48 protein-coding genes and 2 pseudogenes (2 of these 50 running past the window's edge) are annotated in these 57,671 nt (G+C 63.5%); 27 read left to right on the forward strand and 23 right to left on the reverse strand.

The window, feature by feature from the left end:
- Positions 1–8 carry the end of a pyridoxal kinase PdxY gene (pdxY, locus tag NRG23_RS19690; RefSeq protein ID WP_009051636.1) on the forward strand. The gene continues 865 nt to the left of window position 1, outside the view, so only the last 8 of its 873 coding nucleotides appear in the window; its start codon lies off the left edge, out of view; its stop codon occupies positions 6–8.
- 62 nt (positions 9–70) lie between these two features.
- On the opposite strand, the gene NRG23_RS19695 is transcribed toward pdxY, so the two are convergent.
- Positions 71–553, reverse strand: coding sequence for an acyl-CoA thioesterase (locus NRG23_RS19695; RefSeq protein WP_007927601.1), 483 nt, complete (start codon positions 551–553; stop codon positions 71–73).
- 266 nt (positions 554–819) lie between these two features.
- On the opposite strand from NRG23_RS19695, the gene NRG23_RS19700 reads away from it, so the two are divergent.
- Positions 820–2,583 carry a cation:proton antiporter gene (locus tag NRG23_RS19700; protein ID WP_041987981.1) on the forward strand — a complete coding sequence of 588 codons (1,764 nt, stop codon included), beginning with the start codon at positions 820–822 and terminating at the stop codon, positions 2,581–2,583.
- A gap of 152 nt (positions 2,584–2,735) precedes the next feature.
- On the opposite strand, the gene NRG23_RS19705 is transcribed toward NRG23_RS19700, so the two are convergent.
- From NRG23_RS19705 to uvrD, 4 genes are all read right to left on the reverse strand, one after another.
- On the reverse strand, positions 2,736–3,077 hold the full coding sequence (locus NRG23_RS19705) for a hypothetical protein (RefSeq protein ID WP_373922229.1): 342 nt from the start codon (positions 3,075–3,077) through the stop codon (positions 2,736–2,738).
- A 56-nt stretch (positions 3,078–3,133) separates the two neighbouring features.
- The gene (locus NRG23_RS19710; RefSeq protein ID WP_007927598.1) at positions 3,134–3,541 is read right to left on the reverse strand and encodes an SMI1/KNR4 family protein; all 408 of its coding nucleotides are present in this window, start codon (positions 3,539–3,541) and stop codon (positions 3,134–3,136) included.
- A gap of 138 nt (positions 3,542–3,679) precedes the next feature.
- Entirely contained in the window at positions 3,680–4,558 is an 879-nt protein-coding gene (locus NRG23_RS19715) for a Tim44 domain-containing protein (RefSeq protein ID WP_009051633.1), read from the reverse strand.
- A 292-nt stretch (positions 4,559–4,850) separates the two neighbouring features.
- Positions 4,851–7,034 carry a DNA helicase II gene (uvrD, locus tag NRG23_RS19720; protein WP_009041397.1) on the reverse strand — a complete coding sequence of 728 codons (2,184 nt, stop codon included), beginning with the start codon at positions 7,032–7,034 and terminating at the stop codon, positions 4,851–4,853.
- A gap of 246 nt (positions 7,035–7,280) precedes the next feature.
- On the opposite strand from uvrD, the gene NRG23_RS19725 reads away from it, so the two are divergent.
- The 3 genes from NRG23_RS19725 to NRG23_RS19735 all read left to right on the forward strand — a co-directional run bounded on the left by NRG23_RS19725 (position 7,281) and on the right by NRG23_RS19735 (position 11,712).
- Complete coding sequence (locus NRG23_RS19725) at positions 7,281–10,145, forward strand: bifunctional diguanylate cyclase/phosphodiesterase (protein WP_103330804.1); 2,865 nt, start codon at positions 7,281–7,283, stop codon at positions 10,143–10,145.
- Between the two features lie 247 nt (positions 10,146–10,392).
- A complete protein-coding gene (gene hexR / locus NRG23_RS19730) occupies positions 10,393–11,259 on the forward strand; it encodes a transcriptional regulator HexR (RefSeq protein WP_007927594.1) in 867 nt (288 codons plus the stop codon).
- 240 nt (positions 11,260–11,499) lie between these two features.
- Entirely contained in the window at positions 11,500–11,712 is a 213-nt protein-coding gene (locus tag NRG23_RS19735; protein ID WP_007927592.1) for a PA3496 family putative envelope integrity protein, read from the forward strand.
- On the opposite strand, the gene NRG23_RS19740 is transcribed toward NRG23_RS19735, so the two are convergent.
- A complete protein-coding gene (locus NRG23_RS19740; protein ID WP_028683627.1) occupies positions 11,654–12,616 on the reverse strand; it encodes a LysR family transcriptional regulator in 963 nt (320 codons plus the stop codon). The two genes, NRG23_RS19735 and NRG23_RS19740, sit on opposite strands and share 59 nt — an antisense overlap.
- A gap of 190 nt (positions 12,617–12,806) precedes the next feature.
- Between NRG23_RS19740 and NRG23_RS19745 the strand changes: the two genes are divergently transcribed.
- The 4 genes and pseudogenes from NRG23_RS19745 to NRG23_RS19760 form a co-directional block, all read left to right on the forward strand.
- A complete protein-coding gene (locus NRG23_RS19745) occupies positions 12,807–14,222 on the forward strand; it encodes an acetyl-CoA carboxylase biotin carboxylase subunit (protein WP_007927582.1) in 1,416 nt (471 codons plus the stop codon).
- A gap of 98 nt (positions 14,223–14,320) precedes the next feature.
- Positions 14,321–16,129 carry a sodium-extruding oxaloacetate decarboxylase subunit alpha gene (gene oadA, locus NRG23_RS19750; protein ID WP_009051629.1) on the forward strand — a complete coding sequence of 603 codons (1,809 nt, stop codon included), beginning with the start codon at positions 14,321–14,323 and terminating at the stop codon, positions 16,127–16,129.
- A 304-nt stretch (positions 16,130–16,433) separates the two neighbouring features.
- Complete coding sequence (locus NRG23_RS19755) at positions 16,434–17,708, forward strand: type II toxin-antitoxin system HipA family toxin (RefSeq protein ID WP_257371808.1); 1,275 nt, start codon at positions 16,434–16,436, stop codon at positions 17,706–17,708.
- Positions 17,705–17,968 (forward strand): annotated as a pseudogene (locus tag NRG23_RS19760) (helix-turn-helix domain-containing protein); the annotation flags it as partial. The gene NRG23_RS19755 and the pseudogene NRG23_RS19760, both read left to right, overlap by 4 nt.
- 90 nt (positions 17,969–18,058) lie before the next feature.
- On the opposite strand, the gene NRG23_RS19765 reads toward NRG23_RS19760, so the two are convergent.
- Entirely contained in the window at positions 18,059–18,895 is an 837-nt protein-coding gene (locus NRG23_RS19765) for an amino acid ABC transporter permease (protein WP_028683631.1), read from the reverse strand.
- Positions 18,892–19,713: an ABC transporter substrate-binding protein gene (locus NRG23_RS19770; RefSeq protein ID WP_028683632.1), complete on the reverse strand. Its 822-nt coding sequence runs from the start codon at positions 19,711–19,713 to the stop codon at positions 18,892–18,894. Before NRG23_RS19770 ends, NRG23_RS19765 begins: the two co-directional genes overlap by 4 nt.
- Positions 19,714–19,824: 111 nt before the next feature.
- On the opposite strand from NRG23_RS19770, the gene NRG23_RS19775 reads away from it, so the two are divergent.
- Positions 19,825–20,724 carry a homocysteine S-methyltransferase family protein gene (locus NRG23_RS19775; RefSeq protein ID WP_257371809.1) on the forward strand — a complete coding sequence of 300 codons (900 nt, stop codon included), beginning with the start codon at positions 19,825–19,827 and terminating at the stop codon, positions 20,722–20,724.
- Between the two features lie 115 nt (positions 20,725–20,839).
- Here the strand turns inward: NRG23_RS19775 and NRG23_RS19780 are convergent, their stop codons facing one another.
- From NRG23_RS19780 to NRG23_RS19790, 3 genes are read right to left on the reverse strand one after another with little or no spacing between them, the layout of a single operon-like run.
- The gene (locus NRG23_RS19780; protein WP_257371810.1) at positions 20,840–21,511 is read right to left on the reverse strand and encodes a GNAT family N-acetyltransferase; all 672 of its coding nucleotides are present in this window, start codon (positions 21,509–21,511) and stop codon (positions 20,840–20,842) included.
- An 18-nt stretch (positions 21,512–21,529) separates the two neighbouring features.
- Complete coding sequence (locus NRG23_RS19785; protein ID WP_041988009.1) at positions 21,530–21,976, reverse strand: GNAT family N-acetyltransferase; 447 nt, start codon at positions 21,974–21,976, stop codon at positions 21,530–21,532.
- Positions 21,973–22,608 carry an FMN-binding negative transcriptional regulator gene (locus NRG23_RS19790; RefSeq protein ID WP_257371811.1) on the reverse strand — a complete coding sequence of 212 codons (636 nt, stop codon included), beginning with the start codon at positions 22,606–22,608 and terminating at the stop codon, positions 21,973–21,975. The genes NRG23_RS19785 and NRG23_RS19790 overlap by 4 nt, the downstream gene beginning before the upstream one ends.
- A 124-nt stretch (positions 22,609–22,732) precedes the next feature.
- Between NRG23_RS19790 and NRG23_RS19795 the strand changes: the two genes are divergently transcribed.
- Entirely contained in the window at positions 22,733–24,295 is a 1,563-nt protein-coding gene (locus NRG23_RS19795; protein ID WP_257371812.1) for a PLP-dependent aminotransferase family protein, read from the forward strand.
- Between the two features lie 39 nt (positions 24,296–24,334).
- The gene (locus tag NRG23_RS19800; RefSeq protein WP_257371813.1) at positions 24,335–25,546 is read left to right on the forward strand and encodes a YeeE/YedE family protein; all 1,212 of its coding nucleotides are present in this window, start codon (positions 24,335–24,337) and stop codon (positions 25,544–25,546) included.
- Positions 25,547–25,687: 141 nt separating this feature from the next.
- Here NRG23_RS19800 and NRG23_RS19805 read toward each other — a convergent pair whose 3' ends face one another.
- From NRG23_RS19805 to aspA, 9 genes are all read right to left on the reverse strand, one after another.
- Entirely contained in the window at positions 25,688–26,788 is a 1,101-nt protein-coding gene (locus tag NRG23_RS19805) for a polyamine ABC transporter substrate-binding protein (RefSeq protein WP_101284010.1), read from the reverse strand.
- Positions 26,789–26,802: 14 nt separating this feature from the next.
- On the reverse strand, positions 26,803–27,834 hold the full coding sequence (locus NRG23_RS19810; protein WP_016704011.1) for a histone deacetylase family protein: 1,032 nt from the start codon (positions 27,832–27,834) through the stop codon (positions 26,803–26,805).
- 161 nt (positions 27,835–27,995) lie between these two features.
- Positions 27,996–29,912, reverse strand: coding sequence for an ankyrin repeat domain-containing protein (locus tag NRG23_RS19815; protein ID WP_009051616.1), 1,917 nt, complete (start codon positions 29,910–29,912; stop codon positions 27,996–27,998).
- A 71-nt stretch (positions 29,913–29,983) separates the two neighbouring features.
- On the reverse strand, positions 29,984–30,976 hold the full coding sequence (locus NRG23_RS19820) for an AraC family transcriptional regulator (protein ID WP_009051615.1): 993 nt from the start codon (positions 30,974–30,976) through the stop codon (positions 29,984–29,986).
- Positions 30,977–31,171: 195 nt separating this feature from the next.
- Positions 31,172–32,176: an asparaginase gene (locus NRG23_RS19825; protein WP_016704013.1), complete on the reverse strand. Its 1,005-nt coding sequence runs from the start codon at positions 32,174–32,176 to the stop codon at positions 31,172–31,174.
- A gap of 99 nt (positions 32,177–32,275) precedes the next feature.
- Positions 32,276–33,721, reverse strand: coding sequence for a sodium:alanine symporter family protein (locus NRG23_RS19830; protein WP_257371814.1), 1,446 nt, complete (start codon positions 33,719–33,721; stop codon positions 32,276–32,278).
- A 678-nt stretch (positions 33,722–34,399) separates the two neighbouring features.
- Entirely contained in the window at positions 34,400–35,125 is a 726-nt protein-coding gene (locus tag NRG23_RS19835; protein WP_096375812.1) for a hypothetical protein, read from the reverse strand.
- 436 nt (positions 35,126–35,561) lie between these two features.
- Positions 35,562–36,767: an ISL3 family transposase gene (locus NRG23_RS19840; protein WP_009047489.1), complete on the reverse strand. Its 1,206-nt coding sequence runs from the start codon at positions 36,765–36,767 to the stop codon at positions 35,562–35,564.
- A 197-nt stretch (positions 36,768–36,964) separates the two neighbouring features.
- On the reverse strand, positions 36,965–38,389 hold the full coding sequence (gene aspA / locus NRG23_RS19845; protein ID WP_007928510.1) for an aspartate ammonia-lyase: 1,425 nt from the start codon (positions 38,387–38,389) through the stop codon (positions 36,965–36,967).
- A gap of 181 nt (positions 38,390–38,570) precedes the next feature.
- Between aspA and NRG23_RS19850 the strand changes: the two genes are divergently transcribed.
- From NRG23_RS19850 to NRG23_RS19870, 5 genes are all read left to right on the forward strand, one after another.
- Positions 38,571–39,488, forward strand: coding sequence for a LysR substrate-binding domain-containing protein (locus tag NRG23_RS19850; RefSeq protein ID WP_009041373.1), 918 nt, complete (start codon positions 38,571–38,573; stop codon positions 39,486–39,488).
- A gap of 393 nt (positions 39,489–39,881) precedes the next feature.
- Complete coding sequence (purE, locus tag NRG23_RS19855) at positions 39,882–40,373, forward strand: 5-(carboxyamino)imidazole ribonucleotide mutase (protein WP_009051611.1); 492 nt, start codon at positions 39,882–39,884, stop codon at positions 40,371–40,373.
- An 11-nt stretch (positions 40,374–40,384) separates the two neighbouring features.
- Positions 40,385–41,467, forward strand: coding sequence for a 5-(carboxyamino)imidazole ribonucleotide synthase (locus NRG23_RS19860; RefSeq protein ID WP_053270200.1), 1,083 nt, complete (start codon positions 40,385–40,387; stop codon positions 41,465–41,467).
- 107 nt (positions 41,468–41,574) lie between these two features.
- Positions 41,575–41,820 carry a GlsB/YeaQ/YmgE family stress response membrane protein gene (locus NRG23_RS19865; RefSeq protein WP_007928514.1) on the forward strand — a complete coding sequence of 82 codons (246 nt, stop codon included), beginning with the start codon at positions 41,575–41,577 and terminating at the stop codon, positions 41,818–41,820.
- 86 nt (positions 41,821–41,906) lie between these two features.
- Positions 41,907–42,443, forward strand: a complete 537-nt coding sequence (locus tag NRG23_RS19870; protein ID WP_009051609.1) for a DUF3299 domain-containing protein — start codon at positions 41,907–41,909, stop codon at positions 42,441–42,443.
- Between the two features lie 140 nt (positions 42,444–42,583).
- Here the strand turns inward: NRG23_RS19870 and NRG23_RS19875 are convergent, their stop codons facing one another.
- Together NRG23_RS19875 and NRG23_RS19880 are read right to left on the reverse strand one after the other, a co-directional pair.
- On the reverse strand, positions 42,584–43,483 hold the full coding sequence (locus NRG23_RS19875) for a D-hexose-6-phosphate mutarotase (protein WP_257371815.1): 900 nt from the start codon (positions 43,481–43,483) through the stop codon (positions 42,584–42,586).
- Positions 43,484–43,555: 72 nt separating this feature from the next.
- The gene (locus tag NRG23_RS19880; protein WP_003229628.1) at positions 43,556–43,960 is read right to left on the reverse strand and encodes an acyl-CoA thioesterase; all 405 of its coding nucleotides are present in this window, start codon (positions 43,958–43,960) and stop codon (positions 43,556–43,558) included.
- Between the two features lie 388 nt (positions 43,961–44,348).
- Here NRG23_RS19880 and NRG23_RS19885 point away from each other — a divergent pair, with 388 nt between their 5' ends.
- From NRG23_RS19885 to NRG23_RS19930, 10 genes and pseudogenes are all read left to right on the forward strand, one after another.
- Entirely contained in the window at positions 44,349–45,647 is a 1,299-nt protein-coding gene (locus tag NRG23_RS19885; protein WP_028683641.1) for an MFS transporter, read from the forward strand.
- Between the two features lie 243 nt (positions 45,648–45,890).
- Complete coding sequence (locus tag NRG23_RS19890) at positions 45,891–46,889, forward strand: phosphate ABC transporter substrate-binding protein PstS family protein (RefSeq protein WP_016703125.1); 999 nt, start codon at positions 45,891–45,893, stop codon at positions 46,887–46,889.
- Between the two features lie 409 nt (positions 46,890–47,298).
- On the forward strand, positions 47,299–49,332 hold the full coding sequence (locus NRG23_RS19895; RefSeq protein WP_173424531.1) for an ABC transporter permease subunit: 2,034 nt from the start codon (positions 47,299–47,301) through the stop codon (positions 49,330–49,332).
- Between the two features lie 15 nt (positions 49,333–49,347).
- A complete protein-coding gene (gene pstA / locus NRG23_RS19900; RefSeq protein WP_016703127.1) occupies positions 49,348–51,018 on the forward strand; it encodes a phosphate ABC transporter permease PstA in 1,671 nt (556 codons plus the stop codon).
- A gap of 173 nt (positions 51,019–51,191) precedes the next feature.
- A complete protein-coding gene (gene pstB / locus NRG23_RS19905; RefSeq protein WP_009051604.1) occupies positions 51,192–52,025 on the forward strand; it encodes a phosphate ABC transporter ATP-binding protein PstB in 834 nt (277 codons plus the stop codon).
- 118 nt (positions 52,026–52,143) lie between these two features.
- The gene (phoU, locus tag NRG23_RS19910; RefSeq protein WP_007928528.1) at positions 52,144–52,905 is read left to right on the forward strand and encodes a phosphate signaling complex protein PhoU; all 762 of its coding nucleotides are present in this window, start codon (positions 52,144–52,146) and stop codon (positions 52,903–52,905) included.
- A gap of 168 nt (positions 52,906–53,073) precedes the next feature.
- Positions 53,074–54,036: a response regulator gene (locus tag NRG23_RS19915; protein ID WP_016703129.1), complete on the forward strand. Its 963-nt coding sequence runs from the start codon at positions 53,074–53,076 to the stop codon at positions 54,034–54,036.
- A gap of 533 nt (positions 54,037–54,569) precedes the next feature.
- Positions 54,570–54,890: pseudogene (locus tag NRG23_RS19920) on the forward strand (type II toxin-antitoxin system RelE/ParE family toxin); the annotation flags it as partial.
- Between the two features lie 7 nt (positions 54,891–54,897).
- Entirely contained in the window at positions 54,898–55,212 is a 315-nt protein-coding gene (locus tag NRG23_RS19925; protein WP_016703130.1) for a helix-turn-helix domain-containing protein, read from the forward strand.
- 61 nt (positions 55,213–55,273) lie between these two features.
- A complete protein-coding gene (locus NRG23_RS19930; RefSeq protein WP_009051601.1) occupies positions 55,274–56,170 on the forward strand; it encodes a M23 family metallopeptidase in 897 nt (298 codons plus the stop codon).
- Positions 56,171–56,375: 205 nt separating this feature from the next.
- Here the strand turns inward: NRG23_RS19930 and NRG23_RS19935 are convergent, their stop codons facing one another.
- Positions 56,376–57,671 carry the 3' portion of a hemolysin family protein gene (locus NRG23_RS19935; RefSeq protein WP_257371816.1) on the reverse strand. The gene runs 45 nt beyond the window's last position, so only the last 1,296 of its 1,341 coding nucleotides appear in the window; the start codon falls outside the window, past its right edge; it ends in the stop codon at positions 56,376–56,378.

Here is a 57,671-nt window from a genome sequence, read left to right on the forward strand (position 1 = left end):
AGCTGTAACGGGTTGCGTGGGGCTTATCACGAACAGGCTCGCTCGGTAGCGGCGAGCCTGTCTTGGACCATCAGGCGTCGGCCTTGATTTCCTGATAGCGCTTTTCCAGCTCCTGGCGGATCTGCCGGCGTTGCTGGGCCTGCATGAAGCGGCGCTTGTCTTCGCTGGTTTGTGGTTGCAGGGGCGGTACGGCGGCGGGTTTGCGCTGGTCGTCCACGGCCACCATGGTGAAGAAGCAGCTGTTGGTGTGGCGCACCGAGCGCTCGCGGATGTTCTCGGTGACTACCTTGATACCGACTTCCATCGAGGTGTTGCCGGTGTAGTTGACCGAGGCCAGGAAGGTCACCAGTTCGCCGACGTGGATCGGCTCGCGGAAGATCACCTGGTCCACCGACAGGGTCACCACATAACGGCCGGCATAACGGCTGGCGCAGGCGTAGGCGACTTCATCGAGGTACTTGAGCAGGGTGCCGCCGTGGACATTGCCTGAGAAGTTGGCCATGTCAGGGGTCATCAATACCGTCATCGACAGCTGGGCGTTTCCGGGTTCCATAGCACACTCACGGGTTAAGGCAGGGGTTGCGGGGCGCACCTCTGCGGGTGCTTAGGTCAGCGTTTCAAACCATCGATAACGGGACGCTGCGCCGGCGGCCGCCGTCACGCGGCGATCTATCTGTTTCCATATATTGCACCGCCTTTCTGGCACAAGTCGCAATGTTAACCTTCAAAAGCCCGTCCCAAGGGCTTTTCCCGCTGGCCGGCAGGTTGCGTAACAAGCCGCGTCGCACGCAACAAAACGACCCCAAGGAGCCCCACGCCATGCATGCCATCAGCTTTATTCAGGACCTGGCAGTGATCATGCTGGTCGCAGGCGTGGTGACCATTCTCTTCCACCGGCTCAAGCAGCCGGTGGTCCTCGGCTATATCGTCGCCGGCTTCATCATCGGCCCGCACACCCCGCCGTTCGGCCTGATCCACGACGAAGACACGATCAAGACCCTGGCCGAGCTGGGGGTGATTTTCCTGATGTTCTGCCTGGGCCTGGAGTTCAGCCTGCGCAAGCTGTTCAAGGTCGGCGCCACGGCCTTTATCGCGGCGTTCATGGAAATCGTACTGATGATCTGGATCGGCTACGAAATCGGCCGCTGGTTCGACTGGAACACCATGGACTCGCTGTTCCTCGGCGCGATCCTGGCGATTTCCTCGACCACCATCATCGTCAAGGCGCTCAACGACCTGAAGATGAAGAACCAGCGCTTCGCCCAGCTGATCTTCGGCGTGCTGATCGTCGAGGACATCCTCGGCATCGGCATTATCGCCTTGCTCTCGAGCATCGCGGTCAGCGGCACCGTCAGCTCCGGAGAAGTGTTCTCCACCGTCGGCAAGCTCTCGCTGTTCATGATCGTCGCCCTGGTGATCGGCATCCTGCTGGTGCCACGGCTGTTGGCTTACGTTGCCAAGTTCGAAAGCAACGAGATGCTGCTGATCACCGTGCTGGGGCTATGTTTCGGCTTCTGCCTGCTGGTGGTCAAGCTGGAGTACAGCATGGTGCTCGGTGCCTTCCTGATCGGCGCGATCATGGCCGAGTCGCGGCAATTGCTGAAGATCGAGCGCCTGATCGAACCGGTTCGCGACATGTTCAGCGCCATTTTCTTCGTCGCCATCGGCCTGATGATTGACCCGCAGATCCTCCTGCAATACGCCTGGCCGATCGCGGTGATCACCGTTGCGGTGGTGCTGGGCAAGATGTTGTCCTGCGGCCTGGGTGCCTTTATCGCCGGCAACGATGGCCGCACCTCGTTGCGGGTTGGCATGGGCCTGTCGCAGATCGGCGAGTTCTCCTTCATCATCGCGGCGCTGGGCATGACCCTGCAGGTCACCAGTGACTTTCTCTACCCGGTGGCGGTCGCCGTGTCGGCCATTACCACCTTGCTCACGCCTTACCTGATCCGCGCCGCCGACCCGCTGTCGCTGAAGCTCGCCGCCGTGATGCCGACCCGCCTGAGCCGGGTGCTGGGCCTGTACGGCGAATGGCTGCGCAGCATCCAGCCGCACGGCGAGGGTGCGCTGCTGGCGTCGATGATCCGGAGGATCCTGTTGCAGGTCGGGGTCAACCTGGCGCTGGTGGTGGCGATCTTCTTCTCCGGCGGTTATTTCGCTGCGCGCATTGGCGAATACCTGCAGGACTGGATCGGCGATCCGAGCTGGCAGAAGGCGCTGATCTGGGGTGGGGCGCTGCTGCTGTCGCTGCCGTTCCTGATCGCTGCCTATCGCAAGCTCAAGGCCCTGTCGATGCTGCTGGCGGAGATGGGCGTGAAGCCGGAAATGGCCGGGCGCCACACCCAGCGCGTGCGCCGGGTGATCGCCGAGGTGATTCCGGTGCTGTCGTTGCTGGTGATCTTCCTGCTATTGGCGGCGCTGTCTTCGAGTATCCTGCCGACCACCGAGCTGCTGGTGCTGATCGCGGTGGTGACGGCGGCGGTGGCCGCGCTGCTGTGGCGCTGGTTCATCCGTGTGCACACCCGCATGCAGGTGGCGCTGCTGGATACCCTGGATAACCACAAGGAAGACAACGGGCACTAATTGCCGGGTGATGCACAACTCAAGGGCTGGTCGCGCCAGTATTGCCAGGCTTCGAGCCAGCCCTGGTCGTGGGTGACTCCGGGCAGGCTGACGGACTGCACACACACACACACACACACGGCTTTCGTCCCCAGCGCCTGTCGATAGGTGGGTTAGAGGCTGGCAGGCACGCTGCGGTCGGCCTGGCCGAGCAAATGCCGTTGCGCTACCCGTGCCAGCTTGGGTGCCTGGTCCAGCGGCTCGAGGGAGCCGTGCAACGGGCTCAGCCCCAGCGCATTGGCCCATAGCCGAGGGCTCAGGTTGCCGGCCAGGGTTTGCACCTGGGCAGTGTCGTCTCGCCGCGCGGCCAGCAACAGGGCCAGTGCCGCGCCACCGGAATAGCCGATCAACTCGAAATCCTGATTGCCATAACGCTGCTTGAGGCGGTCCAGGGCCTGGTCGAGGCTAATGCGGCGATCGACCCGCTGGGGCGACCGCTTGTGAACGTCACACAACGAGCGGCAGTCGATCCATGCGCCTGCGCCCGCGGGGCGAAACCGCGCAAGGCCGATCAGCTTTCCAGCCAGACGTCCCGCGCCCAGTGCCATACCGACTCCCAGGACTCTTCGGTGATCAGCTCTTCTTCGCCGGACCAGAGCACCACGGTGCCGTCTTCCTCGACGCAGTAGTAGTCGTCACCGTCCTGGCAGATCGGGATCAGCTCGCGCGGTACGCCCATGTCCCAGGCAGTGGCGGCCACTTCCGGCAGGTAGGTGTGGGATTGCGGGTCGGTCACGGTGACCGGCTCCAGGCTGCCGTAGACGACATCGCTCACGGTCAACAGGAACTCTTTGAAGACGAAGGGGATATTGATGAACAGCTGTTCTTCGATTTCCACCAGCAGGTCTTCATCCGGCAGTTCCAGGGGAACGGGTACCGGTTCGTTTGCTTCACGGAGTTGCTCGATGACTTCTTCCACGGCCTGGGTCCTCTTAGCTCTATGGCGCGGTTTAATAGACGGCGGTTTATACAGTAGCTCGCTATAAGTGCAATCGTGAAATGCAAAACCCCGACCTGGGCCGGGGTTTTGCGATTAGCGATGTGACGCTGGAGAGGATCAGCCGTTCTGGCGGATACCTGCAACCAGCCAAGGCTGGTTTTCGCCCTGGGCGCGCTCCATGTTCCAGCTTTCGCTGAACACTTCGCCCTGGTCGAAACGCGAGCTCTTCGACACGCCGGTGAAGGTCAGGGTCGCGATGGTCTTGTCGGCGCGGTCGTCGACGCCTTCAAGCTGCACATTGAGGTTGTCGATGTAGGTCGACTGGAAGCCGTCGCCCAGATCGGCACGTTCCTGCTTCAGGAACTGCAGCATCTGCGGGGTCACGAACTCGGCGATCTTGTCCATTTCGTTGGCGTCCCAGTGTTGCTGCAGGGACTGGAAGTGGTTGCGCGCGGCTTCGACGAAACGCTCTTCGTTGAACCAGGCCGGGGCGTTGATCACCGGACGGGCCGCGGCGGCAGGTGCAGCCGAACCGCCGAAGATCGAACCGGAGGCCGGTTTTGGCTCGAAGGCTTCACGCTGCATCGGCGCGTGGCCGGCTGGAGCGTACTGCTCCTGCTGCTTGCGACGACGGGCGGCGATGAAGCGGAAGACCAGGAAGGCGATGACCGCCATGATCAGGATGTCGAAGATCTGCATGCCCTGGAAGCCGTCGCCCATGAACATGGAGGCCAGCAGGCCGCCTGCGGCGATACCGGCCAATGGGCCGAGCCAGCGCGAAGCACCGCCGGCTTTGGCGGCAGCACCCGCGGCACCGGCAGCCCCTGCGGTCGCGGCGGCAGGACCCATACCGGAAGAGGACGGAGCCATTTGGCTGGTCTGGTGGGTCGGCGCAGCGCCGGCGCTTTTGCCGCCACCAAAGCGCTTGGCGTTGGCGTCGAGGCTCATCGTCAGGCCGATGCACAACGCCATGGCGATGCTAAGAAAACGTTTCATAAAGGGAATTCCCATTTGTGGATGGCACGCGCGCCATGTTGCACAGGTGAAGTGTCACTGGCTAGCGGCAGAGTGTTTCGGGCTTTTGCCTGACAGCCGCGGTTCAGCTTCGGTCGAGGCAAGTGGGCCCTGTACAGGTTTGTCCGTTGGGCGGATGCGATGGTTCAGTGGCAAAACATCCCGGCGCCAGCAGTCTCACTGCCGGCGCCGGTCGGGCCGATTGCGCCCCATGTCGCGGGTCGCTTCTCGTTCAGAAGCATCGCCCTTGCATGGCGAAGTCGGAGTCGAGGCTTCAGATGGCTTCGAGCTTGGCGTAGCCGAGCATCAGCCACTTGCTGCCTTCGCTGAAGTTCACCTGGACTCGGGCCTGGGCGCCGGCGCCTTCGAAGTTGAGGATCACGCCGTCGCCGAATACCGAGTGGCGTACCGCCTGTCCGAGGCTGAGGCCGGTGTCCGGGATCTCGCTGCCACCGAACAGGCTGCTGGTGCTCTGCGACTGGCCACCGCCGAACGGACGGCTGACGCTGTTGGACAGGCGCACTTCCTGGATCAGCCCCTTCGGAACTTCCCGTACGAAACGCGACACCTTGTTGTAGGTCTCGCTGCCGTACAGGCGTCGGGTTTCGGCGTAGGTCATCACCAGGTTCTGCATCGCCCGGGTGATGCCGACGTAGGCCAGGCGGCGTTCTTCTTCAAGGCGGCCGGGTTCTTCCAGGCTCATCTTGTGCGGGAACAGGCCTTCTTCCATGCCCACCAGGAACACGTAAGGGAATTCCAGGCCCTTGGCGCTGTGCAGGGTCATCAGCTGGATGCTGTCTTCGTGCTCGTCGGCCTGGGTGTCGCCGGCTTCCAGCGAAGCGTGGCCAAGGAAGGCCGCCAGCGGCGTCAGTTCCTGGTCTTCTTCGGTGTGCTCGAAGTTGCGCGCGGCGCTGACCAGTTCCTCGAGGTTTTCTACCCGGGCCTGGCCTTTCTCGCCTTTTTCCGCTTCGTGGTAGGCGATCAAACCGGACTGCTCGATGACGGTCTGGGTCATCAGGTGCAACGGCATCTCGGCGGTCACGGTCGCCAGGTGTTCGATCAGTTCCATGAAGGCGCCCAGGGCGCCGGCGGCGCGTCCGGTCACACCTTTATTGGCCACCAGCTGGCGCATCGCTTCCCACATCGACACATGGCTGTGGCGCGCATGTTCGCGAATCGCTTCGACGGTCTTTTCGCCAATGCCGCGGGTCGGCACGTTGATCACCCGCTCCAGGGCCGCGTCGTTGCCGCGACCTTCGAGCAGGCGCATGTAGGCCATGGCGTTCTTGATTTCGGCGCGTTCGAAGAAGCGCTGGCCGCCGTAGATGCGATACGGAATGCGCTCGCGCAGCAGCGCTTCTTCCAGCACCCGCGACTGGGCGTTGGAGCGATAGAGGATGGCGATATCGCTGCGGGCCAGGCCGGTTTTCAGGGCGCTTTCGATGGTTTCCACCACGTAGCGCGCTTCGTCGTGTTCGTTGAAGGCGGCGTACAGGTTGATCGCTTCGCCTTCGCCGCCGTCGGTCCACAGCTCCTTGCCCAGGCGCCCGGTGTTATTGGCGATCAGGGCGTTGGCGGCCTTGAGGATGCCGGCGGTGGAGCGGTAGTTCTGCTCCAGGCGGATCACTTCGGTGTCCGGGAAGTCTTCGGAGTACTGGTGGATGTTCTCGATCTTCGCGCCGCGCCAGCCGTAGATCGACTGGTCGTCGTCGCCCACCACCATCAGGCTGTCGCCGCCTTTGGCCAAGAGGCGCAACCAGGCGTACTGCACGGCGTTGGTGTCCTGGAACTCGTCCACCAGCACATGGCGGAAACGCTTCTGGTAGTGCGCCAGCAGGCCCGGGTGGTCGCGCCACAGGTCCAGGGCGCGCAGCAGCAGCTCGGAGAAGTCGATGACCCCGGCGCGCTGGCAGGCGGCCTCGTAGGCTTCGTAGATGCCGCGCATGGTGGCCAGGAACAGGTCGCCGCTGGCTTGAATGTGTTGCGGACGCAGGCCTTCGTCCTTCTGCCCGTTGATGAACCACTGGGCCTGCCGGGCCGGCCAGCGCTGCTCGTCCAGGCCGAGGTCGCGGATCACCCGCTTGACCAGGCGTTGCTGGTCGTCGCTGTCGAGGATCTGGAAGGTCTGGCTCAGGCCGGCCTCTTGCCAGTGCGCCCGCAGCAGGCGGTGCGCCAGGCCGTGGAAGGTGCCGACCCACATGCCGGCCGGGTTGATCCCCATCAACTGCTCGATGCGCTGGCGCATCTCGGCAGCGGCCTTGTTGGTGAAGGTCACCGACAGGATGGAGTGGGGCGAGGCGTTCTCGACCTGGATCAACCAGGCGATACGGTGCACCAGCACTCGGGTTTTACCGGAGCCAGCACCGGCCAGGACCAACTGACGACCCAAGGAGGCAGCTACGGCCTGGCGTTGGGCATCGTTGAGGGAGTTCAGCAGAAGGGAGAGATCATCGCGCATCGGGGCATTCTAGGGGGCTGGCGCACACCGGGCAAACCAAGCTTTGGTTTAGCCGATAAAAGAACGCTGGGGACGACCGGTCGGTCACGGGCTGCAGCCGTTGGCCGGGCTTGGCCGGAGGAATTTCAGCGGGATCGGCGCTCGAGCCGATTTGCCGATTTTATGATTTCAGGCAGTTTGGTCCGGGCGGTTGCTTGTGTATGCTCCGGCGACGTTTCGGGCTCAATCATTATAAGAACACTGCCTATGACACTCAGCACTGGCCCGTCCGGACCCTTCGTGGAGCCTCGGGTTGTTCGCAAGCAATACGCCATGGAGATGGCGGTAGAGCGCACGCGCCTGCTTTATCAGGGCTCCCTGTTGCCCACTCTGTTCATGCTGCTCAACGGCCTGGTCTGCGCCTGGCTGCTGTGGACCCCCGAGCGTTATTGGCTGGTCAGCGTGTGGATGGTCTGGCTGCTGGCCCTGGTCGCCCTGCGGGTGATCCAGGTGGCGGCGTTCGACTCGGCGATTCCCAGTCGCCAGGCGCAACCGGTCTGGCGCCGCATGTTCCTGCTCGGCTCAGCCGTCAGCGGCCTGACCCTGGCCTGCGCTGGCATCGCCCTGATGCCCACCGACAATTTCCTGCAACAGGCCTGGGTCTTCGGCCTGATCGGCGCGGCGATCCTCTCGGCCAGCGTGGCCTATGCGGTCAGCCTGCCGGCCTTCCTGTCCTTTACCTTGCCCTGTTTGCTACCGGCGATCGGCTACCTGTTCTGGGGCGGCGACGAACAGCAGCGTGGCTGGGGCTGGCTGGGCTTGATCCTGCTGGTGTCACTGAGCGTGGTGGCCTGGCAGGTCAACCGTCTGATCCAGATGGGCTTGCTGCGGCGTTTCCAGAACCAGGCCCTGATCGAACACCTGCAACAGGCGCAGAGCCGCAGCGAGCAGCTCAACAGTGAGCTGCTGCGGGAAGTCGAGCAGCGCCGCCGCGCCGAAGAAGAGTTGCGCGAAGCCCAGGTCGGCCTGGAAAGCCGGGTGGCCCAGCGCAGCCTTGAGCTGGACGCGGCCAACCAGGCCCTGAGCAAGAGCGAGGCGCGCCTGGCCCTGGCCCTGAAGGCCAGTCAGCTGGGGCTGTGGGACTGGAATCTGCAGACCGACGAGGTCCATCACAGCCATATCAAGGAGCTGTTCGGCCTGGAGCCGGAGTTCGTGCGGGCGATGCTCAGCCACCTCAAGCCGCTGCTGCACCCCGAAGACCTGCCGCTGCTCAAGCGCGCGCTGGTCGAGCACCTGAAGGGGCGCACCGAGGATTACCTGGTGGAATACCGCGTGCGCCACGGCGATGGCCACTGGGTCTGGATCGAGGACCGTGGGCGCGCTGTGGAGCGCGGCCCCGGTGGCCGGGTGCTGCGCATGGTCGGCACCCGGCGCGATATCAGCGCCAGCAAGCAGCAGGAAGAGCAGCGACGCCTGTCGGCGATGGTGTTCGAGGCGGCCAGCGAAGGCATCGTGATCCTCGACCCGGATTACGTGCTGCTGGCGATCAACCAGGCGTTCAGCCGGGTCACCGGTTACCAGATCGAGGACATGCTCGGACGCAATGTGGTCGACCTGCCGTGCAGCCGCGACGCACGCCGGCACTATCCGGTGATTCATCAGGCCCTTGAGCAGCACGGCAGCTGGCAGGGCGAACTGGTGGAGGCGCGCAAGAACGGCGAGCTGTACCCGCAGTGGCTGCAGTTGAATGTGGTGCGCGATACGCGGGGAAATATCAGTCATATTGTGGGCTTCTTCGCCGATCTGTCGGCGCGGCGCGAATCCGAAGAGCGCATGCGCTACCTGACCCATTACGACGAACTCACCGGCCTGGCCAACCGTTCGCTGTTCCGCGAACGCTTGCGCGAAGCCCATCAACGGATGCGCCAGGGCGGCCGCAGCCTGGCTCTGGTGCATATCAACCTGGACCGTTTCAAGCTGCTCAACGACAGCCTGGGCCACGACGTCGCCGACCAACTGTTGCAGAAAATGGCGCGGCGACTGGTCAATGCGCTGCCGGAAGCCGACACCATTGCTCGGTTGTCCGGCGATGAGTTCGCGGTGCTGTTCGACGCCTATGGCAGCCTGTCGAGCCTGACCCGGGTGGCCACCCGCCTGTCGGCGAAGCTGCGTTTGCCGATCACCGTGGAAGGCCACGAGCTGGTGGTCAGCGCCTCCATGGGCATCAGCATGCTGCCCGACAGCGCGCGGGAAATTCCGGCGTTGATCAGCCAGGCGAACATCGCCATGCAACACGCCAAGCACCTGGGCGGCAACAACTTCCAGTTCTACACCGCCAGCCTGCAAGCCAGCACCCTGGAGCGCCTGCAATTGGAGAACCAGCTGCGCAAGGCGGTCGAGGAACGCCAGCTGAAGGTGTTCTACCAGCCGAAACTGTGCCTCGCCACCGGCCGCCTGAATGCCGCCGAGGCCCTGGTGCGCTGGGACCATCCCGATCTGGGGCGGGTGCCGCCGGGGGACTTTATCGGCCTCGCGGAAGAGATCGGGCTGATCGGCCCGATCGGCGAATTCGTGTTGCGCCAGGCCTGCTGGCAAGCTTGCGAGTGGCAGCGCCAGGGGCTGCCGGCGATCCGGGTATCGGTGAACCTGTCGGTGCATCAGCTGCGCCAGGGCAAGCTGGTCAGCCTGGTGCGCAGCGTGCTGGAAGAGACCGGGCTGGCGCCGCATTTCCTTGAGCTGGAGCTGACCGAAAGCCACCTGCTCGACAGCGTCGAACACATCGTTTCGACCTTCCAGCAATTGCGTGACCTGGGGGTGAAGCTGGCCATCGACGACTTCGGCACCGGTTATTCCTCGCTGAGTTACCTCAAGCGGATTCCGGTGGACTACGTGAAGATCGACCAGGCGTTCATCCGCGGCCTGAGCGAAGGCGGTGCCGACGCGGCGATCACCCGGGCGATCATCGCCATGGCCCACGGGCTGTCGCTGAAGGTGGTGGCCGAAGGGGTGGAACATCCAGGGCAGCTGGCGTTTCTCAAGGAGCAGAAATGCGATGAGGTGCAGGGCTACCTGATCAGCCGGCCGGTGGAAGCCGAGGGCCTGGCGGCGCTATTGAGGGCCGAGACCTTGTAGCAATCGCAAGGGAGCAAGAGGTTTTCAGGAATATCCGAGATTCGGCTTTCACCGAAGCAGCGGTGGCGATACAGCCCAGTGTGAGCGTGGGCTGCGCCAGCAGCTACAAAGAGCACGCGAGGCTGAAACAGTGGGGTGCAAAGGTGATTCAGTTACGCATTGAGCAGGCAAAAAGCGAATTCATGTAGTATAACTACAAAATTGCTACATCCTTGGGCGTCTGCCCCATAACAACGAGTCCAGCCCTTTGAATCTGTTGCAGCACATCGCCCAATCACGCCATCTCTTGCGCAAGTCGGAGCTCAAGGTCGCCGATCATGTGCTGCTCGACCCTGCGGCTGTGATGCACAGTTCCATGGCCGATCTGGCCCACAGCGTGGGTATCAGCGAGCCAACCATCGTGCGCTTCTGCCGGGCCATCGGCTGCTCGGGTTTCCAGGACCTGAAGCTCAAGCTGGCCCAGAGCCTGGCCGCCGGGGCGAGCTTCGGCCAGTTCGCGATTCATGAAGACGACTCGGTCGCCGACTACAGCCTGAAGATCTTCGACACCACCCTGCACACCCTGATGGAGGTTCGCGAGAAGCTCGATCCGGTGGAGTTGCAGCGGGCGGTGACCCTCATGTCCCAGGCCCAGCGCGTGGAGTTCTACGGCTTCGGCGCTTCCGGCGCGGTGGCGGCGGATGCCCAGCACAAGTTCTTCCGTTTGCTGCTGACCGCGGCGGCCTATTCCGACCCGCATATGCAGGCAATGTCGGCGGTGACCCTCAAGCCCACTGACGTGGCGATCTGCATTTCCCAGTCCGGGCGTTCCAAGGACCTGCTGATCACTGCCAACCTGGTGCGTGAAAGCGGCGCCTCGCTGATCACCCTGTGCCCGAGCCAGACCCCGCTGGCCGAGCTGTCGACCGTGAACCTGGCGATCGACGTGCACGAAGACACCGAGATCTACACCCCGCTGACCTCGCGTATCGCCCACCTGGTGGTGATCGACGTGCTGGCGATGGGCGTGGCCATGGCTCGCGGCCCGAGCCTGGTCAACCACCTCAAGAGCGTCAAGCGCAGCCTTCGCAGCCTGCGCCTGTCGCCCAAGTCGGTCAAAGCGCTTGACGATTGAACGCTGCACCTCATCGTCGGGCGTCCTCCTGTAGGAGCGAGCTTGCTCGCGAACAATCATCAACAATGATGCGGTGTCACGGGATGAACCGCCGCTTCGCGGCTATCGCGAGCAAGCTCGCTCCTACAAGGGAATCGGGCGTCATACGGCAGCTTTCATCGTCCTGTCATGGAGCCGCCGCCAAACCGTAACGCCTGACGTCCATCGTGAAGCTCCCGTACTCGCATTGGGAGACTCGAAATGGCCCGGCCTTACGAAGAGAGCAGCAGCGCAGTCAAAACCCGTCGTCAGCAGGAAGACCAGCGCCGCATGGAATTTCGCCGCGCGATCGAACATCGCTGTGAGCTGCGCCGTCTGCAGCAGGAAATCAACGACTACCCCGAGCTGGACGCCGTCAATTACTGGCAGGCAGCCTCGGCAGCTTCCCGTCAAAACGTTCAACAAGCCCGCTGATCTGCACCCGTTCGCTGCGGATAAACCCCAGGAACGCATGCGCTACCGGTGACAGGCGTTTAGCCTTGGCCTGCACCAGGCACCAGCTGCGATACAACGGCAGCTCTTCGACCGGCAACTCGACGAGTCCCCCGGTCGCCAACTCAAGGTTCAGGGCGTGGCGCGTCAACAGCGCCACGCCCAGACCCGCCAGCACACACTCGCGCTGCGCCTCGGCCGACGACACTTCCAGGGTCTGGGTGAAGTGCACGCGCTTTTCCTTGAAATACTCCTCGCAGGCCAGGCGCGTGCCCGAACCCTGTTCGCGCACCAGCAGGTTGTAGGGCTCCAGGTCCTGCAGGCGCAGCGGCCCCAGGTGGCACAGCGGGTGGTCGGGCGGCGCCACGGCGACGATCGGGTTGTTGAGGAACGGCAGGAATTCCAGGCCCATGTCCTGCGGGACCATCGACATGATCACCAGGTCGTCGCGGTTGTCCGAGAGGCGGCGGATCACCTGGCCCCGGTTGACCACCGTCAGTTGCAGGTTGACCTCCGGGTGCTGGCGCTTGAAGGCGGCGAACAGGTGCGGCACGAAGTACTTGGCGCTGGATTCCACCGCCAGCTTCAGCTGGCCCTGCAAGGAGCCCTGCATGTCCGACAGCTGCATGTCGAGGTTCTCCAGGCGTCCGAAGATGTCGCGGCTGGCCCGCTGCAGCGCCTCGGCGGCCTCGGTCATGTAGAGCTTCTTGCCCACGTAATCGAACAGGGGCTGGCCGATCAGCTCTTCCAGCTGGCGAATCTGCAGGCTGACGGCGGGCTGGGTGAGAGACATTTCGTCGGCCGCCCGGCTGTAGGAGCGCAGATCGCAGACCTCATTGAAAATCTGCAATTGGCGTAATGTCATACGCATCAAGGACTTACGCATTATCTAAGGTCTCGCGCCGAGGGCTGTCGGATCAACTATAAGTCTTTGCTTATGAGCGACCCAATAATTATTGATTTTTGTTAATTCATCGACAGGAATAGTGTGGGCCTGCGACTGGCTTGAAACATTTGGTCACGCGCCGACCCGGTCTAGCGGGTCGTCTGTTCCAACGGCTCAAGGGTACCTCCAAGTGATAAAAAAGATCCTGATCGCCAACCGTGGTGAGATTGCCGTACGAATCGTGCGTGCCTGCGCCGAGATGGGCATTCGCTCGGTCGCGATCTTCTCCGACGCCGATCGCCATGCCCTGCATGTGAAGCGCGCGGATGAAGCCCACAGCATCGGTGCCGAACCCCTGGCCGGCTACCTGAACCCGCGCAAGCTGGTGAACCTGGCAGTGGAAACCGGCTGCGACGCACTGCACCCCGGCTACGGCTTCCTTTCGGAAAACGCCGAACTGGCGGACATCTGCGCCGAACGTGGAATCAAATTCATAGGTCCATCGGCTGAAGTGATTCGCCGCATGGGCGACAAGACCGAAGCCCGCCGCAGCATGATCAAGGCTGGCGTGCCGGTTACCCCGGGCACCGAAGGCAACGTCGCCGATATCCACGAAGCCCTGAGCGAAGGCGACCGCATCGGTTACCCGGTGATGCTCAAGGCTACGTCCGGCGGTGGCGGCCGCGGCATTCGTCGCTGCAACAGCCGGGACGAACTGGAACAGGCCTTCCCACGGGTGATTTCCGAGGCGACCAAGGCGTTCGGCTCCGCCGAAGTGTTCCTGGAAAAGTGCATCGTCAATCCCAAGCACATCGAGGCGCAGATCCTCGGCGACAGCTTCGGCAACGTGGTGCACCTGTTCGAGCGCGACTGCTCGATCCAGCGCCGCAACCAGAAGCTGATCGAGATCGCCCCGAGCCCGCAACTGACCCCGGAACAGCGTGCCTACATCGGCGACCTGTCAGTGCGCGCGGCCAAGGCGGTGGGCTACGAGAACGCCGGTACCGTGGAGTTCCTGCTCGCCGATGGCGAGGTGTACTTCATGGAGATGAACACCCGGGTGCAGGTGGAACACACCATCACCGAGGAAATCACCGGCATCGACATCGTTCGCGAGCAGATCCGCATCGCGTCCGGCCTGCCGCTTTCGGTGAAGCAGGAAGACATCCATCACCGTGGTTTCGCCCTGCAGTTCCGGATCAACGCCGAAGACCCGAAGAACAACTTCCTGCCGAGCTTCGGCAAGATCACCCGTTACTACGCGCCCGGCGGCCCTGGCGTGCGTACCGACACGGCGATCTACACCGGCTACACCATTCCGCCGTTCTACGACTCCATGTGCCTGAAGCTGGTGGTCTGGGCCCTGACCTGGGAAGAGGCGATGGACCGTGGCTTGCGCGCCCTGGACGACATGCGTCTGCAAGGGGTCAAGACCACCGCCGCGTATTACCAGGAAATCCTGCGTAACCCGGAATTCCGTAGCGGCCAGTTCAACACCAGCTTCGTCGAAAGCCACCCTGAACTGACCAACTACTCGATCAAGCGCAAACCCGAAGAGCTGGCCCTGGCCATCGCCGCCGCCATCGCCGCCCACGCAGGCCTTTGAATGCAGCGGCAAGCTGTGAGCGGCAAGCTGCAAGTAGAAGCAGATCAGCTTTTTCTTGCGGCTTGTAGCTTGAAGCTTGTCGCTATGAGGAGATAAGAATGTCCAAGAAGATCTTTGTTACTGACACCATCCTGCGCGACGCCCACCAATCGCTGCTGGCGACCCGCATGCGCACCGAAGACATGCTGCCGATCTGCGACAAGCTCGACAAAGTCGGCTACTGGTCGCTGGAAGTCTGGGGCGGCGCGACCTTCGACGCCTGCGTGCGCTTCCTCAAGGAAGACCCGTGGGAGCGCCTGCGCAAACTGCGCGCCGCGTTGCCCAACACCCGCCTGCAAATGCTCCTGCGCGGGCAGAACCTGCTGGGCTACCGCCATTACAGCGACGACGTGGTCAAGGCCTTCGTTGCCAAGGCGGCGGTCAACGGCATCGACGTGTTCCGCATCTTCGACGCGATGAACGACGTGCGTAACCTGCGAGTGGCCATCGAAGCGGTGAAAGCCGCCGGCAAGCACGCCCAGGGCACCATCGCCTACACCACCAGCCCGGTGCACACCATCGAGGCGTTCGTGGCCCAGGCCAAGCAGATGGAATCCATGGGTTGCGACTCGGTGGCGATCAAGGACATGGCCGGCCTGCTGACCCCTTACGCCACCGGCGAGCTGGTCAAGGCGCTGAAGGCCGAGCAGTCGCTGCCGGTGTTTGTCCACTCCCATGACACGGCCGGCCTGGCCGCGATGTGTCAGCTCAAGGCCATCGAGAACGGCGCCGACCACATCGACACCGCAATCTCCAGCTTCGCCTGGGGCACCAGCCACCCGGGCACCGAGTCGATGGTCGCCGCCCTCAAAGGCAGCGAATTCGACACCGGCCTGGACCTGGAACTGTTGCAGGAAATCGGCCTGTACTTCTACGCCGTGCGCAAGAAGTACCACCAGTTCGAAAGCGAGTTCACCGCGGTCGATACCCGGGTGCAGGTCAACCAGGTGCCGGGCGGGATGATTTCCAACCTGGCCAACCAGCTCAAGGAGCAGGGCGCCCTGAACCGCATGAACGAAGTGCTGGCGGAGATCCCGCGGGTACGTCACGACCTCGGCTACCCGCCGCTGGTGACCCCGACTTCGCAGATCGTCGGCACCCAGGCGTTCTTCAACGTGCTGGCCGGCGAGCGTTACAAGACCATCACCAACGAGGTGAAGCTGTACCTGCAAGGCGGCTACGGCAAGGCGCCGGGCGCGGTGGACGAGAAGCTGCGGCGCCAGGCCATCGGCAGCATCGATGCGATCGACGTGCGCCCGGCCGACCTGCTGAAGCCGGAAATGACCAAGCTGCGCAATGACATCGGCGCCCTGGCCAAATCCGAAGAAGACGTGCTGACCTACGCCATGTTCCCGGACATCGGGCGCAAGTTCCTCGAAGAACGCGAAGCCGGCACCCTGACGCCGGAAGTGCTGCTGCCGATTCCGGAAGCGGGCGGCGTGAGCTCGGCTGGCGGCGAAGGCGTACCGACCGAGTTCGTCATCGACGTGCACGGCGAGACCTACCGCGTCGACATCACCGGTGTCGGGGTGAAGGCCGAAGGCAAGCGCCACTTCTACCTGTCCATCGACGGCATGCCGGAAGAAGTGGTGTTCGAGCCGCTCAACGAATTCGTCGGCAGCGGCAGCAGCAAGCGCAAGCAGGCCAGCGCGCCGGGCCACGTCAGCACCACCATGCCGGGCAACATCGTCGATGTGCTGGTCAAGGAAGGTGACACCGTCAAGGCCGGCCAGGCCGTGTTGATCACCGAAGCCATGAAGATGGAAACCGAAGTCCAGGCGGCCATCGCCGGCAAGGTCACCGCCATCCACGTGGCCAAGGGCGACCGGGTCAACCCGGGCGAAATCCTGATCGAGATCGAAGGCTGAGTTCAGGTCTTCATCTGCAACGTTTTACCTCGGGGGGGCTACGGCCTCCCTTTTTTTGCCTGTTGCCGGGCGCTGGCGGAACAGTCCGGCGTGCCGCCGCAAGCCGCCTGAGGGGGCATTTTCAGCCTTTGGGAGGATGTTAGTTAAGTGCAATTTAATACACTTATTTCATCCTGAAATTAATCTATCTGCATTAGAATGCATGCAGTTTCCATACGGCTCATTGAAAGTGCATCAAATTGCAGGTGATACAGTGCTTCGGCTGACGTTGCAGCTCTACCGCGCAGGGGCATGGAGCGACGCCATGACCCTGACCTTCGACAGGCCTGAACAGGGCTTCGCCAGCCCCTGCAGTTTTGGTTATGTGCAGCAGTACCTGGTGGATAACCTGGAGGCTGTTGGCAGTCCGCTGGCCAGGTCGGTCAGCGCGCAGATTCCCTTGGGCTGGGAGCCTTGGCGCGAAGACCGGGCCCCGGCCTTTCTCTATGACCTTGCCCCGACAGCGGCGGCCGGGCGCTTCCTGCTGCGCCAGATTGGCCACGAGCGGCCGGACGGCATGGGCGTCGAACTGTTCCTGTTGGCCCGCTCCACGGCGGCGCCCCTCGGCAACCTGCGGATCAAGGAGTCGCTGACGGGGTTGCGCCGGCGTCCGGCGCTGGGATTTTCCCGGGACCAGGTGATCGCCCTCGATAACCGCTTTCTCGAGTACGCCCATGAGCAGGGCGTGGCTTTCGGCGGTACCGCGAGCATCGGTGACCAGGCCCCCAGGCTGTTGCTGACACAGAACCCTGAGGGCCTGCTGTACCCCGACGCACTGCTCGACGATGTCTCGGCGGCGCGCCACTGGTGGGTGAAGTTCCCGCGTAACCCGGCCACGCAGAATGCCGGCGACATCCTCAGGAGCGAGTTCCACTATTACCGGGCGCTGCAGCAACTGGGCATCGATACGCTGCCGGCCGAGGGTCTGGCCCTGGAAGAGGGGCCCAGGCCCAGCCTCTGGATGCAGCGCTTTGACCGCCGGGTGACGCAGGCGGGTGTCGAGCGCCTGGCGGTGGAGTCGATCTATTCCCTGGCGGGGCTGGTGGGCCATGGCCAGGCAATGCGGCACACCGAGGTGCTGGGGATTCTTGCCGAACTATGGCGGTCCACGGGCCAGGAGTCATTGATCCCCGAGCTGGTGGCGGATTACCTGCGCCGGGACCTGCTCAACAAGATCCTCGGCAATTCGTCCAACCATGGACACAACATCTCGATCATCCGCACCGAAGCTGCGGTGCAACTGGCGCCAATCTACGATCTGGCCCCCATGGTCATGGACGACGAGGGCATTACTCGGACCATCAAATGGCCCGGGCGCATGGAAGTGGCGGGCGACGTGGACTGGCGCCTGGTGTGCGCGAGCCTGAAGCCGCTGATCGACCCTGAAGCCGCCCTGGTGCGCCTGCGGGAGGACGCCGAACAACTGCGGGCCCTGCCGGACCTGTTGAGCGCCAGTGGCTTGCCCGACGCCACCCTGAATCACCCGCGCATTCACTTGCGCCACTTGGACCGACGCCTGCAGGAGTGGGGACTGCGATGACTACAACCCTGGAAGAGCGCGGCGCGCTGATCGACAACATCCAGCAGGAGCTGGCTGCCGGCCGTTTGCCGCTGGGCGATGCGGTCAGGCGCCTGCGCACCGAAGTCACGGGGCTGCACCAGAGCCAGTTCGCCAGGATGTGCCGGCTTTCCCTGCGCACCCTGATCCACATTGAACACGGTGACGGCAATCCGACCCTCAAGTCGCTGAACGCGGTGTTCAAGCCCTTCGGTTTGCAGATGGGGGTGGTGAATGTGCAGAAAGCCAGTCGCGCCCGCTCGCTGCTCAATGATCTGGAGCGCCTGGAAAAGGGCCCGGGCATACCCGGGCCCTCGGCGCTCAACTGAGCTTCAACCACGTTGGGCGTAAGCCTTGCCGTAATGCCTTTCCATCCGCGCCTGGATCAGTTCCAGGCCGATCGACAACAGCCAGTAGATGATCGCCGCGGTGCTGAGCATTTCGATGTAGCGGTAGCTGGAGCGGCCATAGGACTGAGCCAGGAACATCACTTCCCAGACGCCCATCACCGAGATCAGCGACGAGTCCTTGAGCATCGAGATGAACTGGTTGGTGGCCGGCGGAATGATGGTGCGCATGGCTTGCGGCAGGGTCACGCGCCAGAAGATCACGCTGTCGCGCATGCCCAGCGCCAGGGAGGCTTCGCGCTGGCCGTGGGGCACGCCGAGGATGCCGGCGCGGAAGATCTCGCTGAGGTAGGCGCCGTAGTTCAGCGACAGGGCGATGATCCCCGCGGCGATGGCGCCCGGCACCACGCCCAGTTGCGGCAGGCCGAGATAGATCAGCAGGATCTGGATCAGCAGCGGTGTGCCGCGAAAGAACGAGGCGTAGAAGCTGGCGATGCCAAAGGCCACGGCGCTTTTCGACAGCCGGGCGAGGGCGGTGACGAAGCCCAGCAGCGACGACAGCGCGATCGAGCAGAGGCAGAGGAACAGGGTCAGCGCCGCGCCTTGCAGAAAGCCGTTGGGGGCCAGGGTCACCCCGAGCAGGTTGGGCAGTTTGTCGAGGATGATCGAGAACTTCAGGTCGAAGCTCAGGAAAAAACTGGCGAACAGGCCGAACAGCACCGCCCAGGTCAGGTACAGGCGGGTGCGGAAACCGAAGAGGCGTTTGAGCGGCGGCTCGGCCAGCGTTTGTGGTGGCCGAGGTGGTTGGGAAAAAGAAGTCATTGGCTGATGTCGGCGCCGATCCATTTCTGCGAGAGCTTGCTCAGGGTGCCGTCCTGCTTCAGCTGGGCGAACACTTCACGGACTTTGGCATGCCACTGGGCGTCGCCTTTCTCGATGGCCACCGAGTTGGGCTCGGCGTACAGCGGCTCGCCGGCGAGCTTGAAGCGCGGGTCCTGGGCCAGACGCGGCTGGGCGGTCACCAGGTTGGTGAGGATCGCGTCCAGGCGCACGCCAGCGCCCAGGCCGAGGTCCTGGAAGGCCACATTGTCGGTGTCGTAGGGGGCGATCTGCACATTGTCGAACGGGTACTGCAACCGGGTGTCCTCGGCGCCTTCGATCACCAGGTTCTTGTTCAGGTAGCTCTCGTAGCTGGAAGCGCTGGTCAGGCCGACCTTCTTGTCGCTCAGGTCCTTGGCGCCGTGGATACGATCGTCCTTGGCGTTGACCACGATCACCGCGGGCGAGGCGTAGTACTGCACCGGGAAGTCGAAGACTTCGGCGCGGGCCTTGCTCGGGGTCATGGAGCAGATGCAGATGTCGTAGCGACCGCTCCAGCGGCCGGCGGCGATCACGTCCCAGGACGGTGTTTCCAGGCGCAGCTTCACTCCCAATCGGTCAGCCACGGCTTTGGCCACGTCGACGTCGAAGCCGTCGAGCTGGTTCTGATCGTTGAGGAAGGAGAACGGCGGGTAACTTTCCATCAGCACGCCCACCAACTCTTTTTTCTGTTCGATACGGTCCAGGGTAGCGCCGGCAAAGGCCTGGCTGGAGGCAGCGAGAATCGTCAGGCCGAGGGCCAGCAGCGGTTTGAAATTCATGGAAGTCCCGAGCAGAAAAAAGGTTGTTATTAACCGAATGGTGCGTATTAAATAGTTATAAGAACGACTCAGATAGTGAGTTATTTTCATAAGCATATGAGTAAAGAGCATATGGGCGCAGACAGCAGGGTAATTCTGGATGGCGGCATGGGTCGTGAACTGCAACGCCGCGGGGCGCCATTCAGGCAGCCTGAGTGGTCGGCGCTGGCCCTGAGTGAAGCGCCGCAGGCGGTGGAAGCGGTGCATGCGGCTTATATCGAAAGCGGTGCCAATGTCATCACCAGCAACAGCTACGCGGTGGTGCCGTTCCACATCGGCGAAGCACGGTTTGCCGCAGAGGGAGAGGCGCTGGCGGCCTTGGCCGGTGAGCTGGCGCGGCGAGCGGTCCAGGCTTCCGGCAAGCCGGTGCGGGTCGCCGGTTCGCTGCCGCCGCTGTTCGGCTCCTATCGCCCGGACTTGTTCGAGGCCGACCGCGCCGCGGAGTTGCTGGCCCCGCTGGTCAACGGCCTGTCCCCCCATGTCGACCTGTGGCTGGCGGAAACCCAGAGTTCCACGGTCGAGGCGCGGGCGATCCATGCCGGCCTGCCCAAGGACGGCAAGGCCTTCTGGCTATCGTTCACCTTGCACGATGAGAACCCTGACGAGGTGCCGCGCTTGCGCTCCGGCGAGCCGGTGGCGGACGCGGCGGCGGTGGCCGCCGAACTGGGGGTGGAAACCCTGCTGTTCAACTGCAGCCAGCCGGAAGTGATAGGCGCGGCGATCGACGCGGCGCGGGTAACCTTCGAGCGGCTGGGGGTGAAGATCCATATCGGCGCCTACGCCAACGCCTTCCCGCCGCAACCGAAGGAAGCCACGGCCAACGATGGCCTCGACCCGCTGCGCGAAGACCTCGACCCACCGGGCTACCTGCAGTGGGCGGCCGACTGGCGGCAACGCGGCGCCAGCCACCTGGGCGGTTGCTGCGGTATCGGGCCGGAGCACATTGCCGTGCTGGCGCAGAAGCTGGCTTAAAAGCATCGCGGGCAATCGAGCGTCGACCGGCCGCTCCTACAGGTTCAGCACCCGGCCTTGTAGGAGCGAGGCTTGCCCGCGATGACGTCAGATCAAACACCACGGGACAAGGGCGTTACCCCCGGCACTCCACCAATCCTTTCAACTGCCCCGAACCGCTCTGGTTGTCCTCGCTCAACCAGCGCTCGAACCCGGCGCCGACCTTTGGCCACTCGGAGTCGAGGATCGAATACCAGGCGGTATCGCGGTTCTGGCCCTTGACCACCATGTGCTGGCGGAACACGCCCTCGAAGCTGAAGCCCAGGCGCTCGGCCGCATAACGCGAGCGGGCGTTGGCGTTGTTGCACTTCCATTCCAGGCGGCGATAGCCCAGGGCGAAGGCTTCCTTGGCCAGCAGGTACACCGCTTCGGTGCTCTTCGGCGAACGCTGCATGGGCGCGCCGAAGGTGACGTGGCCGATCTCGATGCGGCCCTGGGCCGGGACGATCGACATCAGGCTGAGCAAGCCCTGCACCTGGCCGCTGGCCCGGTCGATCACGCTGAAGAAATACGGGTCGCTGTTGGCCGCATGGTTGTTCAGCCAGTCATTGAAGGCGCTGCGTTCGGTAAAGGGGCCGTAGGGCAGGTAGTCCCACAGTTTGGGGTCGGCGCCCGGGCCCTGGAAGGCTTGCCACAGGTCGTCGGCGTGGCGCGCCGGGTCGAGTTTTTCCAGGCGGATGAAGCGCCCTTCGAGCAGGGTGGTCGACGGTGGCGGCACGCCTTGCCAGTCAGCGAGTGAGGTCGGCATGGGAATCTCCTTGAACGCTTAAAGGGCTTTGCGAAATTGAATGAAACCCGGGCGTTCGGCAATCCGTTCGTAGAGCTGGATGGCGGTGGCATTGGTTTCGTGGGTCAGCCAGTGGACCTTGCAGCAGCCGTCGGCCTTGGCGGTGGCGTAGACGAATTCGATCAGTTGGCGACCGACGCCGGTGCCGCGTTGCTCCGGGATCACCAGTAGATCCTGCAGGTAGCAGGAATTCTCGATGCTCCAGTTGGAGCGGTGGTAGATGAAATGCACCATGCCCACCGCCTGCTCGCCGTCCCAGGCCAGGGCGGCGTGGGTCGGCTCGGCGGCATCGAGGAAGCGCTGCCAGGTGCTGCGGGTGACCGCGTCGGCCAACTCGGTGTCGTAGAACCGCAGGTAGGCCTGCCACAGCGGCAGCCAGGTTGCGTGATCATTGGCGGTGACGGGACGGATCTGGATCTGGCTCATGGCTGCTCCTGGCGCATCAGTTGGGAAATGCTCTGGTCATGGGGATCGGCGCTGGCGGCCAATCCGTCGCGCACGCCGTCGATGTCGGCGGCGGTGCGGTTCTGGCTGAGTTTGCGTTTGCCCTCCAGGCGCTGGATCGGCAGGGCGAAGCCGACGATGGCGCGCAGCATGCTGTCCATGAACTCGGCGGGGGCATCCTCGAATTTCCAGGGGCTGGTGCGCCCGGCTTCATGCTGGTTGGTCAGGGCGCTGACCACTTCGCGGATGCGCTGCGGCTCATGGAACACCTCGGCCACGCCATAGGCATGCACGCTCACGTAGTTCCAGGTCGGCACCACTTTGCCGTGCTCGGCCTTGCTCGGGTACAGCGACGGGCTGACGTAGGCCTCGGCGCCCTGGAAGATCAGCAGCGCCTCGGCGCCGTTGGCCAGTTCCTGCCATTGCGGGTTGGCCCTGGCCAGATGGCCGTAGAGGGTGCCGTACGGGCCCTGGTCCGGGGCGAACAACAGCGGCAGGTGATTGGCCTGCAGGCCGCGCTCCCCGTAGGTCACCAGGGTGGCCAGGCGGGTTTCCCCGATCAGCTGGTGCAGGGTGGGCAGGTCTTCTTCGGCGAAAGCGCGGGGTAGGTACATGGAAAAATATCCTTGGCGAATGGCTGCATCCTAGGCAGGCTATTGGTCTGTTGTAAGAGCCATCTTTGGTCATTTTCATAGGTCCATTTGATCGCTCTATCCCGCCGCTCAGAGGGGCAAGCCCATGAACAGCCCGACATTGCCGCTTTCCTTCAACCCCGCCGGTATCGAGCTGGACCGCGGCCAGGGCCTCAGTCGCCAGCTGTACCAGGCGTTGCGCCAGCGGGTGCTGGACGGCCGGCTGGCCAGCGGCACGCGCCTGCCGGCCAGCCGCGACCTGGCGGCGGCCCTGGAGATTTCCCGCAACAGCGTGGTGCGGGCCTACGATCAGCTGTACGCCGAAGGTTTTATCGAAGGGCGGGTCGGCGATGGCACCTATGTGGCGCAATTGCCCGAAAGCCGGCTGCCGATCAAAAAGTCGGCGAAAAATTTATCCACAAAAGTATCCACAGGGTTATCACCAGGCTTACCCACAGGGTTATCCACAAAAAGCGCGAATTTACCTGGGATTACATCCAGTAAAGTTATCCACAGTGAGGCGTTGGAGCGGGTCGAACAGCATCATCTGTCGACTCCGCAAAGCGGTCCGCCACGGGCTTTTCGGGTGGGGATTCCGGCCTTCGATCTGTTTCCGTTCGAGGTCTGGGCCAAGCTGAATGCGGCTTTCTGGCGCAAGCCGGATCTGGGCCAGCTGTGTTATGGCGATTCGGCCGGCGAAGAACGTCTGCGCGGGCTGATCGCGGCTTACCTGCGCAGTTCACGCGGCATGCAGTGCAGTGCTGAACAAATTGTGATCACCAGTGGTGCACAACAGGGCATAAGCCTTTGTGCACAGTTGCTGGTGAACCCTGGCGACGGTGTGGCAGTGGAAAACCCCGGCTATCGAGCGGCGGGGCATGCCTTCGCGATTGCCGGCGCACGCCTGCACGGGGTGGCGGTGGATAACGAGGGTTTCGACTGTGCAGCCCTGGCGGGTCTGAGCGATTGCCGCCTGGCCTATGTCACGCCGTCCCACCAGTACCCCACCGGGGTGACCCTGAGCCTGGCCCGGCGCCTGGAACTGCTGGCCTGGGCCGAGCGCAGCAACGGCTGGATAGTCGAGGACGACTATGACGGCGAGTACCGCTACAGCGGGGCGCCGCTGGCACCCTTGGCGGCCCTCGACCGCCAGGGTCGGGTGCTGTACGTCGGTACCTTCGGCAAGGTCGCGTTCCCGGCCTTGCGCCTGGGTTACCTGGTGTTGCCGCCGGCGCTGGTGCAGCCCTTCGCCCAGCGCCGGGCGGTGGATGTGCGCCATTCCGAGGTCAGCACCCAGGCGGTGATGGCCGAATTCATGGCCGCCGGGCATTTCCAGCGGCATATCCGGCGCATGCGCCGCGCCGCCTTGAGCCGGCGCAATGCCTTGCTGGCCGGCTGGCCTGTGGATATCCCCGGGGTGGGCAAGTTGCCGAACGTGGCGGCGGGCCTGCACCTGACGATCCCGGTGGACAGCCTGGCCCGGGAGCAGGAGCTGGTGGCGCAAGCCGCGGCGGTGGATGTGGAAATCAATGGCCTGAGCAACTACTGGCTGCCGGATTCGCCGCTGCCGCGGGACCAGCGCGCGGGGCTGGTGCTGGGCTTCGCCGCAGTGCCCGAGGCCGCTATCGCCTGTGCCCTGGAGCGTCTGCGTCGGGCCTGGGGCGTGTGATGGCTATACTCGCGGCCATTGTCTTTGCCGAGAACCCTTATGAGCCTGACTCTTTCCGCGGTGCCCGAACGCAAGTTCGGTGCGCCCTTGTTCGCTTTGATCTCGCTGCTGGCCGGCGCTGTATTCCTGCAGGCCCAGGTCGGCTCGCGCCAGGTGTGGCTGTTGCTGCTGGGCGCGGCCCTGGGCCTGACCCTGTATCACGCGGCCTTTGGTTTCACTTCGGCCTGGCGGGTGTTCATCCGCGATCGTCGCGGCGCCGGCCTGCGGGCGCAGATGGTCATGCTGGCGCTGGCGGTGCTGCTGTTCTTCCCGGCCCTGGGCGCAGGGACTCTGTTTGGTTCGCCGGTCACGGGGCTGGTGGCGCCGGCCGGGGTCTCGGTGATTGTCGGCGCGTTCATCTTCGGTATCGGCATGCAGCTGGGCGGCGGTTGTGCGTCCGGCACGCTGTTTACCGTGGGCGGCGGTAACGCACGGATGCTGGTGACCCTGCTGTTTTTCATCTGCGGTTCGCTGATCGCCACCCAGCATGTGGACTGGTGGTTCGCCTTGCCGTCGCTGCCGCCGGTTTCCATCGTGCAGCGCTTCGGTGTGGCGCCGGCATTGGGGCTCAGCCTGGGTCTTTTCGCCTTGATTGCCCTGGTCACGGTGCGCCTGGAAAAGAACCGCCACGGCGCGCTGGAAGCACCGGTCGACAGTGCGTACCAAGGCTGGCGCCGCGTGCTACGCGGGCCCTGGCCGCTGGTGTGGGGCGCGGTCGCCCTGGCCTTGCTGAACTTCGCTACCCTGGCCCTGGCCGGACGGCCCTGGGGCATCACCTCGGCGTTTGCCCTGTGGGGCGCCAAGGTCGCCAGCGGGCTGGGGGTGGATGTCGGCAGCTGGGTGTTCTGGCAGGGCGCGGCGAACGCCAAGGCCCTGGCCGCGCCGGTGTGGCAGGACATCACCAGTGTGATGGATATCGGTATCGTCTTCGGCGCCTTGCTGGCGGCGGGCCTGGCCGGACGTTTCGCGCCGAGCCTGAAGATTCCTGCGCGTTCGCTGGTGGCGGCGGTGATCGGTGGTTTGCTGCTGGGCTACGGTTCGCGCCTGGCCTACGGTTGCAACATCGGCGCCTACTTCAGCGGCATCGCCTCCGGCAGCCTGCACGGCTGGTTGTGGCTGGTGGCGGCCTTTATCGGCAACGGCGTGGGCGTGCGCCTGCGGCCGTGGTTCTTTGCCGAGGAACGCCAGCCGCAAGGGCTGACGGGGTGTTGAATCGACCTTGAGCTTCTAGCTTCTGTAGGAGCGAGGCTTGCCCGCGATAGGGACACCGCGGTGTATCGGCCACACCGCGTTATCGTTCATCGCGGGCAATCGAGCGTCGACCGGCCGCTCCTACAGACAGGCGCCGGGCGATCAGGTCCCGGCCTTGATCTTGGTCCAGGCCCGGGTCCGTGCCCGTTCCGCGTCGCGGGGTAGCGGCTGCAAGGTGTACAGCGTGCTCATCGCCGCGTCGGTCGGGTACAGGTTGGGGTTGTTGCGGATCGCCGGATCGACCCGCTCGGTGGCGTCCTTGTTCGGGTTCGGGTAGCCGACGAAGTCGCTGACCGGGGCGATTACCTTGGGTTGCAGCAGGTAGTTGATGAAGGTGTAGGCATCGTCCGGGTTCTTCGCGCCTTTGGGGATCGCCAGCATGTCGAACCAGATCGGCGCCCCTTCCTTGGGCAGGCGCATGTCCACCACCACCCCGTTCTTGGCTTCCTTGGCGCGGTTGGCGGCCTGGGAGAAGCTGCCGGAATACCCCACCGCCACGCAGATGTCGCCGTTGGCGATGTCGGCCATGTACTTGGACGAATGGAAGTAGGTGACGTAGGGGCGGATCTTCAGCAGCAGCGCTTCGGCCTTGGCGTAGTCCGCCGGCTGCTTGCTGTTGGGGTCCAGGCCCAGGTGCTGCAGGGCCAGCGGCAGGATCTCCGACGGCGAGTCGAGCAGGGCCACGCCGCATTGCTTGAGCTTGCTGATGTTCTCTTCCTTGAAGATCAGGTCCCAGCTGTCCACCGGCGCGTTCTCGCCGAGGGCGGCCTTGACCTTGGCCGGGTTGAAGCCGATCAGGATGGTGCCGTACATGTAGGGCACGGCGAACTTATTGCCCGGGTCGTTGGCTTCGATCAGCTTCATCAGCTTGGGATCGAGGTGGTTCCAGTTCGGCAACTTGCTACGGTCCAGCGGCTGGAACACCCCGGCCTCGATCTGCTTGGCGAGGAACACGTTGGACGGCACCACCACGTCGTAGCCGGAGTTGCCGGTCAGCAGCTTGGCCTCCAGCGCCTCGTTGGTGTCGAAGATGTCGTAGACCAGCTTGACCTGGCTGTTCTCGGCCTTGAAGTCTTCCAGGGCCTTGGGGGTGATGTAGTCGAACCAGTTGTAGACGCGCAGGGTGCGTTCTTCGGCCTGTGCGGCACCGCCCAGCAGCGCCGCGCAGAGCGCGGGCGCGATGTAGCTTTTGAGCCTGTTCATGTTGCGGGTTTCCTTCACTGGGCGCTTTGAAAGCCTTCGAGAACGTTCACGGCATTGATGCCGATTTCTTCCACCGCATAACCGCCTTCCATGACGAACAGCGTCGGCGTGCCCAGGGCGGCAATGCGTTGCCCCATGGCCAGGTAGTCCGGGCTGTCGAGCTTGAACTGCGAGATCGGGTCGTCCTTGAAGGTGTCCACACCCAGCGACACCACCACGATGTCGGCGCCATAACGGCGGATTTCCTCACAGGCCTGTTCCAGCGCCGCGCTCCAGCTGTCCCAGCCGCTGCCGGCGGGCAACGGGTAGTTGAAGTTGAAGCCAACGCCTTCGCCTTCGCCGAGCTCGTCCGCATAGCCCAGGAAGAACGGGAATTCGGCTTCCGGGTGGCCATGGATCGAGGTGAACAGCACGTCGTTGCGCGCGTAGAAAATCGACTGGGTGCCGTTGCCGTGGTGGTAATCGACGTCGAGGATCGCGACCTTCTTGTGGCCCTGGTCGAGGAAGGCCTGGGCGGCGATGGCCGCGTTGTTCAGGTAGCAGTAGCCGCCCATCAGGTCGCCGGCGGCGTGGTGTCCCGGTGGACGGCACAGGGCGAAGGCACTGCGCGCGCCGCGCTGGATCACCGCCTGGGCGGTCAGGGCGACTTGCGCGGCGCTGTAGGCCGCCTGCCAGGTGCCGGCGGTGATCGGCGCGCCGCCGTCGAAGCTGTAGTAGCCGAGCTGGCCGTGCAGGCTGGTGGGGATCACGCTGCGCAGGGTGCGCGCCGGCCAGGTGTAGGGCAGCAGGTCGCCGTCGATGCCCTGGGCCGCCCAGCGGTCCCAGGCGCCCTTGAAGAAGTCCAGGTAGGCGCGGCTGTGGATGCGTTCGATCGGCCCCAGGCCGAAGTCCCTGGGCGCCTCGACCGGGCCCAGGTTGCGATATTTCACGCGGTCCAGCACGTGGTCGGCGCGCGACGGCATTTCGAAGCAGGGCATCAGTTGCCCGTCGATCAGTTCGCAGCGGCCGTGGTGCAGGTGGTGATCGTCCGAGTAGATCGTCAGCATTTCTTATTCTCCGCAGGCTGGTTCGGTGCTCACAGTCTTGCGGCGCCGGGCCTTTTGGAGAACGGCAGGAGCGGCCAAAAGGGGATCGATATGGCCAAAACCTGTGTCCGCAATTCGCCCCTTGAAGCAGCACGGCGCCCCATTGCGGGGCGCCAGCGGGTTCAGCTTGCGGACGGTACTTGAATGAAGCGCTGCAGCACCTGGAGCATGTCCTCGCGTTTTTTCCGGGCAATGATATCCAACAGCAGGACGCGACCCTTTTTCTCGCAACGCTGGCCGACATCGGGATCGGCGCCTTTTTCCAGCAGCAGGGTGAACATGTCCAGGGTCTCCTGCTGGCTGACAGTGGGCGACTTGTCGTCGGCGGAGATCTTGTCGGCGACGAACATCAGCAGGCTCTGGCCCATGGGCTGGTCATGGCAGGTGCCACGACCGTAGCTCAGGTTGAGGTTGGCGCCGGCATCTATCAGCAGCCTCATGGCCGCGTAATTGTTGCCCCAGAAGGCCCGGTACAGTGCGGTTTCGTTGTCATTCACGGTCCGCAGTTCGAGGTTCTGCGGGTGTTGCAGCAGCCAGGCGAAGCCTTCGAGGTTGCGTTGCTGCTCGGCCAGTTGCATCAGCGGGGTGTAGCCCCGGCTGTTTTGCTCGTCGATGGCGACGCCGGCTTCCAGCAGGAACTTCAGGCGCCCGCCCTGGTTCAGGTCGGGGCTGTCCTTGAGGTCGCGCTCCATGGCCTGCAGGGCCAGGGTGGTCCATTTGTACTGGCCGCTGGTATGGGCGCCGTGGGCCAGCAGCAGTCGGGCGATCTCCAGGTTTGGCGCGTCCAGGGCGTGCAGCAGCGCGCTGCGCCCGTCATCGGCCATGACTTCGCCGCTGACGCCACCGGCCAGCAAGCGCCGGACTTCGGCTTCGTCGCCTGCGTCCACGGCGGCCACCAGCGGCCAGAAGCCCTGGCACGCCTGTGGGTTGGCGGACTTCAGGCCCAAACGCTGCAATATGCGCGGCGGCACGCTCAATTGGCGTTGCAGGCGCATGCCGCAATACAGCCGATAGCGTTCGATGGCGCGGCCCTGGTGGATGTTGTCCAGCGGTCGTTGTTCGAACTGGGCCCAGTCCAGGTCGGCCAGGTTGAGGTAGGTCGGCATGCGCCCGGGTTCCCGGCGCAGCACCTCCAGCAGCCAGGGGCGGGCGGTTTTCAACTGGCCGGCCTCGCTGGTCCAGTAGGCGATATCGTTGAGCAGGCCTGGGTACTCGCTGTGGTCCTGGGCAATGGTGCGAAAGTCCTGGGCGGCGAAGAAACCTTCCACCTGGCGGATGCCCGGCGCCTTGTCCTTGGCTTTGCGCAGTTGCTCGTGGAGCTCGCGGAACTGGGTCCAGACGTCGTCCGCCGTGGCCGGTGGCGAATAGGCATTGAAGGTGATCGGCCCCGTACCGCTGCTGAAGGGGCGGAACCACTGGGGAAAGCGCTGCAGGGCATACAACCACTGTTGCTCGATCTCGCTACCGATCGGTTGCAATGGGGTGAAGTCCATCTGGGTCAGGTCGCGGCGGTGACTGATGGCCAGCATCGGCTGTTGTGGATAACGTTGGTCGATCAACAGATAACGTTGGCTGAGCTGCCAGTCCGGGCTGATGCAGTTGAAGCTCAAGGGCGTCAGGCTCAGCCCGACTTCGAGTTGATTGCTGGGCGGCCAGTTGTCCGAGACCTGGATCGGGTCGTCCGGCGAGACGCAGGCCCGCAGTTCCTCGGGGCTGAACAGCGGCAAGGGCGGCGATTTGTAGATGCGCTGCTGGTACTGCGCGTCCTGATAGGCGTTGAGATAAAACAGCCCGCGGTACTGGCTGAGCACGATCCGCGCCGGAAGTTGCGCAAGGCCGGGCAGGGGGAACGGCTTGATCTGCAGGGTGGCGGTTTCCGGTTCGTCCAGGACAATGCCGCGGGAGACTTGCCACCATTTGATCTTGGCCAGGTCCAGGTCGAATGCCTGGGCGGCGGGTGCGACAGCGAGCATCAGCAGCGTCAGGCAGATCCCGTAAAAGCGGTTGTGCCTGGCAGCGGCGCCTGTGAAGAGTTTCAAGATTGCAGTCCCTTGCCGGTATGAAAGGCCGGCAATGTAATGCAATCGGCGGCTTTATGCCGGGGTTTGTGTCAGGGCCGGAACTGGCTGGGGGCGACGCCGCTCCAGCGCACGAAGGCATGGCGGAAGCTTGCGGTTTCGCTGAAGCCCAGGGCCTCGGCGATGCGGTAGATCGGCAGGTCGTCCTCGCAGAGCATTTGCTTGGCCCGCTCGAAGCGCAGCTCGTCGAGCAGTTCCTGATAGCTGCAACCCAGGTCCTTGAGGTGCCGGCGCAGGGTGCGGGCCGAGCAGTTCATCTGTTCGGCCAGGCCTTCCAGGCCCGGCGCGGCGTCCAGTTGCGCCGCCAGCAGCTGGCGGATGCGTCCCAGCCAGGCCTGGCGCCCGGTGAATTCGGTGTTCTGCTTGCGGCAGCGTTCGGCCATGGCCTGGTGGGTGATGGCGTCCGCCAGGGGCAGCGGCTGCTCGAGCCAGCGCCGGTCGAAGGCGAAGGCATTGGAGACCGCATCGAATTGCAGCGGGCAGTCGAAGCGCTCGGCGTAGCGGCTCTGGTAATCGGGCGCGGGGTAGTCGAAGCGGGCGCCGCGCAAGGGCAGCGGATGGCCCAGCAGGTCGTCGCAGATGACCTTCAGCGACACCAGGCAGAACTCGATATTGAAGGTCGCCAGCGCCGGGTTCTCGCGGTAATCCGCGGCGGTCAGCCAGATCAGCTCGCCGTCCGCTTCCAGGCTCAGCTCGAAAAGTGTTCCCAACAGCGCCGGATAACGCAGCGCCAGGCGTAAAGCGTCACCTAAGGTGGCACTGGTGAGCAGGGCATAACCGAGCATGCCATAGCTGGAAACGTGCATGCGCCGGCCCAGCTCCAGGCCGATATCCCGTTGCAGGGCCACGGCGTTGGCGCACACCAGCATTTCCTGGTTGGTGGTGATGCGGGTGTCGGCGCGGCTCAGGTCGGCGGCGTTGATGCCGCTGCCAGCCAGCAGCGCTTCGCTGTCCTGGCCCTGGTCCTTGAAGGTATTGAGCACCAGCGAGACGGCGTTGAGGGTGGTGAGGTGGGAATGCAGCATGTCCGTTTCCAGCCCGGGGGATGCTGAAAACGGAGCAATTTGTATGCCGCGCCTGCGGCGAACGCCAATGATGGTGTGGGGCGGTTGTTGGATCGCCGCGTTGCGGCTATCGCGAGCAAGCTCGCTCCTACAAAGGGCTGTGGAGCTTCTGTAGGAGCGAGCTTGCTCGCGATTACGGTGAACGATGACGCGTTGTCAGCTCAGCTCACCGCACAGGTCCAGCTCCACCAGGCGCCGCACTTCGGCGGTGTCCAGGCCGGCGCCGAGCAGGGCGTTGAGCTTGCCGAACGCCGCTTCGCGGGTCATGCCGCCGCCGGACAGTACGCCGACGCCGCGCAGGCGGCTGCCGGCTTCGTAGATGTCCAGCTCCACGCCGCCTTCATGGCATTGGGTGATGGCCACGACCACGATGCCCTGTTCCCGAGCGCGTTGCAGGCTGGCCAGGAACTGCGGGTTGTCGCTCGGCCCGGTGCCGCTGCCGAAGCACTCCAGTACCAGCGCCTGGAGGCCGCTGCCCAGTAGGGCGTCGAGCTGTTCGGCGGCGATGCCGGGCACTAGCGGCAATACGCCGACCCTGGCCAGTTGCTTGCCCTGGCGGTAATCCAGCTGCGGCGGAATCGACGTTGCCTTGGCTGCGCCGCCCTGGCGCTGCAACGCCGCGAACGGATGACGGCCGAAGCTGCGGATTTTCGCGCAACGGGTCGGCGCCAGCAGTTCGCCGTGGAAGTACAGGTGCACGCCCGGGGCCAGGCCCTGGCCGAGGGCGACCAGCGCGCCGCCGAGGTTTTCCCAGGCATCACTGTCGGTCACGCCGGCCGGCAGCATCGAGCCGGTGAACACCACGCGGGCATGCAGGCCCAGCAGCTGGAAGCTCATGGCCGCGGCGCTGTAGGCCAGGGTGTCGGTGCCGTGCAGGATCAGCACGCTGTCGCAGCCCTGCACGTCGACCGCATCGACCACGGCTTCGCGCAGGCGCTGCCAGTAGGCGGGGGTCATGTTGGCGCTGTCGATCAGCGGCGCCATCTCGCGAAAGCGCCAGTTGGGCACCACCAGCTCGGGCTGGCTGTGCAGGTAGTCGCGCATCCGCGCCTCGAAACCCGAGGCCGGGGCCAGGCCATGGGCGCTGGCCTGCATGCCGATGGTGCCGCCGGTGTAGAGCACCATGACGTTCTGCGCGGCAGGATAGGTGTTGGCATTCATTGGGGAGTCTCCGGAACGATGACAGCGTGCGGTCGAGCATGACGCCGACCGCAGGGAGTGTCACGTCGGGCGCAAGACATGCGCCCGGTTTTTACCCGATCAGCGTTGCGCTGCGGGAATGCCTTGCGGCTGAGCGTCAGCCTTGACAGCAACCGACGGGCTGGTCGGCCAGGCCTTCAGGTCCAGGTCCAGATCGGGAAATTTGCTGGAGTCGAACACAGGCTGGTCGACGCCGGCGCGGCGCTGCTTGTCGTAGTCGCGCATTACGCGCAGGCCGACCTTGAACAGCATGGCCAGGGCCACCAGGTTGACGAAGGCCAGGCAGGTCATGGTGATGTCGGCGAAGGCGAACACGGTCGAAAGGTCCTGCATCGAACCCCAGACCACCAGCGCCAGCACCAGGCCGCGGAAAGTCATCAGCGCAGCGCGGTTGCGGGTGAGGAACTGCAGGCTGTTCTCGCCCAGATAGTAGTTGTAGAGGATGCAGGTGAAGACGAACAGCGACAGCGCGACGCTGACGAACATGCGGCCCCAGTCACCGACCACGGCGGCCAGCGAGTTCTGGGTCAGGACGATGCCGTCACCTTCGAAGCCCGGGGTGTAGAAGCCCGACAGCAGGATCAGCAACGCGGTGCAGGTGCAGATCACGAAGGTATCGAGGAACACGCTGAAGGCCTGGACCACGCCCTGGGCGCCCGGGTGCTTCACGGCGGCCACGGCGGCAACGTTCGGCGCACTGCCCAGGCCCGCTTCGTTGGCGAACACGCCACGCTTCACGCCCATGACGATGGCGCTGCCGAGCAGGCCGCCGAAGGCCGGGTCGAGACCGAAGGCGCTCTTGAAGATGGTTTCCAGCATGGCTGGCACGTGTTCGATCTGGGTGCCGATCACGTACAGGGTCACGCCGATATAGGCCAGGGTCTTGATCGGTACCAGCAGGTCGGACACCGAGGCGATGCGCTTGATGCCGCCGATGAAGGTGATGGCCAGCAGCACTGCCAGGACGACACCGGTGTGGCGTGGGTCGAAGGCAAAGGCGTTCTGCAGCGAGTGAGTCACGGTGTAGGACTGCAGGCCGATGAAGGCGAAGCCGTAGGTGACCAGCAGCAGGATCGAGAACACCACCGCCATGCCTTTGAGCTTGAGGCCGTGCTGGATGTAGTAAGCCGGGCCGCCACGGTACAGGCCGTCGCCATCGGCGCGCTTGTAGACCTGGGCCAGGGTGCATTCGAAGAAGCTGCTGGACATGCCGACCAGTGCAGTCACCCACATCCAGAACACCGCACCCGGACCGCCGAGGGTCACGGCGATGCCGACCCCGGCGATGTTGCCTGCACCGACGCGGCCGGCAAGGCTGAGCATCAGGGCCTGGAACGAGCTGAGTTGTCCGGCGCTGCCTTTGAGGCTGTCGCGGAACACCGCGAACATGTGGAAGAAGTGGCGCAATTGAACGAAACGCGAGCGGATCGTGAAGTAGCTACCGAGCCCGACAATGAGCACGATCAGTACTTTCCCTGAGAGGAAGTCGTTGATGACTTCGAGCATGGAGTATTCCTCGCTGTTTTTTGTAAAGGCAGAAGCTGGATGGTCCGAAACATCGCGTTACACACCGTCGCGCAGGCAGCACGACAGGTGGGGCGAGTGTTCGTCCCGGTTCCAATTCGCGGGTTGTTATTAGTTCGGGTTCCCCGTGAGGTTGAGCCTCGTTACCGACGGCTACCCACGTGAAGAGGGGGCGCACTATACCGGTGCGCGCGCCCGCCGTCTGCATGTTGCGTGTCGAGCCGAGGAACGGCAGGCGGGGAAAGGGGCTGAATCGGTTCTTGTGGGAGCGCGTTGGCGAGCTTTACGCAGGCGCGGCCGGTGGGCTGGGATGGGCGTCAATGATGACGCGGTGGGGCTGGTGAAGCGCCGCTTTGCGGCTGTCGCGAGTCTGCGAAGCGGTTGCAAAACCTGCCAGTGCGATTTGGCCGATGTACTGCAGCGCCTGGATTACGGTCCCTGCGGTACCGATCGCAGCCTCGCAAGCTCGGCAGCGGCTACGCAGCGGTTACATACCGTTCATACAGCCTGTGTCTGGCATCGATTACGTAGCGATTACGTAACAGTTACATAGCTATTACGTAGCGGACTGGAGAGGCAGCAGCTGGGGCTGAATCCGATGTCCCTGTTCGGATGAGGGCGGCAATCTCGCGGTTTGGGCAAAGCCCGGCCGCTCGCAGCTCAGGCTGGAAACTGCGGTACATGCTGTTCCACCCACTCGAACAGGCGCTCGTCGAGCTGCGGCCGGTAGCGGTTGTAGGCGTCCTGGTAGCCGTTGAAGAGCGGATCCTGATTGACCCGCACCGCCAGCGCGCTCGGGCTTTCGCTCCCGGCATGGCTCGCCCTCAGGTGTTTCTGTCGCTGATCGGCCTGTTCCAGGGTGTCCGCCAGGGCGTCCAGCTGCAGGTGCCTGAATTGGGCGATGGCCTGGGGCAGGTGAAAGTGCAGGGCGCTGTCAAAGCCTTCCCAGCCCTCAAAGGCCAGCCACTCGTGGAGCACCATGAAGCAGCGCGGCGCCGGTGCCAGTCGTTCCAGCTGCTCGAAGGCCAGCCAGTACTGTCGTTGCAGTTGCTCGGCGACTTCTATGGCCTGGGCGATCAGGTCCAGGGCCCGGCCCTTGTCTCGGTGATGTTTGCGCAGGATGCGCTGGGTCAGGGTGAAGCGCGCTTCTTCAATCGCGCTCAAGGCGCGGCCCAGGTCATAGCCGGCGTTGTGCAGCGGCTCCCGGGCTTGCTCCAGAGGCAGCCCGGACTTGCTCGCCAGCACTTGCAGCAGCTCGTTCTTGTAGTGCTCGGCGGCCTGCTGGGGGTTGCCTGCGCAGCGTTCGAGCAAGGCCTGGGCATGGCGCAGGCCCACGGGGATCAAGCTGCGCAGTTGCTGTATCGCCTGGATTTGCGTCGGGTCCATCGACGGCGGTGCCTCGGTGTCTGATTGGGCGGGAGGCCGATTATCCTCCGCGTCGCAGGAGTGTGCTTGTTTAAAGCGAGTGGTTTGCCAGGTAAGGAAAATGGCCTGCAGAGACCGTTGAGTCGGTTTGCCAGGCAGATTGTGCTGTCAGGTTTTGCGGCCCCTACGACGGAGTGCCGCCCAGAGCGATCGCAGCCTCGCGGGCTCGGCAGCGGCTACGGGCCAATGTCGATCCAGGATCGATGGTGTTGCGGGCTATGCTCGGCCGGAGGGATGCGGCGATCTTAATGCTGATGAAGTTCGTTGGTGTAGCCGCTGCCGCAGGCTGCGATCGGCTTGGGCGGCACTCCGACGAAGCGGGCGTGGCGATTTCAAGGGCGAAGAGCGTCGGTGGGAAAACGGCAGGCCGTTTCCAGCAGGCAAAAAAAAAGGTTCTTCACGGAATACCGGGAAAGACGCTCTTGATCTTCATGAAAAAGAATTCGCTATCCCGGTAACCGTACGCCATTCGTTTGATGACCTTTATGCGATTGTTTATTCCTTCCAGCTGACCGGTGTGCATCGGCCAGCGAACGCGGCTGACGATGCCCCGCCAGTAACTCTTTAGCCGTTTGGCGAACTGGATCAGTGCCGGTATTTCGCTTTCATGAGCATGGCGCAACCATTGCTTCCAGGCCGATCTCCAGCTCCAAGCGGTATTCGGCGTCCAGAGCGTTTTGAGTTCAGCCTTCATCAAGTAGACCGTCATCAACGCCTGGTTGGCCGCCAGTAAATCCTGCAAGTGAACCTGTTGTTCCGGCGTTTTCAGATTCTGTGGATTGCGTAGCAGTAGCCATCGCGCTTGCTTGATGACCTTACGAGCAGGCTTGTCGTGGCGTAGCCGATTAGCCTCGTCAACGCGGACCCGATCAATCACCTCTCGGCCATATTTGGCCACCACATGGAAGAGGTCGTAGACCACGCGCGCTTTGGGGCAGTGCCGGCGAACCTCCAGGTCAAAGGCGGTGTTCATGTCCATCGCCACCGCTTCGATTCGAGCGCAACCCTCTGGCCCCAACTCTTCGAAGAACGGCCTGACCGCCGCACGGCTGCGGCCTTCGCCGATCCACAGCACTCGTCGTGTATCCGCATCCAGCACCACACTGGCGTAACGATGGCCCTTGAACAGAGCGAACTCGTCCATCACCAGACGCCGTGGTTGCGCCTTCGGCAGATCGCTCAATGCCGTTTGCAAGGCGCGACGCTCTAGCAGCCGAACGGTGTCCCAATGCAACCCAAACAGTTGAGCCACGTGTAACGTGGGAAGGCGCTCGCAGGCTTGAATCACCGCATCGGCCAAGCGGCGCGTCATACGGGCATAGCGATCCAGCCAACTGACAGTCTCCATGCGTTTGCCGCAGTCACGACAGCCAACACGTCTGAGCAAAACGCTGAGGCGCACTGCACGGCCGAGAATGGGCAAATCACGAACGACTCGCTCGCAATACTCGTGAGTGGTTGAGCAGGGCTTTTGGCATCCACCACAGGAAGGGAATCGGGTGGTGTGGGGCGTCAGATCGATCTGTAGGGCATCGCCATCAGGCTTGATCGTGACGACAGAAAAGCCCTCCCAAAAAGGAAGGAAAGTATTAATATCGTGCATAAGAACGCCGGTTTTTTAGATGTGTTTGCTCGCACGAACATCATCAATCAAATCGGCGTTCTTGTTTCTGTGTTTCCCGGAATTCCGTGAAGAACCAAAAAAAAGGGCCTGGAGAAGAACTCCAAGCCCTCAAAAGGTGAGAGGTGTCTAGTCCCTCGACCTGGTGAGCGGTGCCCTGTGGCCAGGGCGGGCGTTGGTCAGGCTTTGAGCGGGACCAGACGCGGGGCAATCATGTTTTCCGGGCGCAGGATGTCGGCGAGCATGGCGTCGTCGAGCAAGCCTTCTTCACGCACCAGTTCCAGTACGCCGCGGCCGCTTTCCAGGGCGATGCGGGCGATACGGGTGGCGTTTTCATAGCCGATGTACGGGTTCAGCGCGGTGACCAGGCCGATCGAGTGCTCGACCAGTTCGCGGCAGCGCTGCTCGTTGGCGGTGATGCCGGTGATGCAGTGCTCGCGCAACATGTCCATGGCGCGTTGCAGCAGGCGGATCGAGTCGAAGATCTTGAAGGCGATCAGCGGCTCCATCACGTTCAGTTGCAGCTGGCCGCCTTCGGCCGCGATGGTCAGGGCCAGGTCGTTGCCGATGATCTGGAACGCCACCTGGTTGACCGCTTCCGGGATCACCGGGTTGACCTTGCCGGGCATGATCGAGCTGCCTGGCTGACGCGCTGGCAGGTTGATTTCGTTGATCCCGGTGCGTGGGCCGCTGGACAGCAGGCGCAGGTCGTTGCAGATCTTCGACAGCTTGACCGCAGTGCGCTTGAGCATGCCGGAGAACAGTACGAAGGCGCCCATGTCGGAGGTGGCTTCGATCAGGTCGGCGGCCGGTACCAGCGGCTGGCCGCTGATGGTGGCCAGGCGCTGAACGGCCAGGGCCTGGTAACGCGGGTCGGCGTTGATGCCGGTACCGATGGCGGTACCGCCCAGGTTCACTTCGGTCAGCACTTCTGGCGCCAGGGTCTTCAGGCGGGCCAGGTCTTCGCTCAGGGTGGTGGCGAAGGCACGGAACTCCTGGCCCAGGGTCATTGGCACGGCGTCTTGCAGCTGGGTACGGCCCATCTTCAGGACGTGGCTGAATTCTTCACCCTTGGCGGCGAACGACTGGATCAGGCTGTCGAGGCTGGCCAGCAGCGCGTCGTGGCCCAGCAGCAGACCCAGGCGGATCGCGGTCGGGTAGGCGTCGTTGGTCGACTGCGCCATATTCACGTCGTTGTTCGGGTGCAGGTACTGGTATTCGCCCTTGCTGTGGCCCATGGCCTCCAGCGCGATGTTGGCGATGACTTCGTTGGCATTCATGTTGGTCGAAGTGCCAGCGCCGCCTTGAATCATGTCCACCACGAATTCTTCGTGGAAATCGCCGCGGATCAGACGGGCACAGGCTTCGCTGATGGCAGCGTGCTTGGCTTCGCTCAGGTGACCCAGTTCGCGGTTGGCGTCAGCAGCAGCCTGCTTGACCATTGCCAGGGCCACGACCAGTTTTGGGTAGTGCGAAATCGGAACACCGGAGAGGCGGAAGTTGTTCACCGCTCGCAGGGTCTGGATGCCGTAATACGCTTGAGCAGGTACTTCGAGTACGCCAAGCAGGTCTTTTTCTGTGCGGAAAGATGCAGCGGAGGACATGATAGAAATCATCTCGATATGGACCCGGTCTGTGCCGGAACGCTGCGAATCCTAGGCCTGTGGGAAAATTTGGGCCAATGCTGTTAAACACTGGCCTATGCATAAACGGCATAATGCCCATGTGACGCCGCTTGCATGGCAAGCGTGTGACCTAAAATGGTGCGATCCCCGGGAGGACGTGATGAATCTGGAAAGCAAATGGCTCGAGGACTTCAGTGCCCTGGCCGCCACCCGCAGCTTCTCGCAGGCCGCCGAACGGCGCTTCGTGACCCAGCCGGCCTTCAGCCGACGGATCCGCAGCCTGGAAGCGGCGCTGGGGCTGACCCTGGTCAACCGCTCGCGCACGCCGATCGAACTGACGGCGGCGGGGCAGCTGTTCCTGGTGACCGCGCGCACGGTGGTCGAGCAACTGGGTGAAGTGCTGCGGCACTTGCATCACCTCGAAGGCGGGCAGGGCGAAGTGATGCAGGTCGCGGCGGCGCACTCCCTGGCCCTGGGCTTCTTCCCGCGCTGGATCGCCCAACTGCGTAACGAAGGCTTGAACATCGCCACGCGGCTGGTGGCGACCAACGTCGGCGATGCCGTGCATGCCCTGCGCGAAGGCGGCTGCGACCTGATGCTGGCCTTCTACGACCCGGATTCGGCCATGCAGATGGACCCGGAAATCTTTCCTTCGCTGCACCTGGGGCAGACCGAGATGCTGCCGGTGTGCGCGGCGGATGCCGCCGGCAAGCCGTTGTTCGACCTGGAAGGTGAGGCCAGCGTGCCGCTGCTGGCGTACAGCGCCGGGGCGTTTCTCGGGCGTTCGGTGAACCAGCTGCTGCGCCAGCGCAACCTGCGGTTCACCACGGTCTATGAAACCGCCATGGCCGACAGCCTCAAGAGCATGGCCCTGGAAGGCCTGGGGATTGCCTGGGTGCCGCACCTGAGCGTGCGTGCCGAACTGGCCCGCGGTGAACTGGTGGTCTGCGGCGGCGCGCAATGGCATGTGCCGCTGGAGATCCGCCTGTACCGCTGCGCCCTGGTGCGCAAGGCCAACGTCCGGTTGCTGTGGCGCAAGCTGGAAGGTGGCGCGGCGCAGGGCACAGGCAACACCTGACCTGTAGCCGCTGCCGAAGGCTGCGCTCGCTCTGGGCGGCACGCCGTCGCAGGGGCCGCAAAACCTGGCGACGCGGTCTGTCTGAAGGATTGGGAATACCTCCGTTGCGCCGGCTTCGCCGTCGATCGCAGCCTGCGGCAGCGGCTACAGGAATCTGGCAACGATCCTGGCCCATGCTGACTGACCCCGAAGTCAATAAAACCGCCGCTTTGCGCCTGAAACATGATGTATGACAGATGGTCGGCAAAAGTGCGTTTAACTCGCCTTTTTCGGTATACTGCGCGGCCTTCGGCCGGTTTGCCCGGCCATAATTCGTACAATCAAGCCACGCACTCTGCGTGGCTTGTTGTTTTTTGACGCGCCTGCGGGCGCCCAGAGAGAAGAGGCACGACGATGAGTGCACTGGTTGGCGTGATCATGGGCTCCAAGTCCGATTGGTCCACCCTTAGCCACACCGCCGATATGCTGGAAAAGCTCGGCATCCCTTACGAGGTGAAAGTGGTCTCTGCCCACCGCACCCCGGACCTGCTGTTCCAGTACGCCGAAGAGGCCGAATCGCGTGGCATCGAGGTGATCATCGCCGGTGCCGGTGGCGCGGCCCACCTGCCAGGCATGTGTGCGGCCAAGACCCACCTGCCGGTGCTGGGCGTTCCGGTGCAGTCGTCGATGCTCTCGGGCGTGGACTCGCTGCTCTCCATCGTGCAGATGCCCGCGGGCATTCCGGTCGCCACCCTGGCCATCGGCAAGGCCGGCGCGATCAACGCCGCGCTGCTGTCGGCGAGCATCCTCGGCGCCAAGCATCCGCAATTTCATACCGTGCTGAAAAAATTCCGCGCTGAGCAGACAGACAGCGTCCTGGACAATCCAGACCCACGCGTCGCCTGAGGTTTTTGACGATGAAGATCGGTGTAATCGGTGGCGGCCAGCTGGGTCGCATGTTGGCTCTGGCGGGCACTCCGCTGGGGATGAACTTCGCTTTCCTCGACCCGGCGCCAGATGCCTGTGCCGCTGCCCTGGGCGAACACCTGCGAGCCGATTACGGCGATCAGGATCACCTGCGCCAGCTGGCTGACGAAGTGGACCTGGTGACCTTCGAGTTCGAAAGCGTGCCGGCGGAAACCGTGGCCTTCCTGTCGCAGTTCGTCCCGGTCTACCCGAGCGCCGAAGCCCTGCGCATCGCTCGCGATCGCTGGTTCGAGAAGAGCATGTTCAAGGACCTGGGGATTCCCACCCCGGCGTTCGCCGACATCCAGTCGCAAGCCGACCTGGAAGCCGCCGTGGCCAGCATCGGCCTGCCGGCCGTGCTGAAAACCCGCACCCTGGGTTACGACGGCAAGGGCCAGAAAGTCCTGCGCGGCCCTGAAGACGTGGTCGGCACCTTTGCCGAGCTGGGCAGCGTGGCCTGCCTGCTGGAGGGCTTCGTGCCGTTCACCGGCGAAGTCTCGCTGATCGCCGTGCGCGCCCGCGATGGCGAAACCCGCTTCTACCCGCTGGTGCACAACACCCACCACAGCGGCATCCTCAAGCTGTCCGTGGCCAGCAGCAATCACCCGCTGCAGGCCCTGGCCGAAGACTACTCCAGCCGCGTGCTCAAGCAGCTGGACTACGTCGGTGTGATGGCGTTCGAGTTCTTTGAAGTCGACGGTGGCCTCAAGGCCAACGAGATCGCGCCGCGGGTGCACAACTCCGGGCACTGGACCACCGAAGGCGCCGAGTGCAGCCAGTTCGAAAACCACCTGCGGGCCGTCGCCGGCCTGCCGCTGGGTTCGACCGCCAAGGTCGGCGAGAGCGCGATGATCAACTTCATCGGCGAAGTGCCGGCGGTGGAGAAGGTCATCGCCATCGACGATTGCCACCTGCATCACTACGGCAAGGCCTTCAAGGTCGGGCGCAAGGTCGGTCACGCCAACTTGCGCTGCAAGGACAAGGCGACCCTCGAGGCGCAGATCCTCAAGGTCGAAGCGCTGATCGCCGAATAACTTCCTGGGGCTGCGGTGGAACCAATCGGGGCCGCCGTTCTCTGATGGCAGGATGCCAATGCGCTAACTAGGCTTTGGCATACCTAACTCATACAGAGGGAAATGCCATGGGAATTATTGGAACCATCTTTATCGGCTTGATCGTTGGCCTGCTGGCTCGCTTCCTGAAACCGGGCGATGACAGCATGGGCTGGATCATGACCATCCTGCTCGGTATCGGCGGTTCGCTGGCGGCCACCTACGGCGGCCAGGCCCTGGGCATCTACCAGGCGGGCCAGGGCGCGGGCTTCATCGGCGCGCTGGTTGGCGCGGTCGTGCTGCTGGTGATCTACGGCCTGGTCAAAAAGAACTGATTTAGCGACAAAGCCCTCTCTGCTGCGCAGGTAGAGAGGGCTAGAATGCCCGGCGTTGTCTTGTCCCTTTCTTGCCGAGCTCCTCCATGCGCCGTCTTCTGTTGACTCTTGTTCTGCTGGGCTCAGGCCTGGCCCATGCCGGCGAACTGCCGGAAACCGATTGGCTCGAACTGATGCCCAAGTCGGACCAGAAAGCCCTCGAGCAAATGCCGGAAATCGATCACAACTCCCCCGAAGCCAATGGCACCTTTACCGAAAAGGGCGGCCTGAAGCAGAGCAAGGGGTTGCCGGCGGTGATGTATTCGACCAAGACCGTGCCGGCCATGAACGGCAAGGACATCCGCATCGGGGGGTATCCGGTGCCGCTGGAGTCCGACGCCAAGGGGCGCAGCACCCTGTTTTTCCTCGTGCCTTATCCGGGCGCCTGCATCCATGTGCCGCCACCGCCGCCCAACCAGCTGGTGCTGGTGCGTTTCCCCAAGGGCGTGAAGCTGGACGATATCTACACGCCGCTGTGGGTGACCGGCCACCTGAAGATCGAGACGGTCAGCAACGACCTGGCCGACGCGGCCTATGCGCTGGATGCACAGAAAGTGCGGGTGGTGCAGGAGTCGGATCTGTAAGGCGCAATACTTGCTTCTGTAGGAGCGAAGCTTGCTCGCGATGGACGTCAACGATTACGCGGTTTCACTGAATCAATGTGGGTCATTCATCGCGAGCAATCGAGCCTCGACCCGACTGCTCGCGCAGAAAGAACCTGGCGTTACAGCGGCACGCTGGTAACGCTCACACCCAGGGTATGACTGGCGCCCGGCGCCAGGGTCACCACGTCATCCATCACGTTGGCGGTCTCGATGCACAGCATGCGTTGCCAGCCATCGTTGGCCATGTCGCTGAACTGCTCGGCGCGGGCAATCCAGGGGTTCCAGATCACCGCCGAGCGCGAGCCGTTGCTGGTCAGCTGGATGCGTCGCTCCCAGGCCGGGTCGACGATGCTCAGCTGTGGTGGTGGATCGAGGTAGATGCGGTCGGTCTCGCCGGTGAAATGCAGGTCGCCGGACTGCTGCCGGGTCTTCCAGTCATCCAGGGTCTCGATGTAGTTCAGGCCATCCAGCCCTTCGACATGCACCTTGCGCACATCGCTGACCGCGAAGTAGCTGTGCAGCGCCTGGCTGATGGTGACGCTGTTGTCGCCCAGGTTGTGGCTGGTGAGGTTGATCTGCAGCTGGTCGTCGAGACGGATGCTCAGCTTCAGCTCGACCTGATGCGGCCAGCCTGGCAGCCCACCTTCGGGGATCGGCAGTTGCAGTTCCACCAGCAGGCTTTCGCCTTCGGCCTCGATGCCCAGCAGTTCCCAGTCGGTGGCGCGGACCAGGCCGTGGGCTCCGGCCGGCTCGCTGCCCTGGCGCATGGCCTGGACGCTTTGCGGGTTGCGCGCGAAATTGCCGAACCACGGCCAGCACACCGGAACGCCGGCGCGAATGCTTTTGCCGGTCTTGAACACGGCCTCGTCGTTGAGCCAGATCAGCGGCGGTTGCCCGGCCAATTGATAGCTGAGGATGTGCGCGCCTTGCTGGGCCACCAGCAGTTCGGCCTGACCGTGGCGGATGCGCCAGCAGTTCAGTTCATCCAGTTTCACCGTTTCAACGTGAGGGGTAGGCATGGTGCTGTTCTCGTTCAAAAGCAGGGCTGCTATGGACCACGTAACAGCCGCCGGGTTTAACCCTCGCCGAATTCAGCGGGCTCTGGGTGGAACCGAGCGGGTGCGGCCGCTGCCGTCGATGGCAACGAACACGAACACCGCCTCGGTGACCTTGCGCCATTCGCTGGACAACGGATCGTCGCTCCAGACCTCGACCATCATCTGGATCGAGCTGCGTCCGATTTCCAGGGTCTGGGTATAAAAGGAAAGCTGCGCGCCAACCGCTACCGGCACCAGGAATGCCATGCGGTCGATGGCGACGGTGGCGACACGTCCGCCAGCCACGCGACTGGCCATGGCGGTGCCCGCCAGGTCCATCTGGGCCACCAGCCAGCCGCCGAAAATATCGCCAAAGCCGTTGGTTTCGCGGGGAAGCGCGGTGATTTGCAGGGCCAGGTCGCCTTGCGGGATCGGATCTTCTTGTTCGAGCTCTATCATGCCGGGGGTGCCTCTGACCCGTGACTCTTCATTGGTACTTCAGGTGAATAGCCGTCTTGAGGAAAAACGATTCAGCCCGAACATACTACGTTCGTCACGTTCTTCGTAAGGCGTACTAAAGGGAAACTCTGCGAAACCGGCTGGCCGAGTCGGCGCCTGGGGCGCCCAGCGGCGTTTTCGCACAGCAACCCTTGCCGGGGCGGCTTTGCTCCAATGCCTGCGAGTATATCGGTCGACAGGCTCCGCGACGACCATCCGGTTCTGATTTTGACTGTCAATTGTGCACATCTATGTGCTTTTTCGAACAATTTGCTATCGTGCCGAACCTGCCAGGCCACAACCAGCGCTGTTGCGGCTTCCAGAACCGACTATAAGAGAAGCCCTTGCCATGACCACTGTGCCTTCGAGCGTCGCGCAGCCCGCGCAACCGGCTCGTCCGTTGACCCGCAATGACTACAAGACCCTGTCGCTGTCCGCTTTGGGCGGCGCGCTGGAGTTCTACGATTTCATCATTTTCGTGTTCTTCGCCACGGTGGTCGGCAAGCTGTTCTTTCCGGCGGACATGCCCGAGTGGCTGCGCCTGATGCAGACCTTCGGGATCTTCGCCGCCGGCTACCTGGCCCGGCCCCTGGGCGGGATTGTCATGGCGCACTTCGGCGACCTGCTCGGGCGCAAGAAGATGTTCACCCTGAGTATTTTCATGATGGCGGTGCCGACCCTGATCATGGGCCTGCTGCCGACCTACGCGCAGATCGGCATGTGGGCGCCGATCCTGTTGCTGCTGATGCGGGTGATCCAGGGGGCGGCCATCGGCGGTGAAGTGCCGGGCGCCTGGGTGTTCGTTTCCGAGCATGTACCGCAGCGGCATATCGGCTACGCCTGCGGCACCCTGACCTCGGGCCTGACCGCCGGCATCCTCCTGGGTTCGCTAGTGGCCACCGCGATCAACAGCATCTACACCCCGGGCGAAGTCGCCGATTACGCCTGGCGGATTCCTTTCCTGTTGGGCGGCGTGTTCGGTCTGTTCTCGGTGTACTTGCGCCGCTGGCTGCACGAAACCCCGGTGTTCGCCGAGCTGCAACTGCGCAAGGCCCTGGCCGAGGAAGTGCCGCTGCGCGCAGTGCTGCGCGACCACCGCAGCGCGATCATTCTCTCGATGCTGCTGACCTGGCTGCTGTCCGCCGGGATCATCGTGGTGATCCTGATGACCCCGACCGTATTGCAGACGGTCTATCACTTCAGCCCGACCACCGCGTTGCAGGCCAACAGCCTGGCGATCGTGTTCCTCAGCCTGGGGTGCGTGGCGTCCGGTGCGCTGGCCGACCGTTTTGGCGCGGGCCGGGTGTTCGTGTTCGGCAGTGCGCTGCTGCTGGCGACTTCCTGGACCTTCTACCACAGCCTGCTGGATCACCCGGACTGGCTGTTCCCGCTGTACGCGCTGACCGGCCTGCTGGTGGGCACCATCGGCGCGGTGCCTTATGTGATGGTCAAGGCGTTCCCGGCGGTGGTGCGCTTCAGCGGCCTGTCGTTCTCCTACAACCTGGCCTACGCGATCTTCGGTGGCCTGACGCCGATGGTGGTGACCGCGCTGCTCAAGGAGAGCCCGATGGGCCCGGCCTATTATGTTGCAATTATTTGCAGCATCGGGATCCTGGTCGGCCTGTACCTGTGGAAAAAGGATCGCTGATCCGGGCCTTCCTGTAGCCGCTGCCGCAAGGCCGCAGGCCCTTCTGCGCGCTGACGATCGTCGCGACCCTTCGGGTCGATCGCAGCCTTCGGCAGCGGCTACAAAACCCTCTATAAAGAAAGGCCAGCCTTCCATCGCGAATGCTGGCCTTTCATCTAATTGTCATATTTCAGCCATAGAGTGTTCACACGGCCTACAGATACTTGGCCCGACTTAACACACCCTATCTGCTAGGAGTAAGGCATGAAACTGAAGCGTTTGATGGCGGCAATGACTTTTGTCGCTGCTGGCGTTGCGACTGCCCACGCGGTTGCCGCTGTTGACCCTGCTATCCCGAGCTACACCAAGACCACTGGTGTGTCGGGCAACCTGTCCAGCGTCGGCTCCGATACCCTGGCCAACCTCATGACCCTGTGGGCCGAGCACTACAAAAAAGAATACCCGAACGTAAACATCCAGATTCAGGCCGCTGGCTCCGCCACCGCGCCACCTGCGCTAACCGAAGGCACCTCCAACCTGGGCCCGATGAGCCGCAAGATGAAGGACACCGAACTGGCTGCCTTCGAGCAGAAGTACGGCTACAAGCCAACCGCCATCCCGGTTGCCGTGGACGCCCTGGCGGTGTTCGTGCACAAGGACAACCCGATCCAGCACCTGACCATGGAACAGGTTGACGCGATCTTCTCCTCGACCCGCCTGTGCGGCGCCAAAGCCGACGTCAAGACCTGGGGCGACCTGGGCGTGACCGGCGACCTGGCCAACAAGCCGGTCCAGCTGTTCGGTCGTAACTCGGTATCCGGCACCTACGGCTACTTCAAGGAAGAAGCCCTGTGCAAAGGCGACTACAAGCCTAACGTCAACGAACAGCCAGGTTCGGCTTCGGTGGTCCAGTCCATCAGTTCCTCGCTGAACGGCATCGGCTACTCGGGCATCGGCTACAAGACCGCCAGCGTGAAGACCGTGGCCCTGGCCAAGAAAGGCAGCAGCGACTTCATCGAAGACACCGAAGAAAACGCCCTGAACGGCAAGTACCCGCTGTCCCGCTTCCTGTACGTGTACATCAACAAGGCCCCGAACAAGCCTCTGGCCCCGCTGGAAGCCGAGTTCGTGAAACTGGTTCTGTCGAAACAGGGCCAGGAAGTCGTGGTGAAAGACGGCTACATCCCACTGCCAGCCAAAGTCGCCGCCAAGGCACTGGCTGACCTGGGCCTGCAGGAAGGCTCTGCTGTCGTAAAGAAGTAACACCTTAGGTCCGGGCCAGTCCCGGACCTTGTAGGAGCGAGCGGGCTCGCTCCTACACCCCCCAATTTTCGATCCGCTGCCAGCTCTGCTACGCGGCGGATTTGTTGCGTCACTGCATTGTCATCTTTCTGTCATACAGGATCGCTAGGGTGTGCGCATGAATGATCTGGCCAACTCCACCATGACTCCGACTTCTCCCCCCAAGCGCATTGACTTCAATACGCCTGAGCTGCAACGCAAGCGCCGCATCCGCGCGCTGAAAGATCGCCTGACCCGTTGGTACGTCCTCGTCGGCGGTCTGGCCGTGCTGGCCGCGATCACCTTGATCTTCTTCTTCCTCGCCTATGTCGTGCTGCCCCTGTTCCAGGGCGCCGACCTGACCGCCAAGGACCCGCTGACCCCTGCCTGGATGCAGGACGCCGGCAAGCCGCTGATGTTCTCCCTGGAAGAGCAGAACCAGGTCGGCATGCGGGTTTCCGACAAGGGCCAGGCGCTGTTCTTCGACATCGACAACGGTGCCGAGCTGCGTCGTGTCGACCTGCCGATCCCGGCTGGCGCCACCGTGACCGCCATCGGCAAGGATCAGCCGGGCAGCCCGCTGGTGGTGGTTGGCCTGTCCAACGGCCAGGCGCTGGTGTTCCGCCACACCTATAAGGTCAGCTACCCGGACGGCAAGAAGACCATCTCGCCGGCCATCGAATACCCCTACGGTGAAACCCCGATCGTGCTGAACGAGCAGGGCGGTGCCCTGGAGCACGTCAACCTCAACGCCACCGATTCGGCGCTGGTGGTGGCCGGTTCCAGCGGCGCGCAACTGCACGTGCTGCAGCTGACCCGCGAAGAAAACATGATGACCGGCGAGGTCACCAGCGAGCAGAACCGCATCGAGCTGCCGCAGATGACCGAACCGGTCAAGGCCATGTACATCGACCCGCGCCAACAGTGGCTGTACGTGATCAACGGGCGTGCCCAGGCCGACGTGTTCAGCCTGCGCGACAAGAGCCTCAACGGTCGCTACAAGCTGCTGGAGGATGCCAATGCCGAAGTGACGGCCAGCACCCAGCTGGTGGGCGGCATCTCGCTGATCATCGGTACCTCCAAGGGCGGCCTGGCCCAGTGGTTCATGGCCCGCGATCCGGACGGTGAACTGCGCCTGAAGCAGATCCGCACCTTCCAGATGGGCACCACGCCAATCATCGAAATCACCGCCGAAGAGCGCCGCAAAGGCTTCGTCGCGCTGGACGCCTCGGGCAAGCTCGGCGTGTTCCACAGCACCGCGCACCGCACCCTGCTGGTGGACCAGGTGGTCGAGGGCGAAGGCCTGTTCGGCCTGTCGCCACGGGCCAACCGGGTGATCGTCGAAGCCGGCGGCAAGCTGCAACCGCTGGTGCTCGACAACCCGCACCCGGAAGTGTCCTGGAGCGCGCTGTGGAGCAAGGTCTGGTACGAGAACTACGACGAGCCTAAATACGTCTGGCAATCGACCGCGGCCAACACCGACTTTGAACCCAAGCTGAGCCTCTCGCCCCTGACCTTCGGTACTTTGAAGGCAGCGTTCTACGCGATGCTGCTGGCGGCGCCGCTGGCGGTCGCCGCGGCGATCTACACCGCTTACTTCATGGCCCCGGGCATGCGCCGCAAGGTCAAGCCGGTGATCGAGCTGATGGAAGCGATGCCGACGGTGATCCTCGGCTTCTTCGCCGGCCTGTTCCTCGCGCCTTATGTCGAAGGCCATCTGCCGGGCATCTTCAGCCTGCTGATGCTGCTGCCGATCGGTATCCTGGTGGCTGGTTTCATCTTCAGCCGCCTGCCCGAGTCGGTGCGCCTCAAGGTGCCGGACGGCTGGGAAAGCGCGATCCTGATCCCGGTGATCATCCTGGTGGGCTGGTTCTCGCTGTACATGAGCCCGTTCATGGAGAACTGGTTCTTCGGCGGCGACATGCGCATGTGGATCTCCCACGACCTGGGCATCACCTACGACCAGCGCAACGCCCTGGTGGTCGGCCTGGCCATGGGCTTCGCGGTAATCCCGAACATCTACTCGATCGCCGAAGACGCCGTGTTCAGCGTGCCGCGCGGCCTGACCCTGGGCTCCCTGGCCCTGGGCGCGACCCCGTGGCAGACCATGACCCGCGTGGTGATCCTCACTGCCAGCCCGGGCATTTTCTCGGCGCTGATGATCGGCATGGGCCGCGCGGTCGGCGAAACCATGATCGTGCTGATGGCCACCGGCAACACCCCGGTCATGGAAATGAACCTGTTCGAAGGCCTGCGCACCCTGGCGGCCAACGTCGCGGTGGAAATGCCGGAGTCGGAAGTCGGCGGCAGCCACTACCGCGTGCTGTTCCTCTCGGCGCTGGTGCTGCTGCTGTTCACCTTCGTCATGAACACCCTCGCCGAGCTGATCCGTCAGCGTCTGCGCAAGAAATACTCGTCGCTTTAAGAAAGGTAGAAGTCTGTGAAACAGAACTCCCTAAAAGACTGGTTCAAGAGCGGCGCCCCGGGCGTCTGGATCAGCGGTGGCGCGGTGTCCATCGCGGTCATCATGACCATCGGCCTGCTGGCGGTGATCGCCGTGCGCGGCCTGGGCCACTTCTGGCCGGCGGACCTGGTGCATGCCCACTACGACGTACCGGGCCAGGCCAACCACCTGGTCATCGGCGAAGTGGTACAGAAAGAAGAAGTGCCGCGGGCACGCCTGAAGAGCGCCGGCCTGCCGGTGCCGGACGAAGGCCCCGAGTTCATGACCCGCGAGCTGATCAAGGTCGGCAACCGTGACCTGAACGGCAACGACTTCACCTGGATCGTCGGCGACTGGCTGACCAACCAGACCACGCCGCCGGAGCTGATGGCCATCGAGCGGCGCGAGTGGGGCAACTTCTACGGCTACCTGGTCAACGTCAAGCAGGATGGCAAGGTCATCGCCGAAGGCGAAGCGGCCTGGCCGGAACTGCAGGCGCGGATCGAGCGGGTGAGCAAGCTGGCTGCCCAGCTCAAGACCCTGGAGAAAGTCGACATCGGCGCGATCAACGCCGGCCTCGAGCGTATCCGCCTGCACGGTCGCAAACTGGAACTGGACGGCAAGCTCGATGCCGCCGCCCAGGCCGACATGGAAAGCGAACGCGCCGAGCTGAACGCCCGTTACCAGGACGTCGAGGCCCGCCTCAGCGACCTGCACGCGCAGTTCAACCGCGACAGCCTCACTGCCCGGGACGCCAACGGCAAGGAAGTGGAAATCAGCCTGGGCAAGGTGGTGCACGCCTACCAGCCGAACGGCATGGGCACCCTGACCAAAATGGGTTTCTACTTCAGCAAGGTCTGGGAATTCCTCAGCGACGACCCGCGTGAAGCTAACACCGAAGGCGGCATCTTCCCGGCGATTTTCGGTACCGTGATGATGACCCTGATCATGGCGATGATCGTGACCCCGTTCGGCGTGCTGGCGGCGGTGTACCTGCGCGAATACGCCAAGCAGAACACCCTGACCCGGGTGATCCGCATCGCGGTGAACAACCTGGCGGGTGTTCCGGCCATCGTCTACGGCGTGTTCGGCCTGGGCTTCTTCGTCTATGTGCTGGGCGGCTCCCTCGACCGCTTGTTCTTCCCGGAAGCCTTGCCGGCGCCGACCTTCGGTACTCCGGGCCTGCTCTGGGCCTCCCTGACCCTGGCGCTGCTGGCGGTGCCGGTGGTGATCGTGGCCACCGAGGAAGGCCTGGCGCGGATTCCCCGCACCGTGCGTGAAGGTTCCCTGGCCCTTGGCGCGACCAAGGCGGAAACCCTGTGGAAGATCGTGCTGCCGATGGCCAGCCCGGCGATGATGACCGGCATGATCCTCGCCGTGGCCCGCGCCGCCGGTGAAGTGGCGCCGCTGATGCTGGTGGGTGTGGTGAAACTGGCGCCGTCGCTGCCGGTGGACGGCAACTACCCGTACCTGCACCTGGACCAGAAGATCATGCACCTGGGCTTCCATATCTACGACGTCGGCTTCCAGAGCCCGAACGTCGAGGCCGCACGGCCGCTGGTGTACGCCACGGCGCTGTTGCTGGTGCTGGTGATCGCGACGCTCAACCTGTCGGCAGTGTGGATTCGCAACCACCTGCGCGAGAAATACAAGGCACTGGACAGTTAATCACCGCCACCCCCTGTAGGAGCGAGCTTGCTCGCGATGGGATCTTCCAGGCGCAGACGCTGCGTTGGTCTCACCATCCTTTCGCGAGCAAGCTCGCTCCTACAGAGAACGGCGTTACCGCTGGCAAGGCCAGCGGCTCACTGAAACGAATTTGTTAGCGTAGGGAGTTACCCATGCAGCAAGAAGCACATACCCACGGCATCAACATGTCGGCCCTGGGCCGCGACAAGCAGAGCCTGAGCCTGGAGCAGGAAACCGTGGCCATCGAAGTCCCGGGCCTGAGCCTGTTCTACGGTGAGAAGCAGGCGCTGTTCGACGTCAGCATGAACATTCCGAAGCAGCGCGTGACGGCCTTCATCGGCCCGTCCGGCTGCGGCAAGTCGACCCTGCTGCGCACCTTCAACCGGATGAACGACCTGGTGGACGGCTGCCGCGTGGAAGGCGAGATCAACCTCTACGGCAACAACATCTACCGCAAGGGCGAAGACGTCGCCGAGCTGCGTCGCCGCGTGGGCATGGTGTTCCAGAAGCCCAACCCGTTCCCGAAAACCATCTACGAGAACGTGGTCTACGGCCTGCGTATCCAGGGCATCAACAAGAAACGCATCCTCGACGAGGCCGTCGAGTGGGCCCTCAAGGGCGCGGCGCTGTGGGACGAGGTCAAGGACCGCCTGCACGACTCGGCGCTCGGCCTGTCCGGTGGTCAGCAGCAGCGTCTGGTGATCGCCCGGACCATCGCCGTGGAGCCGGAAGTGCTGCTGCTCGACGAACCCTGCTCGGCACTCGACCCGATTTCCACCCTGAAGGTCGAAGAACTGATCTACGAACTGAAATCGAAGTTCACCATCGTGATCGTGACCCACAACATGCAACAGGCCGCGCGGGTCTCCGACTACACGGCGTTCATGTACATGGGCAAACTGGTGGAATTCGGCGACACCGACACCCTGTTCACCAATCCGGCGAAGAAGCAGACCGAAGACTACATCACCGGTCGTTACGGCTAGGAAGCAGCTGCAAGCCGCAAGCTTCAAGCGGCAAGACAGAAATGGTGCGGTACCGGATCAATATTTAACTGCTTGAAGCTTGCAGCTTGAAGCTTGCAACTTTCGCGGAGTGAACAAGATGATTTCGAAGGAAGGCCTTACTCACCACATCTCCCAGCAGTTCAACGCCGAACTCGAGGAGGTGCGCAGCCACCTCCTGGCGATGGGCGGGCTGGTCGAGAAACAAGTCAACGACGCCGTCACCGCGCTGATCGAAGCCGACTCGGGGCTCGCCCAGCAGGTGCGCGAGATCGACGACCAGATCAACCAGATGGAACGCAACATCGACGAAGAATGCCTGCGCATTCTCGCCCGTCGCCAGCCGGCGGCTTCCGACCTGCGCCTGATCATCAGCATCTCCAAGTCGGTGATCGACCTGGAGCGCATCGGCGACGAATCGACCAAGATCGCCCGGCGTGCCATCCAGCTGTGCGAAGAAGGCGAGGCCCCGCGCGGCTACGTGGAAGTGCGGCACATCGGCGACCAGGTGCGCAACATGGTCCGCGATGCGCTGGACGCCTTTGCCCGTTTCGACGCCGACCTGGCGCTGTCGGTGGCCCAGTACGACAAGATCATCGACCGTGAGTACAAGACCGCGCTGCGCGAGCTGGCCACCTACATGATGGAAGATCCGCGTTCGATCTCGCGCGTTCTGAGCATCATCTGGGTCCTGCGCTCCCTGGAGCGGATCGGCGACCACGCGCGCAACATCTCGGAGCTGGTGATTTACCTGGTGCGCGGCACCGATGTGCGCCATCTGGGGCTCAAGCGGATGAAGGAAGAAGTTGAAGGCACAAGCGCCGAAAGCGCTAATGTTCCGGGTGAAGCTGACGATAAGTAAGGTTGCCCGAGAGAAGCGCCCGGCCCTTTTGGCCGGGCGTTTTCGTTTATGGGGATTGAACTTGAAAAGCAGCGCCCGCGAACGAAAAGTCCTGGCGTGACTGAAGAGTTTTGGCAAAGTGCCATCAGTAAAGCGTTATGCTAGCCGGGATTTTTAAAGGGGTGGTCGATGAGTAAGGTAAGTGTGTTGGTGGTGGATGACGCTTCGTTCATTCGTGACCTGGTGAAGAAGTGTCTGCGCAACTACTTCCCTGGCATCAAGATCGAGGACGCCATCAACGGCCGTAAAGCCCAGGCCCTGCTGGCCCGTGAAGCCTTCGACCTGGTCCTGTGCGACTGGGAAATGCCGGAAATGTCCGGCCTGGAGCTGCTGACCTGGTGCCGCGGCCAGGAAGCGATGAAGGCCATGCCGTTCATCATGGTCACCAGTCGTGGCGACAAGGAGAACGTGGTGCAGGCGATCCAGGCCGGCGTCTCCGGCTACGTCAGCAAACCGTTCACCAACGAGCAGCTGCTGACCAAGGTCAAGCAGGCGCTGAACAAGGTCGGCAAGCTCGACACCCTGATGAACAGCGCGCCGACCAAGATGAACTCGGCGTTCGGCAACGACTCCCTGAGTGCCCTGACCGGTGGCAAGGCCGAAGTCATCGGCGCCGCGCCGGCGGCTGCGGCGGTCAATCCGTTTGCCAAGCCTGCTGTCGTCTCTGCTCCTGCTCCCGCTGCTGCGCCGTCCCGTGGCCTGCTCAACAGCCCGCCGGTGAAGGCGCCGGCTCCTGCCGCCGCTGCGCCTGCCAGTGGTCGCGGCCAGGGCCAGTTGCGCCTGCCCAGCGGTACCCAGCAGTGCGTGATCAAGGCGCTGAGCATCAAGGAGGCGCTGTTGGTGGTGAAGCGTACCGATACGCTGCCGCAGGTGCTCGACAGCGCGGTGCTGGACCTGGAGCAGGGTGACAATGCCGAAGTGGCGCGCCTGAACGGCTACCTGCATGCAGTGGTGGCGTATGAGCCGAAGCCGGACAGCGAGTGGCTGCAGCTGACCTTCCGCTTCGTCGACCAGGATGCGCAGAAGCTCGATTACATCTCCCGCCTGATCGCCCGCGGCACGGCGCAGAAACACTTCGTCCCCGGCGCCTGAGTCCTCTCAGCCCCGTTCCTGACCACTATTTCACGGGCAACCACGCTTCTGTAGGAGCGAGGCTTGCCCGCGATGACGTCCGTTCTGGCGCCACATGTTCTGGACGGCTGCCCCCGACCCTGTAGCCGCTGCCGCAGGCTGCGATAAGGCCGAAGGCCTTCAGCGATCTCAAAAAACTGTACCCGCTTCGTCGGAGCGCCACGCGAAACCTGCTGCAAACACTTTCCTGTACCACGCTTCTGCACGCTGACGAAGGTGATCTGGGGCGTGTCACCCAGGCCTTGCATCCGTTGCTGGAGGATGGCTGTGATGTCTTGCAGGCCACGCAGCACAAGGTGTTGGGGGAGAGACGGTGGTTTGCTGCCGTGTGTCCGATTCTCGGTTTTTCAGGTTGATTTATATCTGTACTGATATAGGTTGTGGTCTGTGCTTTCGGCTTTTCTTGTGCCTGGCCACGCTTTGAAACAACCCGGCCGCGCGCTGTGGCGGTCGGGTTGTTTAACCTCTCCGGGGTCAGTCACGGGAGAGGTTCGATGCCTAGGCACAAGGATGTGGTGTTTGTCGGGAGCGCGCTCCGGGACCTCCGGGCTTTTCCGCTGGATGCGCGAAGGGCCGCGGGTTTTCAACTGGATCTGTTGCAGCAGGGCGAGCAGCCCTATGACTGCCGGTCGATGAAAACCGTGGGGCCGGGGGTGTTCGAGATCAGGATCAGTGAGGATTCAGGGGCGTTTCGGGTGTTTTACGTGGCCAACCGGCCCGCGGCCATTTATGTGCTGCACGCCATGCGCAAGACCACCCGCAAGACCGAAGCGCGGGACATCGAGCTGGCTCGGGCCAGACTTCAGGAGATAAGTGCACGCCATGACCGATCACATGCATACCGAGCGTTTCGCCAGTGTCTGGGACGCGCTCGAAGGTTCGCCGCAGGAAGCCGCCAATATGCGCCTGCGCTCCAAGCTCATGCTGGAACTGGGCAAGACCATCAAGGCCTGGGGCGTTTCGCAGAAGGAGGCCGCCCGGCGGCTCAATATCACCCAGCCGCGACTCAACGACGTGCTCAGCGGCAAGATCAACAAGTTTTCCCTGGATGCGCTGGTCAATCTCTCCGACGCCGCACAACTGGGTGTCGATATCAGTTTCAGTTCGTCGGCAGCGGAACCTCTGGTGCAGGGTTGATTCATACAAAGTCCACGTCGGGCTGCTAGCCTGACTTCAGGCTTTCTTCAGAATCTTGCCCATGTTCACGCACTTGCTGATTTCCTGTGGTCTGTTGCTGGCTGCCACCTCGGCCATGGCCATGACCATCTACAAGTCCACCGACGCCAACGGCGTGGTGTCCTACAGCGACCGTCCGTCGCCGGGCGCCCAGGTGTTCGTGTTTCGCGATCGCATGGTCGAGCACCTGGAGCGCCAGGTGCGTCTGGACGTCGAGAAGAGCTGGGGTGTGGACAGCGTCTTTGTGCGTAACGACCTGTATGCGCCGGTGGAGATCGAGCTGGGGTTTACCGGCCTGAAGAACATCCGCAGCGCCCCCAGGCAGCCGATTCGCCGGGTACTGCCGGCCCGCAGCCGACAGCGCCTGGCGCAGCTCACGGCGATGCAGGCGGGCAAGCCGCTGATCTATGTCCCGCAGTTCCGTTATTCCCTGGGCGACCCTGCAGGCGCCGCCCAGGCCTATCGTTATCCGCTGCCCTGGCGTGGTGGCCCCTTTCGCCTGACCCAGGGCGCCAACGGCCGGTACAGCCACTTCGGCCCCAAGAGCCGGTATGCCATGGACATCGCCATGCCCGAGGGCACGCCGATCATCGCGGCGCGGGGCGGGGTGGTGGTGAAGACCGAGAACCGCCAGAGCGGGCGCGGCACCGACCCTTCCGGCAATTTCGTGCGGGTGCTGCACAACGACGGCACCATGGGGGTGTACCTGCACCTCAAGCGCGGCTCGGTATGCGTGCGTGAAGGCCAGCGGGTCGTGGTGGGCAGCCCGCTGGCGCTGTCGGGCAACACCGGCAACAGCAGCGGCCCGCACCTGCACTTCGTGGTGCAGCGCAATACGGGGCTGGGGCTGGTGTCGATTCCCTATCAGTTCAACCAGCCCATCGGCAGCCTGCCGAATTTCGCGCTAGGCAAAAAGTAGCCGTGTAGCCGCTGCCGAAGGCTGCGATCGACCTGGGTGGCACTCCGACGAAGCGGGCGCAGGATCTTGAGATCGCTGAAGGCCTTCGGCCTTATCGCAGCCTTCGGCAGCGGCTACAGGGTGATCTGCGGGGCGGGTGTCATCAGGGGAGGGGGGCGCGAGCAATCGAGCGTCGATTACTCGCGATAGGGGGCTCAGGCCTTGCTCAATCGAGCATCAACACCTTGGCCAGGACGATTTTCGGGCCTTTCATCTTCTTGATGATGATGCGCAGGCCTTCGACTTCCATGACCTCTTCTTCTTCCGGTACCCGTTTCAGGGTCTCGTAGACCAGGCCGGCGAGGGTTTCGGCCTCGATATGGTCCAGGTCGATGCCCAGCAGGCGTTCCACCTTGAACAGCGGGGTATCGCCGCGCACCAGCAACTTGCCGGGCTGGTAGGCGAGGATGCCGCGCTCGGCCTTGCGGTGTTCGTCCTGGATGTCGCCGACCAGCACTTCCAGCACGTCTTCCATGGTCAGGTAGCCGATGATCTTGCCGTCGGCTTCCTCCACCAGGGCGAAGTGCGAACCGCCTTTACGGAATTGTTCCAGCAGCTGCGACAGCGGCATGTGCCGGGAAACGCGCTCCAGCGGGCGGGTCAACTCGGCCAGGTTGAACGATTCCGGGATGTGGTCCAGCGCCGCCAGTTCCAGCAGCAGGTCCTTGATGTGCAGCAGGCCGACGAACTCGTTGCGCTCGCTGTCGTAGACCGGGTAGCGGCTGAACTTGTGGCGGCGGAACAGGGCGAGGATCTGCTTCAGCGGCGCGTTGAACTCCACGCTGATCAGGTCTTCCCGGGAATTGGCCCAGTCCACCACTTCCAACTCGCCCATTTCCACGGCCGAGGCCAGTACGCGCATGCCCTGGTCGCTGGGGTCCTGGCCCCGGCTGGAGTGCAGGATCAGCTTCAGTTCTTCGCGGCTGTAGTGGTGCTCGTGATGCGGGCCGGGCTCGCCCTGGCCGGCAATGCGCAGGATAGTGTTGGCGCTGGCGTTGAGCAGGTAGATCGCCGGGTACATCAGCCAGTAGAACAGGTACAGCGGCACCGCCGTCCACAGCGACAGCCGCTCGGGCTTGCGGATCGCCCAGGACTTGGGCGCCAGCTCGCCGACCACGATGTGTAGGTAGGAAATGATGAAGAAGGCGGTAAAGAACGACACGCCCTTGACCACTTCCGCCGAGTCCACGCCCACGGCGCTGAGCAGTGGCGCCAGCAGGTGGGCGAAGGCCGGCTCACCGACCCAACCCAGGCCGAGGGAGGCCAGGGTGATGCCCAGCTGGCACGCGGAAAGGTAGGCATCCAGCTGGCTGTGTACGGTGCGCAGGATCTGCCCGCGCCAGCCGTTCTTGTGGGCGATGGCCTCGACCCGGGTCGAGCGCAGTTTGACCATGGCGAACTCGGCGGCTACGAAAAAGCCGTTGAGCAGAACCAGGAGCAGTGCAAAAAGAATCATGCCGAA

The organism is Pseudomonas sp. T8 (genome assembly GCF_024610635.1).
Classification (GTDB): Bacteria; Pseudomonadota; Gammaproteobacteria; order Pseudomonadales; family Pseudomonadaceae; genus Aquipseudomonas; species Aquipseudomonas chlororaphis_I.

Bases quoted from the DNA above. Each gene is read 5' to 3' on its own strand.
- NRG23_RS19695 (WP_007927601.1), bottom strand. From the start codon at position 553: ATGGAACCCGGAAACGCCCAGCTGTCGATGACGGTATTGATGACCCCT.
- NRG23_RS19700 (WP_041987981.1), top strand. From the start codon at position 820: ATGCATGCCATCAGCTTTATTCAGGACCTGGCAGTGATCATGCTGGTC.
- NRG23_RS19715 (WP_009051633.1), bottom strand. From the start codon at position 4,558: ATGAAACGTTTTCTTAGCATCGCCATGGCGTTGTGCATCGGCCTGACG.
- uvrD (WP_009041397.1), bottom strand. From the start codon at position 7,034: ATGCGCGATGATCTCTCCCTTCTGCTGAACTCCCTCAACGATGCCCAA.
- NRG23_RS19725 (WP_103330804.1), top strand. From the start codon at position 7,281: ATGACACTCAGCACTGGCCCGTCCGGACCCTTCGTGGAGCCTCGGGTT.
- NRG23_RS19735 (WP_007927592.1), top strand. From the start codon at position 11,500: ATGGCCCGGCCTTACGAAGAGAGCAGCAGCGCAGTCAAAACCCGTCGT.
- NRG23_RS19740 (WP_028683627.1), bottom strand. From the start codon at position 12,616: ATGCGTAAGTCCTTGATGCGTATGACATTACGCCAATTGCAGATTTTC.
- oadA (WP_009051629.1), top strand. From the start codon at position 14,321: ATGTCCAAGAAGATCTTTGTTACTGACACCATCCTGCGCGACGCCCAC.
- NRG23_RS19755 (WP_257371808.1), top strand. From the start codon at position 16,434: ATGACCCTGACCTTCGACAGGCCTGAACAGGGCTTCGCCAGCCCCTGC.
- NRG23_RS19765 (WP_028683631.1), bottom strand. From the start codon at position 18,895: ATGACTTCTTTTTCCCAACCACCTCGGCCACCACAAACGCTGGCCGAG.
- NRG23_RS19770 (WP_028683632.1), bottom strand. From the start codon at position 19,713: ATGAATTTCAAACCGCTGCTGGCCCTCGGCCTGACGATTCTCGCTGCC.
- NRG23_RS19775 (WP_257371809.1), top strand. From the start codon at position 19,825: ATGGGCGCAGACAGCAGGGTAATTCTGGATGGCGGCATGGGTCGTGAA.
- NRG23_RS19780 (WP_257371810.1), bottom strand. From the start codon at position 21,511: ATGCCGACCTCACTCGCTGACTGGCAAGGCGTGCCGCCACCGTCGACC.
- NRG23_RS19785 (WP_041988009.1), bottom strand. From the start codon at position 21,976: ATGAGCCAGATCCAGATCCGTCCCGTCACCGCCAATGATCACGCAACC.
- NRG23_RS19790 (WP_257371811.1), bottom strand. From the start codon at position 22,608: ATGTACCTACCCCGCGCTTTCGCCGAAGAAGACCTGCCCACCCTGCAC.
- NRG23_RS19795 (WP_257371812.1), top strand. From the start codon at position 22,733: ATGAACAGCCCGACATTGCCGCTTTCCTTCAACCCCGCCGGTATCGAG.
- NRG23_RS19800 (WP_257371813.1), top strand. From the start codon at position 24,335: ATGAGCCTGACTCTTTCCGCGGTGCCCGAACGCAAGTTCGGTGCGCCC.
- NRG23_RS19805 (WP_101284010.1), bottom strand. From the start codon at position 26,788: ATGAACAGGCTCAAAAGCTACATCGCGCCCGCGCTCTGCGCGGCGCTG.
- NRG23_RS19810 (WP_016704011.1), bottom strand. From the start codon at position 27,834: ATGCTGACGATCTACTCGGACGATCACCACCTGCACCACGGCCGCTGC.
- NRG23_RS19820 (WP_009051615.1), bottom strand. From the start codon at position 30,976: ATGCTGCATTCCCACCTCACCACCCTCAACGCCGTCTCGCTGGTGCTC.
- NRG23_RS19825 (WP_016704013.1), bottom strand. From the start codon at position 32,176: ATGAATGCCAACACCTATCCTGCCGCGCAGAACGTCATGGTGCTCTAC.
- NRG23_RS19830 (WP_257371814.1), bottom strand. From the start codon at position 33,721: ATGCTCGAAGTCATCAACGACTTCCTCTCAGGGAAAGTACTGATCGTG.
- NRG23_RS19835 (WP_096375812.1), bottom strand. From the start codon at position 35,125: ATGGACCCGACGCAAATCCAGGCGATACAGCAACTGCGCAGCTTGATC.
- NRG23_RS19840 (WP_009047489.1), bottom strand. From the start codon at position 36,767: ATGCACGATATTAATACTTTCCTTCCTTTTTGGGAGGGCTTTTCTGTC.
- aspA (WP_007928510.1), bottom strand. From the start codon at position 38,389: ATGTCCTCCGCTGCATCTTTCCGCACAGAAAAAGACCTGCTTGGCGTA.
- NRG23_RS19850 (WP_009041373.1), top strand. From the start codon at position 38,571: ATGAATCTGGAAAGCAAATGGCTCGAGGACTTCAGTGCCCTGGCCGCC.
- purE (WP_009051611.1), top strand. From the start codon at position 39,882: ATGAGTGCACTGGTTGGCGTGATCATGGGCTCCAAGTCCGATTGGTCC.
- NRG23_RS19860 (WP_053270200.1), top strand. From the start codon at position 40,385: ATGAAGATCGGTGTAATCGGTGGCGGCCAGCTGGGTCGCATGTTGGCT.
- NRG23_RS19865 (WP_007928514.1), top strand. From the start codon at position 41,575: ATGGGAATTATTGGAACCATCTTTATCGGCTTGATCGTTGGCCTGCTG.
- NRG23_RS19870 (WP_009051609.1), top strand. From the start codon at position 41,907: ATGCGCCGTCTTCTGTTGACTCTTGTTCTGCTGGGCTCAGGCCTGGCC.
- NRG23_RS19875 (WP_257371815.1), bottom strand. From the start codon at position 43,483: ATGCCTACCCCTCACGTTGAAACGGTGAAACTGGATGAACTGAACTGC.
- NRG23_RS19880 (WP_003229628.1), bottom strand. From the start codon at position 43,960: ATGATAGAGCTCGAACAAGAAGATCCGATCCCGCAAGGCGACCTGGCC.
- NRG23_RS19885 (WP_028683641.1), top strand. From the start codon at position 44,349: ATGACCACTGTGCCTTCGAGCGTCGCGCAGCCCGCGCAACCGGCTCGT.
- NRG23_RS19890 (WP_016703125.1), top strand. From the start codon at position 45,891: ATGAAACTGAAGCGTTTGATGGCGGCAATGACTTTTGTCGCTGCTGGC.
- NRG23_RS19895 (WP_173424531.1), top strand. From the start codon at position 47,299: ATGCAGGACGCCGGCAAGCCGCTGATGTTCTCCCTGGAAGAGCAGAAC.
- pstB (WP_009051604.1), top strand. From the start codon at position 51,192: ATGCAGCAAGAAGCACATACCCACGGCATCAACATGTCGGCCCTGGGC.
- phoU (WP_007928528.1), top strand. From the start codon at position 52,144: ATGATTTCGAAGGAAGGCCTTACTCACCACATCTCCCAGCAGTTCAAC.
- NRG23_RS19915 (WP_016703129.1), top strand. From the start codon at position 53,074: ATGAGTAAGGTAAGTGTGTTGGTGGTGGATGACGCTTCGTTCATTCGT.
- NRG23_RS19925 (WP_016703130.1), top strand. From the start codon at position 54,898: ATGACCGATCACATGCATACCGAGCGTTTCGCCAGTGTCTGGGACGCG.
- NRG23_RS19930 (WP_009051601.1), top strand. From the start codon at position 55,274: ATGTTCACGCACTTGCTGATTTCCTGTGGTCTGTTGCTGGCTGCCACC.